Source organism: Massilia sp. WG5, assembly GCF_001412595.2.
GTDB lineage: Bacteria > Pseudomonadota > Gammaproteobacteria > Burkholderiales > Burkholderiaceae_D > Telluria.
Window position 1 is genome coordinate 2,960,643 of the sequence record NZ_CP012640.2, and the last position, 55,749, is coordinate 3,016,391.

Consider the following 55,749-nt stretch of genomic DNA (forward strand, 5'->3'; position numbering starts at 1 on the left):
CTTGGGGTCGATGTCGAGCGCCAGGTTGCCTGCATTCGGCATCAGTTCGCCGGCCGTGAAGCCATAGCCGCGCAACAGGAAATCGGCCTGGTACAGGCGGTGCTCGCGCAGCAGCGGCGGCGGCGCCGAAGGCACGCTGGACGGACTCTGCGGAATCGGGCTGAAGGCCGAGTAGTACACCCGCTTGAGTTTATAGCTGCCGTACAGGGTCTGCGCCGTATTGAGGATGGTCTGGTCGTCGCTGGCGTCGGCGCCGACGATCATCTGGGTGCTCTGCCCGGCCGGCGCGAACACCGGCGCCTTCGGATGCTCGTCCTTCTCGTCCAGCTTCGTGCGGATGGAACCCATCGCCAGCTTGATCGTGTGGACGTTCTTTTCGGGCGCCAGGCGGCTCACGCTGTCCTGGGTCGGCAGTTCGATGTTCACCGACAGCCGGTCGGCGTACTTGCCGGCCAGCTCGATCAGGCGCGGATCGGCGTCCGGGATGGTCTTCAGATGGATGTAGCCGCGGAACTGGTGCTCTTCGCGCAGGCGCCGCGCGACCTCGACCAGTTGCTCCATCGTGTAGTCGCTGGACTGGATGATGCCCGAGCTGAGGAACAGTCCGTCGATGTAGTTGCGGAGATAAAAATCCTGGGTCAGCTTGACCACTTCGTCGACCGAGAAGCGGGCGCGCGGCACGTTCGAGGTGCGGCGGTTTACGCAGTACTGGCAGTCGTAGACGCAGAAGTTGGTCAGCAGGATCTTCAGCAGCGACACGCAGCGCCCGTCCGGCGTATAGCTGTGGCAGATGCCCATGCCATTGGTGGCGCCCAGGCCATCCTTGTCGACCGAGTCGCGCTTGGGCGCCCCGCTGCTGGCGCAGGAGGCGTCGTATTTGGCGGCGTCGGCCAGGATCTCGAGCTTGTCTTTGAGTTCCATTGTGCAGTAAATACTGTATGGATGCACAGTATACCGCAGTTCGGGCCGCCCCGGCGGTGCGCGGACACACGTTTGCAACATCCCGCAATTGTGATATTTTGCAATTATATGTCCTTACAATTTCGTAATAAGGTCCGGATCGCCGGCGCAGGCCACGCGACGATGGTGTTTGCCCATGGCTTCGGCTGCGACCAGAGCATGTGGCGCTTCCTGGCGCCGGCCTACCAGGACCGCTTCCGCACCGTCCTGTTCGACCTCTCCGGCTGCGGCGATTCCGACCGCTCGGCCTACGACCGTAGCAGGCATGGCAGCCTGCACGGCCATGCCGACGACCTGCTGGAGATCCTGGCAGCCTGCTCGGCCGGGCCGGTGGTCTTCGTCGGCCATTCGGTCGGCGCCACGATCGGCCTGCTGGCCGCGATCAAGGCGCCCGAGCGTTTTGCAGCCCAGGTGATGGTGGGACCGTCGCCCTGCTATATCAACGACGGCGACTATGTCGGCGGCTTCAACCGCGACGACATGGAGGGGCTGCTGGCCTCGATGGACGAGGATTTCCAGGGCTGGTCGCGGCGCATGGCGCCGGTGCTGATGGGCGCCGGGCGGGCCGCGCTGACGGAAGAACTGGTCGATACCTTCATGCGCAACGACCAGGGCATCGCCCGCCATTTCGCGCGCGTGACCTTCCTGTCCGACCACCGCGCCGACCTGGCGCACTCACGGGTGCCGTCCCTGATCCTGCAATGCAGCGACGACCTGGTCGTGCCGCGCGAGGTCGGCGACTACATGCTGCGCCACCTGCCGCACAGCAGCCTGCACGTGATCGACGAAGAAGGCCACTGCCCGCATCTCAGCGCCCCGGGCGCCAGTTCGCACGCGATCGACGCCTTCCTTGCGCATACCCTGCGCTGAAGCGGATCAGGCGATACCGATGTAGCCGTTGGCCTGCGCCAGCAGGGTCGGGTCCATCCGCGCCGCGATGCGCTGGATGTAGCTGGTGGCCGGGATGACGCCGGCGGCGCCGGCGCGGTGCAGCCAGGCATAGGCCTCGACCAGGTCCTGGTGCACACCCTGGCCGCTGGCGTACATGACCCCGAGATTGAACTGGGCGCGCGCATGCCCCTGGCGGGCAGCGCACAGGTACCAGAAATGCGCGGCTTCGTAGTCGCGCTCGACACCGTGGCCGCTGTCGTAGCGCAGGCCGAGCGCGAACTGGGCCAGGGCGTGGCCCTGGTCGGCGGCCTTGCGGTACCACTCGTAGGCCTGGCGCGGATCGGCGGCGCCGGAATCGTCGCGGTCGAGCAGCTGGCCCAGCATGTACTGGGCCGGCGCGTAGTCCTGGTCGGCGGCCTTGCGGTACCAGTGCATCGCCTCGTCCTCCAGGCGCATGGCGAGGTCGAACTGGGCGCGCAGGTGGCCTTGCTCGGCGGCCTTGCGGTACCAGCCGATCGCCTCTTCGCTGTTTTGCGGCAGCCCATGGCCGGCGTCGACCAGCTGGCCGAGATGGTACTGGGCGCCGGCCGAACCCTGCTCGGCGGCCTTGCGGTACCAGTGCGCCGCGGTCGCAAAATCCTGGTCGACGCCCTGGCCGTGCTCGTAGCGCAGGCCGAGATTGTCCTGGGCGCCGGCATGGCCCTGCTCGGCCGCCTTGCGGAACCAGTGCAGCGCCAGCGCCGGGTCGCGCTCGACACCGTGGCCGCTGTCGTGGATCAGCGCCAGGTTGAACTGCGAGCTGGCGTGGCCCTGCTCGCCGGCGCGGCCGTACCAGAGGATCGCCTTCTCGCTGTCCTGCGGCAGGTCCTGGCCCTTGTCATAGCGCAGGCCGAGGTTGAACTGGGCCGGGGCATAGCCCTGCTCGGCCGCCTTGCGGAACCAGTGGATGGCCTGCTGCACGTCGCGTTCCCGCAGTTCTCCCGTCATCTGTCCGCTGTCATAGCGCAACGCCAGGGCGAACTGGGAGCGCGCGTAATTCTGTTCGGCGGCGCGGCGATACCATTCGATGGCGCGCTCGATGTCCTGGGCCACGCCCTTGCCGCCCTCGTACATCATGCCGAGATTGTGCTGGGCGCCCGGGTCGCCCTGCTCGGCGGCCTTGCTGAACCAGTGCTGGGCCTGCTGCACGTCGGCCTCTATGCCCTGGCCCCTGGCATACAGCCAGCCCAGGTTGTACTGGGCCGCCGCGTAGCCCTGCTCGGCCGCCTGGGTGTACCAGTGCACGGCCTGCGCCAGGTCCTGGGGCACGCCCTGGCCCTTCTGGTACATCACGCCGAGGTTGTACTGGGCCTGCTCGAGGCCGGCGCTGGCCGCCATCCGGTACCAGGCCACCGCCAGTTCGTGGTTCTTCGGCACGCCCTGGCCGTTCACGTACATGAAGCCCAGGCTGTGCTGGGCGCTGGCGACGCCGCGCTCGGCCAATGCCTTCACCCGCAGGAATTCCGCGGTGTAATGGGCAGCGCTCTGGTTGGCGGTATCCGGCATGGCGCAGTCCCGCCCTTATGCCTGGAAGGCGAGCACGTTGCCGGCGCCGGCCGGCATTCCCTGCGAGCGCAGCACGTCGACGAAGCGCGGCAGCGCCATCGGACGGTGGTAGAGGTAGCCCTGCATCGTCATGCAACCGTTCGCGCGCAGGTAGCGCGCCTGCGGCTCGGTCTCGACGCCCTCGGCGATCAGGTTCAGGCCCAGCCCGCGCGCGATCGAGATAATCGCCAGCACCACCGGATAGTGACCGTACTCGTCGTGGATCTCCTTGACGAAGGACTGGTCGATCTTGATCGTGTGGACCGGGAAGCGGTGCAGGTAGGCCAGCGAGGAATAGCCGGTGCCGAAGTCGTCGATCGCCACCGAGACGCCGAGCTGGCCCAGCTTGTTGAGCTGTTCGATCGCATGCTGCGGGTTGCGGATGCAGATGTTCTCGGTGATCTCGACTTCGATCTGGCTCGGCGCGATCCCGTAGCGCACCAGGGCGCCGCGCATCTTCTCGAAGAAGTCGCCGCGGTCCAGGTACTGCGGCGACACGTTCAGCGACAGCCGCACCTGGTTGGCGCAGATGTTCCTCCACTGCAGCATGTCGCGGCACAGGGCGCCGATCATCCAGTCCGAGATCGGGATCATCAATCCGTTCTCTTCGGCGAAAGGCAGGAACTCGCCCGGCGAGACGATGCCGCGGGTCGGGTGGTTCCAGCGCATCAGCGCCTCGGCGCCGACGATGCGGCCGCTGGCGGCGTCGATCTGCGGCTGGTAGTACATCTCCAGCTCATCGTTCTCGAGGGCGCGGCGCAGGCTCTGGCCGAGCGCGATCTTCTGATGCGAGATGTCCTGCATCGAGGCGTCGTAGAAGGCGTGGCCGTTCTTGCCTTGTCCCTTGACCTGGTACATGGCGATGTCGGCGTGGCGCAGCAGCTCGTCGATCGACTCGCCGTGCCCCGGATAGATCGCGATGCCGATCGAGGCCGAGATGTGGACCTGGTGGCCGTCGAGGTCGAACGGCAGCTGCAGGCATTCGAGGAATTTGTCGGCGACCATGCGGGCGTCGTCGCGGTCGCGCAGCTCGGGCAGCACGATGGTGAACTCGTCGCCGCCCTGGCGCGCCAGGGTGTCGCCCTTGCGCAGGCACTCCTTCAGGCGCACCGCGACCTGCTGCAGCAGCTCGTCGCCCTTGACGTGGCCGAGGGTGTCGTTGACCAGCTTGAAGCGGTCCAGGTCGATGAACATCACCGCGAGCTCGGTCTGCTTGCGCTTGGCCTGGATCACCGCCAGGCCGAGCCGGTCCTTGAACAGGATGCGGTTCGGCAGGTCGGTCAGGATGTCGTGGTAGGCCTGGTAGGAGATGACCTCTTCGGCGCGCTTGCGGTCGGTGATGTCGCGCGCCACGCCATAGGTGCCGAAGAATTCCAGCTTCTTCACCTCCTGGTCGGGCACGTGCATGCCGATCGCGTTCAGCGAGATCGTCATCAGGGTGTTGTTGAAGGTGCGTTCCTGGTTCGAGCCCGCATGGCACTTCAGGCGCAGCTCGACGTTGCGCGAGGCGCGCTCGTCGACGCGGCGCTCGTTGAAGGAATAGCGTGCGCGCTCAAGGTCTTCGTCATGCACCAGCACCGAGTAGTGCTGGCCGATCAGCTCCTCGCGCTTGTAGCCGAGCAGCTGGTAGGCACGGTCGTTGACGAAGGTGAATTTGCCTTCATGGTTCAGGGTATAGATGATGTCCGGCGAGGAGTCCACCAGGTAGCGGTACATCTTCTCCGAGTTTTCCAGCTGGTTCGCGATGCGGCGGTTGGCTTCCTCCAGACGGCGCGCCTTGAGGGCATTGCCCACGGTCTTGAGCAGCTCTTCGCGGCTGTAGGGCTTGCGCAGGTAGTCGTAGGCGCCGCGCTTCAGGGCGCCGATCGCGGCGTCGATCCCGACTTCGCCGCTCATCACGATGACGTCGGCGTCGATGCCCTTCGCGTTGATGAAGTCCATGATCTGGTGGCCGCCGATGTCGGGCAGGCGCAGGTCGAGCAGGACCAGGTCGAAGCGCAATTTCGACAGGTGGCTCAGGGCTTCGTTGCCGGTGGACGCGGTGACGAGCTGGTAGCCACGGCCCTGCAGCAGGTCGTACAGCGAGGACAGCAGGCGCGGCTCGTCGTCGACCAGCAGCAATCTGGGTTGCTCCAGTCCAGCCGGGAATGCAGCTTGCGGCACGAGCGTGTCGTGGGGCGTGGGCGACGGGGCGCCGGCGGAGATGGGATTCATTGTTACCTTATACGGATCCGAGCGCGCGCACCGGCGATCCGGCCGGGGCGCTGGCGCCGGCATGCGCCGGCAGCAGAATTTCGAAACTGGTGCCGGTCTTGCCGCTGCGGCAGGCGATATGCCCGTTCAGCTTCTTGACCAGGCTGTGCACGATCGACAGGCCGAGCCCGTGGTGCGGACCTTCCTTGGTGCTCTTCACGGCGGAGAACAGGTTGGCCAGCACCTCGCGCGACAGGCCCGGACCGGTGTCGGAGACGACCAGCTCCAGGTACAGCCTGCGCTCGCGGTTGACGTGGCCGCGGTTCGCGATCTCGATGCGTCCGCCGGTGGCGGCCAGCGCCTCGATCGCGTTCTTGACCAGGTTGACCAGGATTTGCTTGAGGATGTCGGGGTCGCCTTCGATGCGGCCGGCTTCCTGCGACATGCTGACCACGATCTCGACGTTCGGCGGCACGAAGTCGGTCGCGCGGAACAGGCGCAGCACGTCCTCGACCACTTTCGCCACGTCGGCGCTGGCGCCGCTTTCGACACGCGGTTGGACTTCCGTGAGGCTGTTGACCAGCTGGCCGACGCGGTCGATCTCTTCATGCAGGATCGACAGCTCGCCGCTCACCGGCTCTTGGCGTTCCAGCTTGCTGTCCAGGACCGACAGATAGTTCTTGATGATCGACAGCGGGTTGTTCACCTCGTGCACCACGCGGCGCGACGCTTCCCGGTATTCCTCGGCCACGTGGGCCAGCTGGCGCCGTGCGTGGCCGCGCTCGGACATCGCGTTTTCCAGCGCGCTCGCGGCCTGGGCGCCGAAGGACTGCATGAAGCGCTCGCGCTTCTGGCAGGCCGGCACCTGCCAGCTCGCGATACCGCCGATCAGCACGCCGATGCAGCGTGCGCCGCTCACCAGCGGCACGCAGACCAGCGACTCGGTGCCCAGCATGCGCAGCAGCTGTTCCTCGGACAGGCCGAGCGGCGCGCCGTCGCGGCGCACGAAGGCCAGGCGGCGTTCCAGCGCGGCCTTGGCCACGGCGCCGCCCTTGGACAGCGGGATCGAGAATTCGGCGATGCGCTGCTGGTTGGCGGTGGGCGCGCCGATCAATGCGTGGCCGGTCGGGTTCTCGAGCAGCACGGCGGCATTTTCGAAGTCGAACAGCACGCGCGCCGAGCGCGCCACCGATTCCAGCAGGCCGCTCTCGCCGCCCTTGCCCTGCTGGCGCGCGAAGGCCTGGCCGATTTCCGAAACCAGCACCAGGTTGCGCATCTCTTCGGTCAGGCGTTGCTGCACCGGATCGACGGGCGGCGGCGGCGCGAAGGCCGGCAGGGCCGGGATGTCGTCGGCGCCGGCCAGGTCGATGCCGAGATGGACGGCGGCGCGCTCGACCTGGCGCGCGGCCTGGGCCAGCAGCTGGTCGGCCGCTTCCGGCTCGAGGTCGCACAGGCCGGCCGCCTCGACCATCAGATTCGGGTCGTCGGCGTGGCCAGCCAGCAGGTGCGCGGCGCGCACGATGCGGATCAGGGGGTGGGCGCCCTCCAGGCGCTCGCCCGGCTCATGGTGGTAGAGCACCGAGTCGGCCAGGAAGGAATCGAGCTGCCAGCGTTCGATCAGCCAGGCGCCGGCTTCGGCGTGGGTGATCTGGAGCGTGCGCTGCTCGACCGCGCACAGGTCTTCGTCGTCGCGCGCGGTGAAGTTGAAGCCGTATTCCTTGGGGGCGGTGGCCAGCAGGGCCAGGCGACCGACGTTGTGCAGTAGGCCGGCCAGGTAGGCTTCCTCGGGCTGCGAGTAATTTACGTGGCGGGCCAGCTCGCGCGCCAGCACCGCGGCGGTCAGCGAGTTCTTCCAGAATGCGCGCAGATCGGTGGCGCCGGAATTCGGGAAGCTGTTAAAGGTCTGGAACACCGAATCGCTGATCACCAGGATCTTGATCATGTCGGTGCCGAGCGTCACCATGGCCTGCTCGAGATTGGGCAGGCGCCCGCCCCGGAAATAGGCCGAGCTGTTGGCGACGGTCAGGATCTTGCCCGTCATGCCCGCATCCTTGGCCACCAGCGCAGCCAGCTCGGGCATGCCGAGGTCGTCCGCCTGCAGGTGGGCCAGCAGCTTGATGAGAATCTGCGGCATGGCCGGCAGCCGCGCGATCAGCAAGCGGTTGCGGATATCCTGGTCTGGTTGGTGTATGGTTTCAAGCACGGCCGCCACTGCTGTTCTGGAAAATGGGTGGCGGCCTCAAGGGCTAAGCTGCCACGATTATTCTTCTTGTGTTCCCCGGAACAGAGCAGTGTTTGGGCCTCTGTTCCGAAACGTGAAACTTATCTTAGCATATATACATTTCTGACCGGGAACAACATTTTCCAGAAAAAGTGATGTGTTTTAGAGTCAGAACTCAGCCGGGCGTATTGACGCATCGCAATAATCTGTAGGGTGGGGTGATCCAAGCCCCCGGCTTGGATCACCCCACCCTACGCCATCGCCAGTTTGCGCCGGTAATGGCGCGACACCATCCAGCACGTCAACGAGGCCAGCGCAAACCCGGCCTGGCCCAGCGCCATCGCCAGCACGGAATAGGTCAGCGCCGGCGCGATGACGCCGGCCACGATGGCGCCCATCAGGGTGGTGACGAAGGATTGGCAGGACGCCACCGTGCCGCGGATGTGCGGGAACAGGTCGAGCGTCAGCAGGGTCGCGCTGGGGTTGATGATCGAGCTGCCGAAGTTATAGAAGAACATCGGCAGCAAGGTCCAGGGGACCGCTGGCGGCAGGAAGGCGTGGTACAGCACGCTGCCGGTCACTGCAGCCAGCATGAGGGCGTAGCCGATCCCGATCTGGCGCCCGTAATGCATCTTGCCGGCCAGGCGGTTGGCGACCAGCGCGCCCAGGAAGATGCCGGCCACCGCCGGCACGAACAGCCAGGCGAACTCCGACGGTCCCAGGTGCAGGTGCACCGGCAGCAGCACCGGCGCGCCGGCGATGAACAGGAACATGCCGCCGAAGTTGAAGGCGACCACCGACGACTTCATCTGGAACAGCACCGAGGTGAAGATGTCCCAGTAGCTGCGCGCCAGGAAGCGCGGGTTGAAGGGCTGGCGCCGCTCTTTCGGCATGGTCTCCGGCAGGTGCTGCCAGCAGACCCACCACAACCCGAGGCTGAACACCAGCAGGCCAAGGAAGATCGCGCGCCAGTCCAGCAGCGTGACGATCCAGCCGCCCAGCACCGGCGCGATCGCCGGCGCGATCGAGAAGATCATCGTCACCATCGACAGCAGGCGCGCCGCCGGCGCGTCCGAGTACAGGTCGCGGATGATCGCCCGCCCCACCACCACCCCGGCCCCGGCCGAGATGCCCTGCATGATGCGGAAGATCCACAGGTAGTGCACCGAATGCGCCGAGGCGCAGCCGAGGGTGCCGACCGCGAACACGATCAGCCCGACCAGCACCACGTTGCGGCGTCCGAAGGCGTCCGACATCGCGCCATGCCACAGCGACATGACGGCGAAGGCCAGCATATAGGCCGTCAGGGTCTGCTGGACCTCGAGCGGGGTCGCATGCAGGGTCTCCTGGATGCGCGGGAAGGCCGGCAGGTAGGCATCGACCGAGAACGGTCCCAGCATCGCCAGCGCGGCCAGCAGGGCCGCCAGGCCGCCGGCCGACAGCATGGTGACCTTGTGCGGTTCGGGCAGCGGGACCGGGATGACGGGGTCTTTGGGCAGGTTGTCCGGTTCGGGTTCGGGCAGCATCGTCAGTCTTGTTGGGGTTTGAGGTCGAACTTCACTGCGCCTGCGGCTTTGCTGCGTCCCTGCGGTTGAAGCCGGCGACCATGTCGAAGCGGAACAGGCGGCATTCGAGCGCGCCGTTGAAGAACGGGGTCTTGCGCGATTCCTTCAGGCGCAGCATCTTCGGCAACGAGAGGTCGGCGGTGAACAGGTACACGGTCCAGCCGGCGAAGCGCTGCTTCAGGGTGCCGGACAGGGCCTGGTAGAAGCCGACCGCCATCTCGTCCTGCGGGATGGTGGAGTCGCCGCGCACGCCGATGCGCTCGCCGTACGGCGGATTGGTCAGCAGGATGCCCGGCTGGCTGGTGGGCGGCTGCACCTGCTGCGCCTCGATCTGCTTGAGCGGCACCTCGAACAGCACGCCGGCCACGCGCAGGTTATGGCGCGTCATCGCCACCATGTCGCCCGAGATGTCGGAGCCGAAGATGGTCGGTTCGAGCGGCAGCGGGTTCGGCTTGATCGACGCCTTCATGTCCTGCCAGGCCTTGCTGTCGAAGTTGTGGAATTTTTCGAAGGCGAAGCGACGGCGCGCGCCCGGCGGGATGCCCTGCACCATCTGGGCCGCCTCGATCAGGATCGTGCCCGAACCGCACATCGGGTCGAACAGCGGCACGCCGGGCTTCCAGCCGGCCACGCGCAGCAGGCCGGCGGCCAGGTTCTCGCGCAGCGGCGCATCGCCGGTTTCCTCGCGCCAGCCGCGCTTGAACAGCGCTTCGCCGGAGGTGTCGAGGTAGACCGTGAAATTGCGCTGGTCGAGGAAGCCGAGGATGCGCATGTCCGGCTCGCGCGTGTTGACCGAGGGACGCTTGCCGAACTGGTCGCGGAAGCGGTCGCAGACGGCGTCCTTGATCTTCAGCGTGGTGAACTCGAGGCTCTTCAGCGGCGACTTCACGGCCGTGATGTCGACCCGGATCGTGTGGTCGACGTCGAACCAGTCTTCCCAGGGCTGCTCGAGCACCAGGTCGTAGATGTCGTTCTCGTTGTTGTAGGTGCGGTTCGCGATGCGCATCAGCACGCGCGAGGCGATGCGCGAATGCAGGTTGATGCGGTAGGCGTCCTGCATGCTGCCCGAGCAGTGCACGCCGCCCGGCACCTGGTTGTGCACCTTCAGCGTGGCGCTGCTGGTGGTCTGCGCGATCTCGGCGAGTTCTTCGGCAAGCGCCGCTTCCATGCCGCGCGGGCAGGGGCAAAAATATGAGGTCATCAGGTGTACCCTTTATCCGTTGTGGTGGGGGACTCGCAAACCTGCTGCGCGTTGCAGATTCGGCCTGCGATGCTCGCGACGGTTTGCGAGACCCCTGTTGCTGTGTTAAAAAAACAAAACGGCCGGAACCGATCCGGCCGCACTTACATCCCGATCACTCGGGTTAAACCTGGAGCAGCCGTTCGACAAAATCGAGCCGGTCCTGGCCCCAGAAGCCCTGGCCGTCGACGACATACCAGGGCGCGCCGAACACGCCGGCGGCCAGTGCTTCCTGCGTGAATGCGTCGTACTTCCGCTGCGTTTCCGGCGCGCGCGAAGCGTCCAGCAGGGCCGCAGCGTCGTAGCCGGCGTCGCCCGCCAGCTGCTCGAGCGTGGCCGGGTCCGCGATATTTTTCTCTTCCGCCCAGACCGCGCGCACGATGGCGGTGGCCAGTTCCAGGGCCTGGTCGGCCCCTTTCTCGTCGCGGGCGGCCACCAGCAGCAGCGATGCCGGCTTCTGGTCGACCGGGAAGAACTTCGGCTGCAGGTTCATCGGCAGGCCGAGGTGGCGCGACCAGCGCTCGAGTTCCTGCAGGCGATAAGCCTGGCGCTGCGGCGCACGCTTGGCCAGCGGCAGGCCGCCGGTTTCTGCAAACACCGCGCCGATGTCGAAAGGCTTGGGTTCGATCATCGCGCCGTACTGGGCGCCCAGCTTGAGCAGGCGCTCATGCCCCAGATAGACATAGGGCGACTGCGGCGCGAAGAAATAATGGATGGTTTTGCTCATCGGACGCCTTTAGAAAGGTTTGACGACGACCAGGATCACGATCGCAATCAGCAGCAGAACGGGCACTTCGTTGAACACGCGGAACCATTTATGGCTGCGCGTGTTGACGCCGCGCTCGAACTTCTTCAGCAGCGATCCGCACGCATGATGGTAGCCGATCACGAGGAGAACCAGCGCCAGCTTCGCATGCAGCCAGCCGCCGCGGATGCCGAAGCCCAGCCACAGCCAGAGACCCAGCAGCAGCGCCGGCACCATCAGCATCGTGGTGAAACGGTACAGGCGCCGGCCCATGCCCAGCAGGCGTTCGGTCACCGCCGGGTTGGTTTCCTGCGCCAGGTTGACGAAGATGCGCGGCAGGTAGAACAGGCCGGCGAACCAGGAGGCGATGAAGACGATGTGGAAGGCTTTGATCCAGAGGTACATGTTTTCCTTATTGTTGACCCGTCGTTCCGGTAGTCAGTCGGGGTCGGAGTCCACCCGAGAAAACCGGGGTCCGACCCCGATCAGTTACGCACTTCGCCGTGACCGAACACGATGTATTTCAGCGAGGTCAGCCCCTCCAGCCCCACCGGGCCGCGCGCATGCAGCTTGTCGTTCGAGATGCCGATCTCGGCGCCGAGGCCGTACTCGAAGCCGTCGGCGAAGCGCGTCGAGGCGTTCACCATCACGGATGCGGAGTCGACTTCGCGCAGGAAGCGCATGGCGTCCGTATAGTCCTCGGTGACGATGGCTTCGGTGTGCTTCGACGAGTACCGGTTGATGTGCTCGATGGCGGCGTCGATGTCGTCCACGATCTTCACGGCCAGGATCGGCGCCAGGTATTCGGTGCGCCAGTCTTCTTCCGTCGCGGCGGCCAGGTGCGGATAGCCCTGCAGGATGGCGAAGGCTTCCGGATCGGCGCGCAGCTCGACTTCCTTGGTCGCATACAGTTCGGCCAGCCGCGGCAGCACGGTGGGCGCGATGGCGCGCGCCACCAGCAGGGTTTCCATCGTGTTGCAGGTGCCGTAGCGGTGGGTCTTGGCGTTCATCGCGATCGGCAGCGCCTTCGCGATGTCGGCCTTGGCGTCGATGTAGACGTGGCAGATGCCGTCCAGGTGCTTGATCATCGGGACCGTCGCTTCCTGCATCAGGCGCGCGATCAGGCCCTTGCCGCCGCGCGGCACGATCACGTCCACGAATTCCGGCATGGTGATCAGGGCGCCCACCGCGGCGCGGTCGGTGGTCTCGACCACCTGCACGCCGTGCTCCGGCAGGCCGGCGCCGCGCAGTCCCTCCGCCACCAGCTCGGCCAGCGCGCGGTTGCAGTGGATGGCTTCCGAGCCGCCGCGCAGGATGGCGGCATTGCCGCTCTTGATGCACAGGCCTGCCGCGTCCACCGTCACGTTCGGGCGCGCTTCGTAGATGATGCCGATCACGCCCAGCGGCACGCGCATCTGGCCCACCTGGATGCCGCTCGGGCGGAACTTCATGTTCGAGATTTCGCCGATCGGGTCCGGCAGCGCGACGATCTGGCGCAGGCCCTCGACCATGGTGGCGATCGCTTTGTCGGACAGGGCCAGGCGGTCCAGCAGGGCGGGTTCCAGGCCGGCGGCGGCCGCCGCTTCCATGTCGCGCGCATTGGCGTCGCGCAGGCAGGCAGCGTCGCGCTCGATGGCGTCGGCGATCAGGAGCAGCGCCCGGTTGCGGGTGGCGCTGTCCGCGCGCGCCATCGCGCGCGAGGCCGCACGCGCCTGGCGGCCGGTTTGCTGCATGTAGTCGGTGATATTCATGATGCGTCCTTAGCGGTATTACGAAGCGACCCGCAGCGCCAGCTGCAGCATCGCATCCCATGCATCGCCCGCGAACCGTTTCGCGCGCAGGCCCTTGACCATGCGGTCGACCTGGGCCGCCTCCTGCATGGCCGCTTCCAGGGTCGGCAGCGCGATGCGGCGCAGCGCCGGTTCCATCATGCGCTCGCGCGGACCCCAGATCCGGTATTCCTTCAGCAGCGCGCCCAAGGGCCGCCCCTGCGCCATCCCGGATTTCAATTTTAGCAGCGTGCGGATCTCCTCGGAGACCGCCCACAGCACCAGCGGCAGCGCCTCGCCCTCGCCTTTCAGGCCTTCCAGCATGCGCACCAGGCGCGCCGGATCGCCGGCCAGCATCGCTTCGGACAGCTTGAACACGTCGTAGCGCGCCACGTTCAGCACGGCGTCCTGCACCTGTTCGAAGCTGAGCTTGCCCGGCTCGTACAGCAGCCCCAGCTTCTGGATTTCCTGGTGCGCGGCCAGCAGGTTGCCTTCCACGCGGTCCGCGATGAAGTCCAGGCCCTGGCGCTCGACGCTCTGCTGCTGGCTGGCCAAACGCATGCCGATCCAGGCCGGCAATGCGGGACGCTCCACGTTCGGGATCTCGACGTAGACCGCCGCCTGCTGCAGGCCGGCGACCCAGGCCGCCTTCGCCGTCTGCCAGTCCAGCTTCGGCAGGGTGATCAGGGTCAGGTTGTCCGGGTTCAGGTCTTTCGCGTAGTTCTGCAGGGCCGCGCTGCCGTCCTTGCCGGGCTTGCCGCCGGGGATGCGCAGCTCGATCAGCTTTTTGTCGCCGAACAGCGACATGGCCTGGTTGGCGGCCAGCAGTTCGCCCCACTTGAAGTTGCGCTCGACCGTGAGCACGTCGCGCTCGGAATAGCCGTGCGCACGCGCGGCGCGGCGGATCTTGTCCGCCGCCTCCAGCGCCAGCAGGTGTTCGTCGCTGGTGATCACGTACAGGGGCGCCAGCCCCTTGGCGAGGTGCCCGTCGAGCGCCTCAGGCCGCAACTGCATGGTGTTCTCTCTTCCTTACTTTGCCGGCGGCTTCAGCGCCGCCAGGCGGCGCATGATCTGCTGCACCAGGTCGGCCTGCATGTCGCGGTACAGCAGCGCTGCCTCGGATTCCTTGGCCAGCACCTGGGTCTCGTCGAAGGCCATGTTCCGGCGCAGCGTGATCTCGGTGGCCGGCAGCAGCTCCACGCCTTTCGCATCGCGCACCGTGAAGGTCAGCGTGTAGGTCAGCAGGTATTCGCGCACCCGGCCCAGGCTGTTCAGCGACAGGATCGACTTGCCGCGGCTCTCGCTCAGCACCACGAACTGCGCTTCCGCTTCGTCCGCCTTGTCCGCGATGGCCACGTCGCCCGCGCGCAGGTTGCGCTTGAGCTCCGTGCCGAGCGGCGAGGTGTCGTCGAAGGTCAGGTACAGGCTGTGGAAGGGCAGCGTGTAGCTGCCGTTCGAGCCGCGCAACTGGAAGCCGCAGGCCGTCAGCGACGCTGCAACTGCCAGCGCCGCGACCGTGCGCACCACTACTTTCTTGTAGGAGGCGCGCATCGATTACACCACGATGTTGATGAGTTTACCGGGGACGACGATGATCTTCTTCGGCGTGCCTTCGATGAACTTCTGGGCCGCTTCCGAGGCCAGGGCGGCGGCTTCGATGGCGGCCTTGTCGGCGGTCTTCGGCACCTTGACGGAGCCGCGCAGCTTGCCGTTCACCTGGATCATCAGCTCGATCTCGGACTGCTCCAGCGCGGCAGGGTCGACTTCCGGCCACTGCACGTTCAGGATGTCGCCATACACCGTGGCGTAGCCGAGTTCCTGCCACAGCGCGTGGGTAATGTGCGGCGCCACCGGATTCAGCATGCGCAGGAAGATCGACAGGCCTTCGGCGATCACCGCATTGCTGGCCACCGCAGTTACATCTCCATCTCCGGCCAGCTTGGCCGACTCCAGGGTATTCAGCATCTTCATGCAGGCCGACACCACGGTGTTGTACTGGATGCGCTTGAAGTCGTAATCTGCCTGCTGCAGGATCTTGTGCACTTCGCGGCGCAGGGTCTTCTGGTCGTCATTCAGCGTACCTTGCTGCTGGCCGCCGAGCGCCGAAGCGATGCGCTCGCGCTGGGCGTAGGCGAAAGCCCAGACGCGACGCAGGAAGCGGCTCGCGCCTTCCACGCCCGACTCCGACCACTCCAGGGTCTGCTCCGGCGGGGCCGCGAACATGGTGAACAGGCGGGCGGTATCGGCGCCGTACTGCTCGATCTGGGCTTGCGGGTCGATGCCGTTGTTCTTCGACTTCGACATCTTCTCGGTGCCGCCGATGATGACCGGCGCGCCGTCCAGCTTCGAAGCCGCCGCCTGCGGGCGGCCGCGGTCGTCGAACACGAGGTCGACGTCGGCCGGGTTGAACCAGGTTTTTTTACCGGATTCGTCTTCGCGATAATAGGTCTCGTTCAGCACCATGCCCTGGGTCAGCAGGTTGACGAAGGGCTCGTCGAACTTCACCAGGCCGAAGTCGCGCATCACCTTGGTCCAGAAGCGCGCGTACAGCAGGTGCAGCACGGCGTGCTCGATGCCGCCGATGTACTGGTCCATCGGCATCCAGTAATCGTTGCGGGCCGGGTCGACCATCGCGTCGTTCGAGCCCGGCGAGGTATAGCGCATGTAGTACCAGGACGAGTCGATGAAGGTGTCCATGGTGTCGGTCTCGCGGCGTGCGGGCGCGCCGCAGCACGGGCAGTCGACCTTCAGGAAGGCTTCGTGCTTCTTCAGCGGGTTGCCGGTGCCGTCCGGGACGCAGTCTTCCGGCAGCACGACCGGCAGGTCCTTTTCAGGAACCGGCACCGTGCCGCACTTTTCGCAGTGGATCATCGGGATCGGCGTGCCCCAGTAGCGCTGGCGCGAGATGCCCCAGTCGCGCAGGCGGAAGGTGACCTTCTTGTCGCCCAGCTCCTTCTCGGCCAGGTCGCCGGCGACCGCGTTGACGGCGGACGTGTAGTCCAGGCCATCGTACTTGCCGGAGTTGATGATCTCGATGTTGTCCTTGGCGCCGTACCATTCCTGCCAGCCGTCCAGCGAGAAGGTCTCGCCTTCGACTTGCACCACCTGCTTGATCGGCAGCTCGTATTTTTTCGCGAACGCGAAGTCGCGCTCGTCGTGGCCCGGCACCCCCATCACGGCGCCATCGCCGTAAGTCATCAGCACATAGTTGCCGACCCAGACCGGCACCTGCTCGCCGGTGATCGGGTGGGTCACGAACAGGCCGGTCGGCATGCCCTTCTTTTCCATCGTCGCCATGTCGGCTTCGATCACGGAACCCTGCTTGCACTCGGCGATGAAGGCCTGCAGTTCCGGGTTGTTCTTCGCTGCTTGCGTGGCCAGCGGGTGCTCGGCGGCGACCGCGCAGAAGGTCACACCCATGATGGTGTCGGCGCGAGTGGTGAAGACGTAGAGCTTGCCGTCGTTGATCAGCTCACCCTGCTCGTCCATGATCACGTGCGGGAAGGCGAAGCGCACGCCGGTCGACTTGCCGATCCAGTTGGCCTGCATGATGCGCACGCGCTCCGGCCAGCCCGGCAGCTTGTTGTCGACGTAGTCCAGCAGCTCGTCGGCGTAGTCCGTGATGCGCACGTAGTACATCGGGATTTCGCGCTTTTCGACCAGCGCGCCCGAACGCCAGCCGCGGCCGTCGACGACCTGCTCGTTGGCCAGCACGGTCTGGTCGACCGGGTCCCAGTTCACGGTGCCGGTCTTCTGGTAGATGATGCCCTTCTCGAGCATCTTCAGGAACATCCACTGGTTCCACTTGTAGTAGTCCGGCTTGCAGGCGGTCATCTCGCGCGACCAGTCGATGGCCAGGCCCATCGACTCCATCTGGCCGCGCATGTGGGCGATGTTCGAATAGGTCCACTCGGCCGGCGGCACGTTGTTGGCCATCGCCGCATTCTCGGCCGGCATGCCGAATGCGTCCCAGCCCATCGGCATCAGCACGTTGTAGCCGTTCATCCGCAGATAGCGGTACATCACGTCGTTGATCGTATAGTTGCGCACGTGCCCCATGTGCAGCTTGCCGGACGGGTAAGGCAGCATCGAGCAGGCGTAATACTTGCCTTTGGGGAAACGCGGGTCATTTTCGACCGCTTTATAGGCGTCGATCGACTTCCAGTAGGCCTGGGCGGCCTGTTCGACTTCGGCGGGACTATATTTATCTTGCATGATGTTCTGCGGACTAAAGGGAGGTGAGCAGAACATTATACTGGGAACTTCATGACGGGCACGGAGTGCCCACCCCAGCTTTTAACGCAATTCGAGCTCCAGGGCCGGCTTTTCGCCGTAGTCCTCGTAGCGCTCGTTGATGCCGATGATGCAGAAGGCCATCTCCTCGAGCACCTCTTCCGCGCGCTCGCGCATGGCGTCCGAGTGCAGCACGACGATGTGCAGGGTCTCGTCCGGCCCGAGGCGGACCTGGCTCATGCCGTCCTCGTCACGCAGGTAGCTCAGGCAATCGACCCAGGAATCCATGGTGTGCGGATAGGAATCCGGGAAGCCGAAGGCGCGCTGGCTCTCGGCATGGAAGCTTTCGGTGTCGACGATTGCGGCGCCGTTCAGTTCGACGGTGGCCATGGTGTTTCTCCTAATGCGAACGGATATGACACCGTCGTCCCCGCGAAGGCGGGGATCCAAGTTCGAGGCGGACTGCACAACTTGGGTTCCCGCCGGCGCGGGAACGACGGTTTTTCGTGGTGTGGCCAGTATGCCAGCAGTCTGCCGGCCAAGCCGTACAGTTCGGCTTCAGGCCTTCAGGCCCAGCACATCCTGCATGTCGTACAGCCCGGTCTGCTTGTCGGCCAGGAAGCGCGCGGCGCGCAGCGAACCCTGGGCGTAGCTGACGCGGCTGCTCGATTTGTGGCTGATCTCGATGCGCTCGCCGATGCCGGCGAACAGCACGGTGTGGTCGCCGACGATGTCGCCGCCGCGCACGGTGGCGAAGCCGATGGTCGACGGATCGCGCTCGCCGGTCACGCCTTCGCGGCCGTAGACGGCGCAATCCTTCAAATCGCGGCCCAGGGCGTCGGCGATGACCTCGCCCATCTTCAGCGCGGTGCCGGACGGGGCGTCGACCTTGTGGCGGTGGTGGGCTTCGATGATCTCGATGTCATAGCCTTCCGAGAAATTCTTCGCCGCCAGTTCCAGCAGCTTCAGCGTGACGTTCACGCCGATGCTCATGTTCGGCGCGAACACGATCGCGGTCTTCTCGGCGGCGGCGCGGATCGCGGCCTTGCCGGCTTCATCGAAACCGGTGGTGCCGATGATCATCTTGATGCCGTGCTCGGCGCAGTACGCGAGGTGCTGCAGCGTGCCTTCCGGGCGGGTGAAGTCGATCAGGTACTGGGCGCCGGCCAGGCCCTGGGCCAGGTCGGAGCGGATCGTCACGCCGGTCAGCTGGCCCGAGAAGGCGCCGGCATCGGAATTGATGAAGGGATTGCCTTCGCGGTCGAGCGCGCCGGCGAGCGTGGCGTCGGGCGCGGCGGCAATGGTTTCGATCAGCATGCGGCCCATGCGGCCGCTGGCGCCGGCGACGGCGATGAGCAAGGGAGTAATGCGTTGCGTCATGGTCTTACTCCCCGCCGCGCTTGGCCGCTTCTTCGCGCTTGCGCTTCAGTTCGTCGAGCGATTCCTGCTCGGTCTTGGTCTCGTACTTCGAGATGCCGATCAGGCGCGAGATGTATTCGCGTTCGGTCGGCAGGTTGCCGCCGTCGATCTTGGCCAGCAGGTTGTCCTTGAAGTAGACGGTGACGCGGCTGGTGGTCAGCTCGCCGTTGCCGCGCGCGAGGTAGAACGGGTAGTCCCAGCGGTCGGCGTGGAAGACGTCGGTCAGCAGCGGGGTGCCGAGGATGAACTTGACCTGGTCGCGGGTCTGGCCGAGCTTCAGCTGGCTCAGCATTTCCTCGGATACGAAATTACCCTGCTGAATGTCCGGACGATAGGGCGAGAAGAACCACAGGAATTTATGCAGCTTGGTGACGGTGGTCGTCTGCGCGCCCGAATTCGCGATCGCCGCGGACTTGTCGGCATCGGCGGCGACCGCGGCCGGCGCGGTGCTCACCGGTGCTGCCGGCTTGGTCTGGTTACGCCAGGATGCGCAACCGGAGACCGCCATGGTCGTGACGGCGAGACCGGCCACGAGCGCGGCCCGGGCGTGGGAACGATGGAAAACGGCATTCATGACGCGCATATCTAACCTTAAAATCGAACGACTTTTGATTGGGTGGAGCTGCAAAACGCTATATCATAAAGCACTCCGCACATCTCAGCCCATCTAAGAGTAACAAAACATGAGCAACAACCCAACCGACCTGAAGGCCAGCGGCCTCAAAGCGACACTGCCGCGGCTGAAAATCCTGGAGATCTTCCAGAACAGTACGGTGCGGCATTTGACGGCGGAAGATGTCTATAAAACCCTGCTGAACGAGAGCATGGACGTGGGCCTGGCGACGGTGTACCGCGTGCTGACCCAGTTCGAGCAGGCCGGCCTCCTGAATCGCAATCACTTTGAAACCGGCAAGGCCATCTACGAGCTGAACGCCGGCTCGCACCACGACCACCTGGTCTGCCTGGACTGCGGCCACGTCGAAGAGTTCTACGACGAAGAAATCGAAAGCCGCCAGCAGAAGATCGCCCTGGAACGCGGCTTCAAGATCGCCGAGCACGCCCTGGCCATCTACGGCAACTGCCAGAAGACCGACTGCCCCCACCGCCACTGAGGGGGAGCCTCGCAAACCCGCAGCCGCTCGCGACGGTTTTCGAGCCTCCGATACGCTAACTGATTTAATGTTTCACTTACGAGTGGCTGAGCGCGTTCGACAGCAGCTTGGCCGTGATGTCGACGATCGGGATCACACGCTCGTAGGCCATGCGGGTCGGGCCGATCACGCCCAGGGTGCCGACGATCTTGCCGTTCACCTCGTAGGGCGCGGTGACCACGCTCATCTCGTCCATCGGCACCAGCTTGGATTCGCCGCCGATGAAGATCTGCACCCCGCCGGCCTTGCTGGAGACGTCCAGCAGCTGCATCAGGCCGGTTTTCTGCTCGAACATCTCGAACATCTGGCGCAGCGAGCTCATATTCGAGGAGAGGTCGCTCACCGACAGCAGGTTGCGCTCGCCGGCGATGACCATGTCGTCGGTTTCCTGCAGCGCCTCGCTGCCGGCGTCCACTGCGGATTGCATCAGGCGCGCCATGTTGTCGCTCAGCTGGCGCAGTTCGCCGGTCAGGCGCGCCCGCACCTGGTCGAAAGACAGGCCGGCAAAATTCTGGTTCAGGTAATTGGCCGACTGGGTCAGCTGGGACGGGCTGTAGTCGACGTCGGTCAGCAGCAGGCGGTTCTGGACATCGCCGCGCGGGTCGACGATCACCAGCAGGATGCGCTTTTCCGACAGGCGCAGGAATTCGATCTGCTGGAACGCCGATTCGCGGCGCGGGCTCTGCACCACGCCGGCGAACTGCGACAGCGACGACAGCATCTGCGCGGCGTTGGCGATTACCTTCTGCGGCTGGTGCGCGGGCAGGCGCATGCCGGCTTCGACGGCGTTCTCGTCGATCTGCCGCACGGTGAGCAGGGTGTCGACGAAGATGCGATAGCCGCGCGGCGTCGGGATCCGGCCGGCCGAGGTGTGCGGGCTGGCGACATAGCCCATTTCTTCGAGGTCGGCCATGATGTTGCGGATCGTGGCCGGCGACAGGTCGAGGCCGGAAATCTTCGACAGCGCACGCGAGCCGACAGGCTGGCCGTCGGCGATATAGCGCTCGACGAGGGCTTTCAGCAGGGTTTGTGCACGGTTATCGAGTTGCATGGTTCACATTATGCACGTTAGCTTGCTGCATGGGGAGTCGGGCACTTTGCAGAGTCACTCTGTCAGTCGTGGGTGCGCTTGAGCCAATCCAGCAGCTCGTCGAAATTGCGCACGGTCGCGTCCGGCACGACGCCGTGCTCGACATCTTTCTGGCTGCCGTTCCGGTTCATCCACACGCCGCGCATGCCGATGTCCTGGGCGCCCTGCACGTCGAGCAGCACGTCGTCGCCGACATAGACCGCGTCCCATGGCGCCACGCCCAGCGTCTGGCAGGCGGCCAGGAAGATCGCCGGCTCGGGCTTGGCCACGCCCAGCTCGGGCGCCGACACGGAGGCCTTGAAATGGTGAGCCAGGCCGATCGTCTGCAGGTCGGCGTTGCCGTTCGTAATCGTCCCGAGCAATACCTTGCCCTTCAGGCGCAGCAGGCCCGGCACCACATCGTCGTAGGGCACCACGGCATTGCGCGCGGCAAAGAACTCTCCCATCGCCAGCTCCACCTTGGCGCCATCCTCGCCAGCCTGCTGGAAGGCGGCGAGCAGGCCGGCGCGGCGCAGCTTGCCCAGGTCGAGCTGAAATGCCGGCTGTTGCGCCAGCAGTTCCAGGCGCGCCTGGCGCAGGCTGTCGATGGTGAACTGCTGGGCGACGCGCGGCGCGTGCTCGCGCAGCCAGGCAAACATGTTCTGCTCGGCCTGCAGGATCGCCGGGGCAATCGGCCACAGCGTATCGTCCAGGTCGAACAGGATGGCCTTGGGCCATTCGCGTCGGGTCGTGGTCATATTGGAAATAGAGGGAGGCCATTCAAGCATAGCGAGGCCGGCCGTGAAAAGCAACGCACAGACGTCGTTACACCGTGATACAAAGGCAAATGAGGCTGCGGCTTGGCAAATGCTCTAAAATGTCGGGCAATATTCTACTCAGCGGTGCCGCCGGTCTTCCGTGCGCCATCTCGTCCAACGGAGATTCTATGAAGAGTTCGACCCTGTATGCCGGCGCCGCGCTGGCATGCGCTCTTGGCCTGTCCGCCTGCGGCGGCGGTAGCGGCGACCTGCCCCTGACCGTAACGATCGCCGGCGGCGTGACCAAGGACGGCCTGGTTCTGGTTAACAAGAGCAATGGCGACGAGAAGGCCGTGCCGGCCGGCACCGCCAGCGTCCAGTTCAGCAAATTCCTGTCGACTGACGACGAATTCAACATCGACACCAAGAGCCTGCCGTCGAACGTCAGCGGCTGCACGATCACCAACGGCAAGGCGCGCGCCAACTATTACACGGTCTACACCGTCGTGCCGACGGTCTTCTGCACGATCAAGACCCATCCGCTGTCGGTCGCGGTGAATGGCCTGACCGGCGCCGGCCTGGTGCTGGTGAACGGTTCGGATCGCAAGCCGGTGACCGCGGTCGATACCAACGGCGCGCAAGTAAACGTCGCGATGGCGGAAATTCCGGAAGACGGCCCGTACGGCGTGACTGTCCTGACGCAGCCGGATACCCAGACCTGCACGATCAACGGCGGCAGCGGCACCATGACCGCGACCGGTCCGAGCACCACGCCCGTGGTCGCCTGCGGTCCCAAGACCCAATAATCTGGAGAGTAAAGTATGAAGTTCCACCTCGTGCGCCCGGCCCTGGTCCTGGCTTCGTCCCTGCTTCTGGCCTCCTGCGGCGGCGGCGGCGGCAGTGAGAGCTATCAGGTCAAGGTGACGGTCTCGAACCTCCTGTATCCGGGCCTGGTCCTGACGACCAACGGCATGGAGCTCTCCGTGCCCGTGCCCGCCAAGGCCGGCGATCAGCAAGTCGCGTATTTCCCGAAAGGCCTCGACTACGGCACCTACTACGACGTCGTGCCGAAGGGCGGCACCGCCGCCGCCGGCACCGGCGCGCAGCCAGCGCACCAGACTTGCGTCACCGCCGGTTATCCGCGCGAATACGGCACGGCCGGCCAGACCGCCTCGCTCGAGTCGGCGCGCACGCCGGCGATCGAAGTGTTCTACACCTGCTCCGTGAAAACCTATCCGCTGAAAGGCACGATCACCGGCCTGACTGCCGGTAACCTGACCCTGATTAACGGCAGCAACAGCCAGGTCACCATCGCCGGCAGCACGACCACCAGCCCGCTGCCGTTCTCGCTGCCGAATAACGTTCCCTACAACACGAGCTTCGGCGTAACCGTGCTGACCCAGCCGGATGGCTTCACCTGCACCGTCGCAAACGGCGTCGGCGTGATGCTGGACGCTCAGGAAGCGGCGGGCGGTGTCACCGATATCGCCGTGACCTGCACTCCGAACACCTGATCCAGGCGGAGGTAGTTTCGGAGGAGATATTTCTGTTTTGTATGTCGAGCATATGAAACAAAAATTGGACGAATATGCTGTAGTGCAGCATACTGCTCCTGTCTCCTCCAACTCTCCTCAGAAAAGAATTGGATTTAAGCCCGCCTCAACAGCGGGCTTTTTTTTGTGCCGCGCAGGGAGTTTTGAACTGCCGCACCCTCCCCTGCCCGTCGGGCCACCCCTACGTCACTGCCGATGAGCGGTTCGCCCTTCGCGCCTTTACCAGTGTCGGATAATGCCTAGGCGGCTTGACAGCTTTCAGAAGACAGCTTCCTTTTCGACGCGCCGTGAAACCGCATGTCATTCCTGTGCTCCACCGGTTCATTACGTCAGCGAATCCCTTCTCTTACTGCAGTGGCAACGATCGCAGCAGCCACTTGCACGCCACTTCAGGCAGCGCAAGCAGGTCACGAAGCGCCAAAAAACTTGGCCTGCCTAATCCAGTCACTGTCATTGACATAGGTTGCACTCAAGTCTTTATCAAAGGACCGCGTCAAGCGGTAATTTCTGGAATGGATTCTTCTTCAACGCCGCAAGAACGCAATCTGCAAAAAACCATAGCGTTGAGCGGCCTTGGGACAAGCGTCAAAAATGCTGGAGTCCGTAAGCGACGAAAAATGTTGCAGATATCGCCGAACCACTAGCGATCAGGACAAAGAAACCAAGGCTTACATTACTGCGTTAATTTCTTGATAAACATGTTTGTTTCTTATATCAAATATTCGAAACGAAAATTGGACGATTATGCTGTAGCGCAGCATACTGCTTCCTGTCTCCTCCAACTCTCCTCAGAAAAGAATTGGATTTAAGCCCGCCTCAACAGCGGGCTTTTTTTTTCGTCTCTTTCATCAGGCAGGCATTACAGCGCGGCTTTCTCTGCGGCCGTCAGGCGCTTGGCCGTCACCTTCACCACCGCCATCGGCGCGCCCTCGACCGACACCCGGACCTGGGCCTCATGACGCACGCGGGCGGTCTCGCCGGCGGCGCTGGCCACGCTGGTGATACAGGTCAGGAAGGCGGCTGCCAGGAAGATCGCTTCCATGTTTTTCATGATGTTCATGTCGGTTCTCCGTCGGGTGATTGCGTTGCGTTTTGTCTTTCGATGGTGTCACTGTAGGCGCCTGCGTCCTCACCTTCCAGCGGACTGCGACGAACTGCGGAAAACGCGGGATGGACGCCCAAAAACCGGGACTATGCGTTGCGCCGGCCGCCCTTTACGCATGAGAACGCTCAACAGCGCATCCGCCTGTGCTCGCCATACTCGACGGCGGCACACATGCGGAGGCGGAATGAGGCGGGAGAACTTTCTAAAACTGGATTCCGGTGCGGCGACCGGCGTGGCCGGCACGGTCCTCGGCTGGAACCGGCTGGCCCTGCAGGCGCTCCGCAGGGCGCAGCCCAGCCCGCCGATGGCGGCGCGTGCGCTTGCGCTGCTGCACACCTACATGTACAACGCCTGGGCGGCCTACGACGACGATGCGCGCCAGACCGTCCACGGGGTGGCGGTGCGGCTGCCCCGCGCCGAACGCAGCGCGGCCAGCAAGGCCAGCGCCATGAGCCACGCGGCCCACCACTTGCTGGCTGGCCGCTTGCCGGCGCAGCAAGCCATCTTCGATGCGTGGATGCGCGGGCTGGACCTGGACCCGGCGGCGCCGGGCGATGCCTTGACGCCGACCGGCATCGGCCGCGCCCAGGCCCTTGCCATGCTCGACTTCTGCCGCCGCAGCGGCCCCGGCCGGCAGGGCGGCCTGCTTGCCGAACGCCTGGCCGGCGCCGCGGCCGCGGCGCCGCAAGACCTGCCGCCGGTGGTCGAGCCGGCGCCCGGCCGCTGGTGCCTGCCGGCCCACCTGCTGTCCGAACACGACGGCTACAGCGACGACCAGGACGTGCGCCTGTTCTTCGCGCTCGCCAATGCGCTGGCCGATGCCGCCACGCTCACGCTGCAGGGGAGCGTCGGCGCGGCCGCAGTCGAAGTGATCAGGCGATTTTCCGGCGACAGCCGCTTCAGGGCCGCCGATTCGGCAGGCCAGGAACTGGGGAGGAAGGCCGGCGCGCACGCCTTCGAGCGCGCGCGCCGCTACTGGGAAGGCGCCTTATGAAACCGGCTTGAGGATGTTGGACAGGGCCACGTACTGCTCCAGCCCGACCGCTTCCGGGCGCGCGCCCGGATCGATGCCGGCATCGACCAGCTGCTGCTCGGTGAACATGCCGGCCACGCAGTTCTTGATGACCTTGCGCCGTTGCGAAAAGGCCTTGGCCACCACCGCTTCGAGCGTGGCGGCATCGGCCGGCAGTTGCCGCTTGGTCGGCGCCATGCGCACGATCGCCGACTCCACCTGCGGCGGCGGATCGAAGGCGGTGGGCGGCACCACGAACAGCATCGCCATGTCGTAACGCCATTGCAGCATCACGGACAGGCGGCTGTAGGCCTTGGTGCCGGGCTCGGCCACCATGCGCTCCACCACTTCCTTCTGCAGCATGAAGTGCTGGTCCTCGATCAGGTGGGCATACTCGGCCAGGTGGAACAGCAGCGGGCTCGAGATGTTGTACGGCAGGTTGCCGACCACGCGCAGCTTCTTTCCTTCCGGGACCGGGATCGATCCAAAATCGAATTTCAGGGCGTCGCCGGAGTGGATCGTCAGGCGTTCGCGCGGCCAGGCTTTTTCCAGGCGCGCCACCAGGTCGCGGTCCAGTTCGACCACGTGCATGTGGTCGAGTTCCTTCAGCAGCAGCGAGGTCATCGCCGCCAGGCCGGGGCCGATCTCGACCATGGTGTCGCCTTTGCGGGGACCGATCGCGTCGATGATGTTATAGAGGACTTGGTCGTCGGTCAGGAAGTTCTGGCCGAAGCGCTTGCGGGCTACGTGTTTCATAAGATTCTTAGTGTGTTGCTTGGGCGCGCACCATGGACAGGGCGACGCGGATCGCCTCCTCCATGCTGCCGCAATCGGCGAGGCCCAGGCCCTGGGCGGCCAGGTCCAGCGCCGTGCCGTGGTCGACCGAAGTGCGGATCAGTGGCAGGCCCAGCGTGATGTTGACGCCGCGCCCGAAGGTGGCGTGCTTGAGCACCGGCAGGCCCTGGTCGTGGTACATGGCCAGCACCGCGTCGGCATCCTGCAGGTACTTCGGCTGGAACAGGGTATCGGCCGGATACGGGCCGCGGGCGTCGATGCCGCGTGCGCGCGCGGCCTCCAGCGCCGGCGTGATCACGTCGATCTCCTCGCGCCCCAGGTAGCCGTTCTCGCCGGCGTGCGGATTCAGGCCGGTGACCAGGATCCGTGGCGCAGCGATGCCGAACTTGCCGCGCAAATCGGCGTGCAGGATGTCCAGCACCTGGTCCAGGGTCTCGCGCGTGAGCGCGGCCGGCACGTCTTTCAAGGGAAGGTGGGTGGTGGCCAGCGCCACCCGCAGGTAGGCTTGATCCTTACCCGGCGAGCCGGCCAGCATCATCACCACCTTCGGCGTGCCGGTCTTCTCGGCCAGGTATTCTGTATGGCCGGAAAAGGCGATGCCGGCGTCGTTGATGGTGCTCTTCTGCAGCGGCGCGGTGACGATCGCGTCGAACCAGCCCGCCTGCACGCCCTCGACGGCCAGGTCGAGCGTGGCCAGCACCGCGCGCCCGTTATTCGCGTCGAGCTGGCCCGGCACCACGTGGGCGTCGAGCGGCACGTCGATCACCGGGATCGTCGTCGGCCCGAAATGCGGCACCCCGCTATGCCGCACCGCCATCGTGGACAGCGCCGACAGACGGATGGCCGGATCGATCAGGCTGGCCGTCAGCGAAAGGAAGGCGGCATCGCCGACCAGCACGCAGCGCACCTGCTCGCGCAGGGCCCAGGCGGCGCGGATCGCGATTTCCGGACCGATCCCGGCCGGCTCGCCGACCGTGACCGCCAGCGTGGGACGTGGGCCCGGGCTCGTCATGGCTTACTTGTCCTCTCGGAACTCGACGTAGGCGCGGTCGCGGATCTGGCGGGTCCAGTCTTCCAGCGCTTCCTGGCGCTTGCGTTCGGTCAGCACCTGGCGGGCCGTCGCGCGCTCCTTGTCCTTCGAGGTGTCCTGGCTCTTGCGCTCGACCACCTGGATGATGTGCATGCCGAACGGGGTCTTGACCGGGTCCGAGATCTGGCCCGGCTGCAGCGACTTCATCGCGCTCTCGAATTCGGCCGGGACGTCGCCGCTTTCGATCCAGCCCATGTCGCCGCCCTTCGAGGCGAAGCTGTCCTGCGAATTCTGGCGCGCCAGGTCTTCGAAGGTGGCCTGCTTGCTCTCGATCTTGGCCTTGAAGTCGAGCAGCTTCTTGCGGTCTTCTTCCTCGGTCTGGGTCGGGCTCAGCTTCAGCATGATGTGGCGGGCGTGGGTCTGCTGCACCGCGGCCTGCTCCTGCTGCTGTTGCTGGGCTTCCGGCTTGCGCTCGTTGGCCAGTTTCAGGATCAGGAAGCCGAAGTTGGTGCGCAGCACCGGCGTGACCTGGCCCGGCTTCAGCTTGCGCAGCTCGCTGGCGAAGGTCTGCGGCAGGCGGTCCGGATCGCGCCAGCCGATCGCGCCGCCCTGCAGGGCATCCGGGGCGTCCGAATAGGTGGCGGCCATCTTGGCGAAATCGGCGCCGGTGCGCAGCTGGCGCGCGACTTCTTCGGCGCGCGCCTTGCGCGCGGCGATCTGCTCGGGCGAAGCGTTTTCCGGGATGCGCACCAGGATCTGCGCGATGTCCATCTCGACGCGGTCGGCGGCGGCGGCCTTCTCGGCGGCCAGGTAGGTGTCGATCTCCGCGTCCGACACCTGGATCTTGGCGTCGACTTCGTGGTCGATCAGGCGCTGCATGACGATCTCGTTGCGGATCTGCTCGCGGAACTGGGCGAAGGTCATGCCCTCCTTCTCCATCTGGTTGCGCATCTCCTGCACGCTCATCTTCTGGGATTCGGCGATGCGGCCGATGGCGCGGTCGAGCTCGAGATCCGAGACGCGGATGCCGTATTCCTTGCCGAGCTGGAGCTGGGCGCGTTCGGCGATCATGGCCTCGACCACCTGGCGGCGCAGGTCTTCCGGATCGGGCAATTGCGCATTCTGGGCGCGCAGGCGCGCGGTAATCTCGGCCACGCGGTTGTCGACTTCGCGCCGGGTGATGACTTCATCGTTGACGATGACATACACGGAATCGATGACCTTGGCGCTGCTCGCCGCCGGCGGCAGAAAGCCCGTGCTCGGCTTCGCCGCGGCGGGCGCTGCGGCGGGGGCGGCCGGCTTTGCAGCCTGGGCCAGAACATCACCGGCTGCGATGGCGCACAGCAGCACTGCGGCCAGCTTGACTTGATGCAAACGGGTAGTACGCATATTCAGGGAAGCACTCATTTCAGGGGTTTCTAGTTGTCCAAGGCCCGGTCGCTCAAGGGCGGCCGATGTTGGTATTCAGCCGGGTGTAGCCCGGGATGCTCTTGTTAAAGGATTCCAGCGGATTGCCGAAGCCAAGGCGCGACAGGCCATTGAGCTCGAGCTGGAAGAAGATCGGCGTCGAGGTCGTCTGCAGCGCGGTCACGAAGCGCTGCGCGCCCAGCCGGAACACCCAGCAGTCCGCCTTGTACTCGAGCCCGATGAGGCTCTCGAGCAGCTTGCGGTCGCGCGTCGAGTAGCTGACCCGTCCCACGCCATACCAGCGCCGCGACAGCGGCCACTGGCCCGACATGTCGACGTTCCGGAAACCGCTGGCAACGCCCAGGGTGTCACGCTGGAAACGGTACTCGAGGTTCAGCACCTTCATCGGCGCCGGATTCCATTGCACACCATAGTTCTGGCTGTACAGGCTGCGGCTCTGCGCATCGTATTGTACGCCGCTGTCGAAGCTCCAGGACTCGGAAATGCGGCCGGAGGCGGCCAGCAGGGCGTCCGAGCGGGTCACGTTCAGGGTCTCTGCATTGTTCAGGCGCACGCGCGGGTCGCTGAAGTAGTAGCGGCTGCCCACCACCATGCGCAGGCGCTCCACCCCGCTCGACTCGATGAAGCGCGACACCACCGCCGCCGTCAGCTGGTTGGCGTCCGAGACCTTGTCGGCGCCGACGAAGCGGTTTTCCGTGAACAGCTGGGCGTAGTTGAAACCGGCCACCGCGGTGTCGAAGTTCGGCACCGCGCTCTGGTCCCGGAATGGCGTGCGCACGTAGAACAGGCGCGGCTCCATGGTCTGGGTCGAGCCTTCGCCGAACAGCGAGGTCGGGCGCTCGAAGATCAGGCCGGTGTCCAGCGAGGCCGTCGGCAGCACGCGCGAAATATTGTTGCGCGGGTCCTTGGTGGCCGGATCGACATTGTTCTCGAGGGCGTACTGGGTCGCGTGCAGGGTCAGCTTGGGCGTGACGAACCAGCCCGGGCGCACCACGGGATAGCTGACCTGGGTCACCAGGTTGGCGCGGTTGCCCTGCACCAGGGTGCCGTCCGGATGCGAGAAGCGCACCAGTTCGGCGTCCGCCGACCAGTCGAAGCCGCCCAGCACATCGAAGCGGCCGGCATGGAAATTAATCTGCGGCAGGCGGTCATACGGACGCGGCACCGTCAGCGCCGCCGCGTTCGGATTGTTCGGGTCGCGCGAGGCCGGATCCTGCAGCACCTGGTAGCTCTGGGCGCGCACGTTCAGGCTCCAGTAATGGCCCGAGTAATCGGTGCGCAGCTCGCGCAGCAGCTGGCGCTCGGCGCTGGCGGCCACCGTGCGCGAAAAGTCGGACGGGTATTCGTCGTCGGACGCGGCGTGCGCGTTCCAGCCGAAGGACCAGCCCGGCGCCAGCACCTGGTTGTGCAGGGTGTCGACCCACCAGCGGTCGCGGTGCGCGACGCGGTCGTTCGGCAGCATCTCGATGTGGGTCTCGCCGCTGTACGGGCCGCGCGAGGTCTCGCCCAGGTAGCGTCCGGTGGCGCCCATCTGCAGGCCGCGGTTGAAGATATAGCGCGGGTACAGCGTCAGGTCGCGGTTCGGCGCGATGTTGACGTAGTACGGCACCATGATCTCGGCCGCGCCCTTGGAGCCGGTGCCGATCGAGGGAGGCAGCCAGCCCGAGCGGCGCGCGCCGGACAGCGAGAACGACAGCGCCGGGGTGCCGAGGATGGGCACGTCCTTGAAATAAATGATGGTCTTGCCGGCGGTGCCGACGTCGCGGCCGCTGTCCAGGTTCAGGGTGCTGGACTTCAGGTACCAGTCCGGATCCGGGCCCTCGCAGGTGCTGTAGGTGCCGTCGACCACCACGGCCTGGTTTTCCCCCAGGAAATCGATGCGTGCAGCCTTGCCCTGGGCGTTATTCGTCTGTAAATGGTAGGTCGGGTTCAGCACCCAGCCCTTGCCGGTTTCCAGGTTCAGCTGCAGCGCGTCGCCCTTGTAGCGGTCGCCGAAGCGCCACATCGAGATGTGGCCCTGGGCTGTCACCTCGTCTTCCACCTGCCGGAAGCAGGCGGTGTCCGCGGTGATGCCGGTGGCGCCGCGCGTGACTTCGACGTTGCGATACATGTTCAGCTCGCGGTCGGGACGACCGGTGAACTCCTCGGCGCGCATGGTCGTCGGCTGGTCGTCGTCGCCGCGCGAAGCCGCCGGCGCAGTCTGCGCATACAGCGGTCCCGTGGCCACGGCGACAAGGGCGGACAAGGCAGCGGCGCGCCGCGGCGGGAATGGGAGGGCCGTAATCCAGCTCATGAAAGATCGCGTTGCACCATAGAGGGCGATTTTTTGGATTGAATCCCTTATTATATGGGAATTCCTATCACCAACCGGATTCACCGGGACGCTTCATGTCTTCTCTGTCTCAACACTCTCCCACACCCGCCGACAAGGACGCCCGGCTGGCCCAGCTGACCGCATGGCTGGGCACCCTGGACCTGGTCGACGTCGGGAGCCTGCGCCCTGCTTCGGCCGATGCCAGCTTCCGCCGCTACTTCCGGCTGGATGTTGTGCCGGCGCTACGCGCCAAGCTGGGCGACACCCTGGTCGCCATGGATGCCCCGCCCGAGCGCGAGAACGTGCCGGCCTTCATCCACGTCGACGGCCTGCTGTTCGATGCCGGCGTGACCGTGCCCGCCATCGTCGCCCGCAAGGTCGAAGACGGCTTCCTGCTGCTGTCCGACCTCGGCACCACGACCTACCTGCAGCGCCTGGATGTCGACAACGCGGCCTTCATGTACTCGGACGCGATCGACGCCCTGCTCAAGTTCCAGCTCGCCAGCCAGCCCGGCGTGCTGCCGGAATTCGACCGCGCCTTCGTGCTGCGCGAGATGAGCCTGTTCCCGGAATGGTTCATCGGCCGCCACCTGGGCATCGAGATGACCGACATCCAGAAGGCCCAGCTCGATAAAGTGTTCGAGGCGATCACCGCCAACGTGCTGTCCCAGCAGCAGGTGTTCATGCACCGCGATTTCCACTCCCGTAACCTGATGTTCCTCGACCAGGGCAACCCGGGCGTGCTGGACTTCCAGGACGCCGTGTTCGGCCCCATCACCTACGACCTGGGCTCGCTGATGCGCGACGCCTATATCCAGTGGGACGAGGAATTCGTGCTCGACTGGGTAGTGCGCTACTGGCAAAGCGCGAAGCAGGTCGGGCTGCCGGTCAATCCGGACATCGACGCCTTCTACCGCGACTTCGAATACATGGCCCTGCAGCGCCACCTGAAGATCCTCGGCATCTTCTGCCGCCTGAACTACCGCGACGGCAAGCCGCACTACCTGGGCGACCTGCCGACCGTGATGGACTACGTGCGCAAGACCGCCAACCGCTATACCGAACTCAAACCGCTGCTGCGCCTCCTCGATTCCTTCGAGGACAAGGCGCCGCAAGTCGGCTACACCTTCTGATTCCCGGACCGAACGCATGAAAGCCATGATCTTCGCCGCCGGCCGCGGCGAGCGGATGCGTCCGCTGACGGACAGCTGCCCGAAACCCCTGCTGAAGGTGCGCGGCCGCCCGCTCATCACCTACCACGTGGTCAATTTGGTCCGCGCCGGCATCAGGGACATCGTCATCAACCACTCCCACCTCGGCCACATGATCGAGGAGGAGCTCGGTGACGGCAGCCGCTACGGCGCACGCATCGTGTACTCCCACGAGCCGACGCCGCTGGAAACCGCCGGCGGCATCGCCAACGCCCTGCACCTGCTGGGCGACGAACCCTTCCTGGCCGTGTCGGGCGACATTTACGCACCCTACTTCGACTTCGAACAGGCGCTGGACGCGCTGCCGGACCTCGATGCCGTCGGCCAGCCGATCCCCCCGGAGAAACGCGATATCGCCTGGCTGTACCTGACGCCGAACCCCTGGCACAACCCGGAGGGCGACTTCGGCCTGACCATGTACACGCTGTCGAACGAAGGTTCGCCCAAGTGGAACTTCGCCGGCATCGGCGTCTACCGTCCTGAAATGTTCGACGGCATCAAGGCCGGCGAGTTCCTGAAATTCGGCCCGCTCATGCGCAAGTTCATCGATGAGAAACGGGTCGGCGGGGAGATCTACGATGGCGAATGGGTCAACGTCGGCACCATGCGCCAGCTGGAAGAACTCAACGCCCCCTACACCGCAAGAGCGAAGAAACCATGACGAATCATGCAGCACGCCGTGCGCGCCTGGCCGCGCAGATGCTGCCGGGCGCGGTGGCCGTGCTGCCCACCGCGCCGGAAGTCCTGCGCAACGGCGACAGCGACTATCCCTACCGGCACGACAGCTATTTCTATTACCTGAGCGGCTACACGGAGCCGGAGAGCGTGCTGGTGCTGGTCGCCGGGACCAAGGACCGGCCCGCGCGTTCGATCCTGTTCTGCCGCGAGAAGAACCTCGAGCGCGAAATCTGGGACGGCTACCGCCATGGCCCCGAAGCCGCGCGTGCAGCCTTCGGAATGGACGAAGCCTGGCCGATTTCCGAACTCGATACCCGCCTGCCCGACCTGCTGGCCGATGCGCCGGCGCTGTACTACGCCACCGCCTCCAGCGCCGCCCTGGACGCGCAGGTGCAAGGCTGGATCAAGGCGGTGCGGGCTCGCTCGCGCAGCGGCGTCAGCGCGCCGGCCGCCCTGCACGACCTGCTGCCGCTGCTGGACGAGATGCGCCTCATCAAGGACGCGGACGAACAGGCGACTATGCTGCGCGCCGGCCAGATTTCGGGCGACGCCCACGCACGCGCGATGCGCGCCGCCCGCCCCGGCCTGCACGAATACGCGCTGGAAGCGGAGCTGCTGTACGCATTCCGCCGCAATGGCGCGCAGTTCCCGGCCTACACGCCGATCGTCGCTTCCGGCCCGAACGCCTGCGTCCTGCACTACAACGTCAACGACCGCCTGATGCAGGACGGCGACCTGGTGCTGATCGACGCCGGCTGCGAGCTCGATGGCTACGCCGCGGACATCACCCGCACCTTTCCGGTGAACGGCCGTTTCACGCCCGCCCAGCGGCGCCTGTATGAGCTGGTGCTGGCGGCCCAGGACGCGGCCTTCGCGGCGATCGCACCGGGCCGTCCCTACAGCGCCTTCCACGAAGCGGCCCTGCGCGTGCTGGTGCAAGGCATGCTGGACCTCGGCCTGATCGCGGCCGGCAGCTTCGCCAGCGTGGACGAGGCCATCGCCGCCAAAGCCCATGTCCCCTTCTACATGCACGGCACCGGCCACTGGCTGGGCATGGACGTGCACGACGTCGGCGCCTACCGCGACCTCACGCATCCCGACAAGCCCTCGCGGCCCCTGCGTCCGGGCATGGCAGTGACGGTGGAACCGGGCATCTACGTGCGCCCGGCGGAAGGCGTGCCGGAGGAATACTGGCACATCGGCATCCGCATCGAGGACGACGTCATCGTCACCGAAGACGGCTACCGTATCCTGACTTCGTCTGCACCGAAGTCTGTGGATGAGATCGAAGCATTGGTTGGAAAGGGAATATGAGCGATATCGAGACGACTGGCGAATCGATCGACGCCGACGTCGCCATCTGCGGCGCCGGCCCGGTCGGCATGGCGCTGGCGGCCCTGCTGGCGCGGCGCGGCGTAGCGGGCAATCGCATCGTCCTCATCGACGGCAAGTCGCTGGGCCAGGCGATCTCGGATCCGCGCTCGATCGCGCTGGCCTGGGGCAGCCGCCTGCTGCTGGAAGAGGTGGGAGCGTGGCCGCTGCCTGCGACTGCCATCCACCAGATCCACGTCTCGCGCCGCGGCCACCTGGGCCGCAGCCTGATGGACCGCGACGAGCACGATCTCGACGCCTTGGGCTATGTGGCGCGCTACGGCGACGTGGTCGACGCCCTCGCGCGCGTCTGCGAGCGCGCCGGCGTGCAGGTGCTGCGTCCGCTGCGCGTGAGCGGCATCGACGAGCACGCGGATGGCGTGCAGCTGCGGCTGGACGACGGCCGCACGCTGCAGGCGAAGGTGGCGGTGCAGGCCGAAGGCGGCGTGTTCGGCGAACAGACGGACAAGACCACTACCCGCGACTACGGCCAGACCGCCGTGATCGCGCGCGTTGCGGCCGACGCACCGATCGCGCACCGCGCCTTCGAGCGCTTTACGGACGAGGGCCCGCTGGCCCTGCTGCCGCAGGATGGCGCGGATGGCCACCAGTACGCGCTGGTCTGGTGCGTGCGCCCCGAGCGCGCCCAGCACCTGCTGGACCTGGGCGAGAGTGAATTCCTGCGCGAGCTGGGCGAGGCTTTCGGCGAGCGCCTCGGCCGCTTTACGCGCACCTCGGCGCGCGTGGCCTTCCCGCTCGGCCTGAACGCCGACCCGCGCGCCACCGCCCGCACGGTCGCCATCGGCAATGCGGCCCAGACCCTGCACCCGGTGGCCGGCCAGGGCCTGAACCTGGGCCTGCGCGACGCCGCCGTGCTGGCGCGCCTGCTCGCGCGCGAGATGGCGCCGGCCGCGCTGGAGCGTTTCAGGAGCGAGCGCGAAGGCGACCGCGGCATGGTGATCCGCGCCACCGATACGATGGCGCGCGCGTTTGCCGGCAAGGGGCCGCAGCAAGCGCTGTTCGGACTGGGACTGGCAGCCCTGGACACGCTGAAACCGGCGCGCACGCTGCTGGCCGAGCTGATGATGTTCGGCCGGCGCTGAGGACCTCGTTAGACGCCCTGGCTGCCTGGCTGCCTGGCTGATTCAGAGCGGATCAACTCGACCAGCTCCTGCGCATAGGCCGGCAGCCTTTCCAGTTCCTGCACCAGCACGCTGCGTTCGCGCACCGCCCACAAATCCGTCAGCTCCACCAGCGCCAGCCGCATGCTGCGGCTGTGGCGCAGCGCCGCCGACTGCGGCAGGATGCCGATCCCGACGTCCGCTTCCACCATCCGGCACATCGCATCGAAGCCGCGCACCTGGATCCGCAGCTGCAGGCGGTGGCCGCTGTCGACCACGACCTTGTTCAGGAAATGCTGCAGGGTGCTGCCCTCGTGCAGGCCGATGTGCGGATAGTCCAGGGTCTCGGCAAAACTGATGCTGCCCGCCCTGGCCAGCGGATGATCGACGGCGGTGGCCAGCACCAGCCGGTCGGTCGAGAAGTTGATGATCTCCAGGCCCTGGCCCTGCACCGGCCCGGCCGCGATGCCGATATCGGCCGTGCCTTCCTGCACGCCGCGCACGATGTCGTGGTTGAGCCGCTCTTCCAGCGCCACGTTCACGTGCGGGTGGGACGCCAGGAACAGGCCCAGCACCTGCGGCATGAATTCGGTGACGGCGGTGGTGTTCGCGAAGATGCGGATATGGCCCTTGATGCCATTGTTGTACTGCTGCATCTCGCTCTTCAGGCGCTCGACCTGCTGCATGAACTGCTGGGCATGCGCCAGCAGGGTCTCGCCGGCCGGCGACAGCAGCACGCCCTTGTTCTCGCGGTACAGCAGGCGCATGCCGAAGCGCGACTCCAGTTCCTTCATCCGGTTGCTGGCGGCCGCCAGCGACAGGTGCATGCGCTCGGCGGCGCGGGTCAGGCTCTTCGTTTCCGCAACCAGGATGAAGAGGCGCAGGTCGGTCAGGTCAAACAGCATGGGGGATTCCTTGTCTCATGCAGGGATTCTAGCCCAGCCAGGCGCGCGCCTGCCAATTCGATAGTTGCATAAAATGCATCAACATGAAGGCAGATAGGAGCGAGGTCATGCACATGCCGACACGCCAGCGCGGTTTCACGCTGCTGGAGACCACCGCCGTGATCGCGATCGTCGGCACGCTGTCGGCCGTCGCCTTGCCGCGGTATGCCGACCTGATGCGCAGCGCGCGCGTCGCCAAGATGGAGCTCGCGCGCGACGCCGTGAGCAAGTCGGCGCAGCTGTATCACATGAAGTGGATGCTGGCCGGCTCGCCGGCGGCGCCGACCGTGCTCGACCAGGTGCAGATGAACGGGGCCGGCTATCCGACCGCGGCCGGGATCCTCGTCGCCGCGGGGATTTCGGAGAGCTACGATACGCGCGTGGCGGGAGTGATTGCCGTGGATGCGCGGCATCCGGGGTGCAGCCTGACGTATGTGGGCGAGATGGGAACCAGTGTCATCAACTATGCTGATGATGCGAACTGCTGAGTTGCGATCGATAGCAGTTACCCGGGCGGCCGCTCAGCTAAACACTTTAATCAGGCCAACAACAAGCGCCCGAAGCGGACCTTGTCGAGCGCTGACACGAGGTAGCCGCCAATCCCGCTACGACCCAAAGTGTTTCTACCAAATTAACCTCAGAGCAATAATAGTTGCGATTTATGCTGTCGAAAAAATTTACATAATGCACTTTTGAATGACATAGAGAAATAATAAGTTCATGATTTGCAAGTGTAATTTACCCTTGGCATGATTTCTGCTCTTAACTGCCATGTCAATATTACCTTGGAGTATTCATGAAAAACCTCATCAAGACCATGCTCGCTGCCATTGCCCTGCTCAACGGCGCCGGCGCATACGCCGGAGTCATCAGCGACACGGGTACTGGTGCTTACTGGGGTGGCGATTCGCACGGCTATGGCGATGTGATCGGCGACAGCACCTACTACATTCATGGCGCCACCATCACCCGCGCCGGAGACGTGCTGACGATTGGAATTACCACTAACTTCGCGGGCCATGCCGGCATTGATGCCGCGCTGACCTCAGGCGGTATCGGTTATGGTGACGTGTTCCTGGCCCCGGCTTGGACGCCCTACGGCAGCGATGCCAACCATATCAGCGACAACGCCAGCAATGGCACCCGTTGGTCGTATGGCTTCAGCCTCGACAACCGCTACAGTAATACCGGAGGCAGCTTTAAACTCTACCAGCTCAACGGCCCGACCAACAGCGCCGACATCAGGATGAGCGAATCGTTCATGAGCTGCGGCCTGGGCAGCGCCTGCTACTACCGCGATGGCCAGGCGACGGCGGTAGACACCGGTTCCGGGAGCGCGGTGGACACCGGCGTGGTCGGCACCTGGACAGTAACGCCCGACGAGGCGCTGGAATTCAAGATCGCGGTGTCGTCGACGGACCTGCTGAACTATTCGTCCATCGCCATGCACTGGGGCGAGACCTGCCAGAACGACGTAATCGAAGGACAGGTCAACATGGTGCCGGCGCCGGGCCCGCTGTCGCTGATGGCCCTGGGGCTGGTTGCACTAGGTGCGACTCGGCGCCGCGTGCGACGCAGTTGATTTTTTGTCGCCAGCAAGTTTCCGGTCGTGGAGGCGGCGTAGCAAGTGAAGAACTGGTCGTGTTCAGCATGCGTCGCTCTACCCCGATATCAGCGTCGCCATATATCTCAGAGTCGTGCGGACCTTGGAAATCGCAATGCAAGAGCCAGCACGGCTGATACCCATGTGGCCCAACTGAAACGCAAAGACAGTTCTTACTTCACGAAATAACCAGGCACCTTCCAGCTACCATCTTGATCGCGCACGCCGACGACCGTCTCCACTGCGTGCTCCTTACGCTCGAACTGAGTGTCGTAGCGTCTCGCGACGTATTCATCATCGGATGCACCAGGCAGTGCATGCTCCGACATTGCCAGCCAGCGATCGGCGGTGCCGACCGCATTTCCTGCAGCGTCAAGTACCAGCTCCACATTAACCGAGCCTTCACCAAAACCGTAGCCCCCCTTCCAAAAGCAGCGATTGTGTCTTTCTGCTACCAGGTCCAGACTGGGCGTTCGTCAACCAAGGGGCCTGTTCCACCATGACTTCCGAAGCTTTCGATGAAACCCTGCTCCAGCAGTGGGTCGGCAGGACCGAGACCGTGGGCGCGCGCGTCAACGCCGTCACCGCCAACGCCATGGCCGCCACCCTCGATCGCCCGGACCATTTCGGCGCGGGCGCCGGCCTGCCGCCGCTCTGGCACTGGGCCTATTTCTGGCACGCCGCGCCGCAGGCCGAGCTCGGCCCCGATGGCCACCCGCAGCGCGGCGGCTTCCTGCCGCCGGTGCCGCTGCCGCGCCGCATGTGGGCCGGCGGCCGCCTCACGTTCAATCAGCCTTTGACAGTCGAAGGCGAAGCCACCCGCAGCTCGCAAGTGAAAAGCGTGGGCGCCAAGCAGGGGACGACCGGACCGCTGGTGTTCGTCACCGTGCGCCACGAGCTGGCGCAGGACGGCGCGGTCTGCGTCACCGAGGAGCACGACATCGTCTACCGCGAGATGCCGCAGCCGGGCGCGCCCGCCCCTGCGTCGAAGATGGCGCCGGCGGAATCCGCCTGGGAGCGCAGCATCACGCCCGATCCGGTGCTGCTGTTCCGCTACTCGGCGCTGACCTTCAACGGCCACCGCATCCATTACGACCGCAGCTATGTCACCGAAGTCGAAGGCTACCCCGGCCTGATCGTGCACGGTCCGCTGATCGCGACCCTGCTGGTCGACCTCCTGCAGCGCAACATGCCGCAGGCGCGCATCGCCTCCTTCTCCTTCCGCGCCGTCGGCCCGCTGTTCGACATCGAGCCGTTCACGGTCTGCGGCACGCCCGATCCCGACGGACGCACGGTGCGCCTGTGGGCCAGGAACATCCGCGGCGAACTCGCGATGCAGGCCGAGGCCGTGCTGGGCTGAGCCCATCTAATTAGAACTGGAGACACCATGTCGATTCAACAGAACCACGATTACCAGGACATCCGCGAAGCGGTGCGCGCCCTGTGCGCTGAATTCCCTTCCGAGTATTTCCGCAAGGTCGACGAGGCGCGCGCCTATCCGGAAGAATTCGTCACCGCGCTGACCCAGGCCGGCTGGCTGGCGGCATTGATCCCCGAGGAGTATGGCGGTTCGGGCCTGGGCCTGACCGAGGCGTCGGTGATCATGGAAGAGATCAACCGCGCCGGCGGCAATTCGGGCGCCTGCCACGGCCAGATGTACAACATGGGCACCCTGCTGCGCCACGGCTCGAAGCAGCAGAAGGAGCTGTACCTGCCGAAGATCGCCAGCGGCGAGCTGCGCCTGCAGTCGATGGCCGTGACCGAGCCGACCACCGGCACCGACACCACCAAGATCAAGACCACCGCCGTGCGCAAGGGCGACAAGTACGTGATCAACGGCCAGAAGGTGTGGATCTCGCGCATCCAGCACTCCGACCTGATGATCCTGCTGGCCCGCACCACCCCGCTGTCGGAAGTGAAGAAGAAGTCGGAAGGCATGTCGATCTTCGTGGTCGACCTGCGCGAGGCGATCGGCAAGGGCCTGTCGGTGCAGCCGATCCTGAACATGGTCAACCACGAGACCAACGAGCTGTTCTTCGAAAACCTGGAAATCCCGGCCGAGAACCTGATCGGCGAAGAAGGCAAGGGTTTCAAATACATCCTCGACGGCCTGAACGCCGAGCGCACCCTGATTGCCGCCGAGTGCATCGGCGACGGCTACTGGTTCATCGACAAGGTCACCAAATACGTGAACGAGCGCGAAGTGTTCGGCCGTCCGATCGGCCAGAACCAGGGCGTGCAGTTCCCGATCGCCAAGGCCTATGTGAACATCGAAGCGGCCAACCTGATGCGCTACAAGGCCTGCGCCCTGTTCGACGCCCACCAGGCCTGCGGCGCCGAAGCGAACATGGCCAAGATGCTGGCCGCCGACGCCTCCTGGGAAGCGGCCAACGCCTGCCTGCAGTTCCACGGCGGCTTCGGCTTCGCCGCAGAGTACGACGTCGAGCGCAAGTTCCGCGAGACCCGCCTGTACCAGGTGGCGCCGATCTCGACCAACCTGATCCTCGCCTACATCGGCGAGCACGTGCTCGGCATGCCGCGTTCGTTCTGAGGAGACCGTTCATGAATCCCTCCATGCGCCCACTCGACGGCATCACCGTCGTCACCCTCGAACACGCGATCGCCGCACCCTTCTGCACGCGCCAGCTGGCCGACCTCGGCGCCCGCGTCATCAAGGTCGAGCGCCCCGGCGTGGGCGACTTCGCGCGCGCCTATGACACCCGCGCGCGCGGCCTGGCTTCGCACTTCGTCTGGACCAACCGCTCCAAGGAAAGCCTGACGCTCGACGTCAAGCACGAGGAAGCCCACGCCATCCTCGACAAGCTGCTGGAAAGCGCCGACGTGCTGGTGCAGAACCTGGCGCCCGGCGCGGCGGCCCGTCTCGGCCTGTCCTGGGAGGCGCTGTCCGAGCGCTTCCCGCGCCTGATCGTGTGCGACATCTCCGGCTACGGCGACAACGGTCCCTACCGCGACAAGAAAGCCTACGACCTGCTGATCCAGAGCGAATCCGGCTTCCTGTCGATTACCGGCACCCCGGACGAGCCGGCCAAGGCAGGCTGCTCGATCGCCGACATCTCGGCCGGGATGTACGCCTATTCGAACATCCTGGCGGCGCTGATCCAGCGCGGCCGCACCGGCAAGGGCAGCCACATCGAAGTCGCCATGCTGGAGTCCATGATGGAGTGGATGAGCTACCCGCTGTACTACGCGATGGACGGCGCTTCGCCGCCGCCGCGCGCCGGCGCCGCCCACGCCACCATCTATCCCTACGGTCCCTTCCCGGCCGGCGATGGCCGCGTGATCATGCTGGGCCTGCAGAACGAGCGCGAATGGGCGCTGTTCTGCTCGAAGGTGCTGCAAAAGCCGGAACTGGCAACCGATCCGCGCTTCAACTCGAACGCCGCGCGCACGGTCGCGCGCGAGGAACTGCGCGCCATCATCGTCGACGTGTTCTCGACCCTGACGGCCGAGCAGGTGATCGAGCGCCTGGAAGCGGCGCCGATCGCGAATGCGCACGTGAACACCATGCACGACATGTGGGAACACCCGCAGCTGAAGGCGCGCGACCGCTGGCTCGAAGTGGCGACCCCCGCCGGCCCCCTGCCCGCCCTGAAACCGCCCGGCGTGCCCGAGGAGTGGAATGCGCGCATGGACCCGATCCCTGCGCTGGGGGCGCATACCGATGCTATCCTGGCCGAGCTGGGTTACGACGAAGGGCGCATCGGGGCGTTGCGGGAACAGCAGGCAATCTAAAACAACGTCGTTCCCGCGCAGGAAAAACGTCATTCCGCGAAGGCGGGAATCCAGGTTCGTGGTGACGCGTAAAACTTGGGTCCCCACCTGCGCGGGGACGACGGGAAATGCGCGGGAACGACGACATATACAGGAGACGCTTCAATGAATAACGATCACCCTAGTCAGGTCCTGGCCACCTTCGCCGCCACCCTGCGTTTCGAAGACATCCCTGACACCGTGATGCGGCGCGCCGAAGACCTCTTTCTCGACTGGTTCGGCTCGGCCCTGGCCGGCAAGACTGGCCGTCCGGTCCAGGCCATCGAATCCTTCGCCCGCCAGATGGGCCCGCAGGACGGTCCCAGCGAAGTGCTGATCTCGCGCCGCCGCACCACGCCGCTGTTCGCGGCGATGGTCAACGCCGCGTCCTCCCACTTCGCCGAACAGGACGACGTCCACAACGGCTCGGTGTTCCACCCGGCTGCCGTGGTGTTCCCGGCCGCGCTGGCCGTCGCCCAGTCGATCGGGGCCAGCGGCCGCGACCTCTTGAGCGCCTCCGTGGCCGGCTACGAGGTCGGGATCCGGGTCGGCGAGTTCCTGGGCCGCTCGCACTACAAGATTTTCCACACCACCGGCACCGCCGGCACGCTGGCCGCCGCCGCCGCGGTCGGCCACCTGCTGCGCCTGAATCCGGAACAGATGCTGCACGCCTTCGGCTCGGCCGGCACCCAGGCCGCCGGCCTGTGGGAGTTCCTGCGCGACGCCGCCGATTCCAAGCAGCTGCACACGGCCCATGCGGCCGCCGGCGGCTTGACCGCGGCCTACCTGGCGCAGGAAGGCTTTACGGGCGCGCGCCGCATCCTCGAAGGCGCACAGGGCATGGCCGCCGGCATGTCGCGCGACGCCGATCCGGCCAAGCTGACCGCCGGCCTGGGACAGCGCTGGACCCTGGCCGAAACCTCGTTCAAGTTCCACGCTTCCTGCCGCCACACCCATCCGGCAGCCGACGCGCTGCTGCAGGTCGTGCAGGCGCATGGCCTGCGGCCGGACGACGTCGCGCATGTGACGGCGCGCGTGCACCAGGGCGCGATCGACGTGCTCGGGCCGGTCGTCGATCCGCGCACGGTGCACCAGGCGAAATTCTCGATGGGCACGGTGCTGGGCCTGATCGCCGAATTCGGCAACGCCGGCCTGCAGGAATTCGAAAGCTTCTACAACGATCCGCGCATCGCGGCCTTCCGGGGCAAGGTCGAGATGGTGCTGGACGAGGAAGTCGACCAGGCCTATCCGGCGCGCTGGATCGGCAAGGTGAGCGTGCAGACCCGTGACGGCCGTACGCTGGAAGGCCGGGTCGACGAGCCGAAGGGCGATCCGGGCAATACCCTGTCGCGCGAAGAACTCGAAAGCAAGGCCCTGCGCCTGGCCGAGTTCGCCGATGCCGCCAGCCCGGCCGAGATGCGCGACGCGTTTGCCCGCATCTGGGCGCTGGCCGATGCCGAACGGGTCGGCATCCTGCTCGCCAAACAGGCCTGAGCCATGGTGGCGCGCTCCTACCTGTTCGTGCCCGGCAACCGGCCCGAACGCTTCGACAAGGCCTGCGCCGCCGGCGCCGACGCGGTGATCGTCGACCTCGAGGACGCCGTGCCGCTCGCCGACAAGGCGGCCGCACGCGAGGCGCTGGCCGCCTGGCTGTCGCCCCGGCAGCCGGTGCTGGTGCGCGTCAACGGCTTCGATACCGAATGGTTCGAGGATGACCTCGCCCTGTGCGCCCGTCCCGGCGTGGCCGGCATCGTGCTGCCCAAGGCCGAACACGAAGCCGCCATCGCCAGGCTCGCCGCCGCCGGCGCCCCCGCCATCCTGCCCCTGATCGAATCGGGCCTGGGACTGTGGAACGCCGCCGCCCTGGCGCGCCTTCCGCGCGTCGAGCGGCTGGTGTTCGGCTCCATCGATTTCAGTTTCGACATGGGCATCCAGGAAGGCCACGAAACCCTGCTCTACGCGCGCTCCCAGCTGGTGCTGGCCTCGCGCGTGGCCGGCATCGCGGCCCCGGTGGATGGCGTGACCACCACCTTCGACGAAGCCGATCGCGTGCACGCTGACACATTGCGCGCCCGCGCACTCGGCTTTGGCGGTAAATTATGCATTCATCCCAAACAGGTCGCTCCAGTGCATGAAGCCTTCGCACCGACGGCGGAACAAGTGGCCTGGGCCGGACGTGTAGTCGCCGCGGCCGAGGCGGCGCAAGGGGGCGCGGTGGCCCTCGACGGCAAGATGGTCGACCGACCAGTCATTCTCATCGCACAGCAAATGCTCGAAGAAGCAAAGCGACGCAAGTAACAAGGCAGTTCCACCTTAAACCACAAAGGAGACAACAATGAAATTCAAGATCATGCACGCGGTACTCGCCGCCGCCGCCTTCGCCAGCACGGGCGCGTACGCCCAGGCGCCCATCGTCATCAAGTTCAGCCACGTGGTCGCCAACGACACGCCGAAGGGCAAGGGCGCGCTGCGCTTCAAGGAACTGGCGGAAAAGGCCACCAACGGCCGGGTGAAGGTCGAGGTCTATCCGAACAGCACGCTGTACAAGGACAAGGAAGAGATGGAAGCACTGCAGCTGGGCTCGGTCCAGATGCTGGCCCCGTCCCTGGCCAAGTTCGGCCCGCTGGGCGTGAAGGAATTCGAAGCCTTCGACATGCCCTTCATCTTCCCGGACAAGGAGGCGCTGTACCGCGTCACCACCGGCCCGCTGGGCAAGTGGTTCTTCGCCAAGCTTGAGCCGAAGGGCGTCAAGGGCCTGGCCTACTGGGATAACGGCTTCAAGGACATGACCGCCAACAAGCCGTTGCACACCCCGGCCGACTTCCGCGGCCTCAAGATGCGCATCCAGAGCTCGAAGGTGCTGGACGCCCAGTTCCGCGCGCTCGGCGCCAACCCGCAGGTGATGGCCTTCTCCGAGGTCTACCAGGCGATGCAGACCGGTGTCGTGGACGGTAACGAGAACACCCCGTCGAACATCTACACCCAGAAGATGCACGAGGTGCAGAAAGACATGACGATTTCCAACCACGGCTATATCGGCTACGCGGTGATCGTCAACAAGAAGTTCTGGGACGGCCTGCCGGCTGACATCCGCACCAAGCTGGAAGGCGCGATGGCGGAAGCGACCAAGTACACCAACGATATCGCCCAGGAAGAAAACGACAAGGCGGTCGCAGCGATCAAGGCGACCGGCAAGACCACGGTCTACACCCTGACGCCGGCCGAGCGCGAAACCTGGCGCAAGGCGATGGCGCCGGTGTACAAGCAGATGGAAAGCCGCGTCGGCAAGGAAACCCTGGACGCGATGGAAAAAGCGACCCACGGAAAATGATGACGCCGATGCGCTTGCGTGACGCCGACGGCGGCCCCGTGCTGGACGAACGGGTGCTGCTCGACGCATTGCCGCTGGCGTCGACGCCGGCGCGGGCGCTGGAACTGGGGTGCGGCACCGCACGCCAGACCCGGCTGCTCGCCGCCGGCGGCAGGTTCTCTTCCATCCTCGCGCTGGAGGTCGACCGCCGCCAGCACGAGAAGAACCTGGGCATCGACGACCTGCCCGGCGTGCAGTTCGCGCTGGGTGGGGCGCAGGAGATTCCGGCGCCCGATGCCAGCGTGGATGCGGTGTTCCTGTTCAAGTCCCTGCACCACGTGCCCGTCGACCTGCTGGGCCAGGCCTTCGAGGAAATGCACCGGGTGCTGGCTCCCGGCGGCCTGGTCTACGTCTCGGAACCGGTATTCGGCGGCGACTACAACGAGATCCTGCGCCTGTTCCACGACGAGGAGCGGGTGCGCGAGGCCGCCTTCGAGGCGACCCGCAAGGCGGTCGACGCCGGACTGTTCGAGCTGGTGTCGCAGACCTTCTTCCTGTCGCCGGTCCGCTACAAGAGCTTTGCCGACTTCGAGCAGAAGGTGATCCAGGTGACGCATACCGAGCACCGCCTGTCGCCCGAGCTGCTCGAGCGGGTGCGGGCGAAGTTCGAGTCGCACCTGGGCGAAGACGGCGCCCGTTTCCTGGCGCCGTTCCGGGTCGACCTGCTGCGCAAGGCCTGAAGCCGGCCTTGCCTACTCTACCGCCTTGACCATCGACTCGATGACCTTCTTGGCGTCGCCGAACACCATCATGGTGTTCGGCTGGTAGAACAAGTCGTTGTCCAGGCCCGCGTAGCCGGATGCCATCGAACGCTTGTTGACGATGATGCTCTTGGCCTTGTAGGCCTCCAGGATCGGCATGCCGGCGATCGGCGATTTCGGGTCCTTGGCGGCCGGGTTCACCACGTCGTTCGCGCCCAGCACCAGCACCACGTCGGTCTGGCCGAACTCGCCGTTGATGTCTTCCATCTCCACCACCTGGTCGTAGGGCACCTCGGCCTCGGCCAGCAGCACGTTCATGTGGCCCGGCATGCGGCCCGCCACCGGGTGGATCGCGTAGCGCACCGTCACGCCGTGTTCGGTCAGCTTGTCGACCAGTTCCTTCACCGTATGCTGGGCGCGCGCCACCGCCAGGCCGTAGCCCGGGACGATGATCACGGATTCCGCATTCTGCAGGATGAAGGCGGCGTCTTCCGGCGAGCCGGCCTTGACGGGACGCTGTTCCTTCGCGCCGCCCGTGTCCGCTGCCGCCGCCTCGCCGCCGAAGCCGCCCAGGATCACGTTGAAGAAGGAGCGGTTCATCGCCTTGCACATGATGTACGAGAGGATCGCGCCGCTCGAGCCGACCAGCGAGCCGGCGATGATCAGCATCGAGTTGTTCAGCGAGAAGCCGATGCCGGCCGCCGCCCAGCCCGAGTAGGAGTTCAGCATCGACACCACCACCGGCATGTCGGCGCCGCCGATCGGGATGATGATCAACACGCCTAATACGAAGGACAGCGCCGCCATCACGATGTAGGGCGTCCACGCAGGCGCGGCGCCATCCGAGAAGCAGAACACCAGGCCCAGCGCGATGATGGCGATCGCCACCAGCAGGTTGATCAGGTGCTGGCCCGGGTAGCGCACCGGCGCGCCCTGGAACAGGCGGAACTTGTACTTGCCGGCCAGCTTGCCGAAGGCGATGACGGAACCCGAGAAGGTCACGGCGCCGACGAAGGTGCCGATGAACAGCTCCAGCCGGTTACCGAAAGGGAGCGCGGCGCCGCGGGCGGCGATGTTGAAGGCCCAGGGTTCGGACACGGCGGCGATCGCGATGCACACCGCCGCCAGGCCGATCAGGGAGTGCATGGCCGCCACCAGCTCCGGCATCTTGGTCATCTCGACCCGGCGCGCGGCGATGGCGCCGATTGCGCCCCCCACCACGACGCCCAGCAGCACCAGTCCGAAACCCATGCCGCCGGTCCGGATCTGTTCCTGCAGCTTGAGCATCAGGGCGATCGTCGTGAGCACCGCGATCGCCATCCCGCTCATGCCGAACACGTTGCCCATGCGCGCACTCGACGGCGAGGACAAGCCTTTCAGGGCCTGGATGAAGCAGACCGAGGCCACCAGGTAGAGCAGCGTGACCACATTCATGCTGATCATGTTCATGCGGTCTCCTTCGCGCCGATACCGTTCCCGGTCTTTTCGCCCGCGACGGCCTTGTTCGCCTTCGGCTCCTTCTTCTTGAACATCTCCAGCATGCGCTGGGTGACCAGGAAGCCGCCGAACACGTTGACGGCCGCCAGCGCGACGGCGATGGTGCCCGCGACCTGGCCGGTGATGCCCTCGGTCAGGCCGGCCGCCAGCATGGCGCCGACGATGATGATGGCCGACACCGCATTCGTCACCGCCATCAGCGGCGTGTGCAGGGCCGGGGTGACGGTCCACACCACGTGGTAGCCGACGTAGATCGCCAGCACGAAGATGATCAGGTTGATGATCGTGTGACTGATTTCCATGTTTTCGCTCCTATTTGCGCAATACTTCGCCGTCGGTGCAGACCAGCACCGCGCGCACGATCTCGTCCTCGCGGTCGATCGCCAGCTTGCCTTCCTTGTCGACGATGAGCTTGAGGAAATCGAGCACGTTGCGGGCGTACAGGGCCGAGGCGTCGGCCGCGACCAGGGCCGGCAGGTTGGGCTCGCCGATGATGGTGACGCCATGCCTGTTCACGGTCTTGCCCAGTTCCGTCAGCGGGCAGTTGCCGCCCTGCTCGATCGCCATGTCGACGATCACCGAACCCGGCTTCATGGCGCGCACGGTGTCTTCCGAGATCAGTACCGGCGCCTTGCGGCCTGGGATCAGCGCGGTGGTGATGACGATGTCGGCGAGTCTGGCGCGCTCGTGCACCAGCTCGGCCTGGCGGCGCATCCAGTCGGCCGGCATCGGCCGCGCATAGCCGCCCGCGCCTTGCGCGATTTCCTTTTCCTCGTCGGTCAGGAAAGGCACGTCGATGAACTTGGCGCCCAGCGATTCGACCTGCTCCTTGACCGGCGGACGCACGTCGGAGGCCTCGATCACGGCGCCCAGGCGCTTGGCGGTGGCGATCGCCTGCAGGCCGGCCACGCCGACCCCCATGATCAGCACGCGCGCGGCCTTCACGGTGCCGGCGGCCGTCATCAGCATCGGCATGAAGCGCTGATAGGCGTTTGCGGCCAGCATCACGGCTTTATACCCGGCGATGTTCGCCTGCGAGGACAGCACGTCCATCGACTGCGCGCGGGTGATGCGCGGCGCGGCTTCCAGGGCGAAGGCGACGAGGCGCTTGTCGGCCATCGCGGCGTTGTTCTCGAGATCGAAGGGGTTCAGCATGCCGACCAGGACGGCGCCGGGCTGCATCAGGTAGCGCTCGTCGGCGTTCGGGGCACGCACCTTCAGCACCATCTCGGCGCCAAAGGCGTCCTGGGCGCTGCCGATGCGGGCGCCGGCGGCCACGTAGGCCTCATCCGGCACGGACGCATGCAGGCCGGCGCCGGACTGCACGATCACGTCGTGCTGGACGGCCAGCTTCTTGACGGTTTCGGGCGTTGCGGCGACGCGTGTTTCACCGGGCCGCGATTCGGCCGGCACACCAATCTTCATGATTCCCCCATTGGATTGATAAACTGTCTACAATCTAGCATGCAAATTTAGACAAAGCCCGTTGTCAATACCGACTAGTGGTATTTCGTAAACAGATCGGCAATTTTCCTGCTCAAGCTGCTACGGACCTAGGGATATCCCACGATTATTTGTATCAAATCAAGCGAAAAGCCTGGCCAGAACTGTTGCAATGCAGCGTGCGTGCAAGCAACGACCTTTTCATCAAGGTAGAATATCGGCACATTTTCAAGGACGCGCATGACCCATACCTTCAGACCATCAGTGACTGTCGCTGCGATCATCGAGCGCGATGGCCGCTTCCTGCTGATCGAAGAGGAAACCAGCGACGGCATCCGCCTGAACCAGCCGGCCGGGCACCTCGACCCATTCGAATCGCTCGAACAGGCGGTCATCCGCGAAGCCATGGAAGAAACCGCGCACGAATTCATTCCCGAGGCGCTGGTCGGCATGTACATCTCGCGCTATCACTCGAAATCGCGCGGCACCGACGTCACTTACCTGCGCTTCACCTTCTGCGGCAAGCCGGGCAGGCAGTACGACCAGCCGCTCGACCATGGCATCCTGCGCACCTTGTGGATGACGCGCGACGAACTGGCGGCCTGCCAGGAGCGCCACCGCAGCCCGATCGTGCTGAAATGCGTGGACGACTACCTGGCCGGCCAGCGCACCTCGCTGGACCTGCTATATACCGACCACTCAGTGTTTGATGGCGGCCTTTCCATTCAACCGGACGTAATGTAACGAAATGACCAAGAAAAAAGTCGTGATCGGGATGTCGGGCGGCGTCGACTCCTCGGTCGCGGCCTGGATGCTGAAAGAACAGGGCTACGAAGTCGTCGGCCTGTTCATGAAGAACTGGGAAGACGACGACGATTCCGAATACTGCTCCACGCGCCAGGACTGGATCGACGCGGCCAGCGTGGCCGACGTGGTCGGGGTGGACATCGAGGCGGTCAACTTCGCCGCCGAATACAAGGACCGCGTGTTCGCGGAATTCCTGCGCGAATACCAGGCCGGCCGCACGCCGAATCCGGACGTGCTGTGCAACGCCGAGATCAAGTTCAAGGCCTTCCTCGACCACGCCATGAAGCTGGGCGCCGACCTGATCGCGACCGGCCACTACGCGCGCGTGCGCCACAACCAGGCGAGCGACCGCTTCGAGCTGCTGAAGGCGCTGGATTCGACCAAGGACCAGAGCTACTTCCTGCACCGCCTGAACCAGGCGCAGCTGTCGAAAGCCCTGTTCCCGCTGGGCGAGATCGCCAAGACCGAGGTGCGCAAGATCGCCGAAAAGCTGAACCTGCCGAACGCGGCGAAGAAGGACTCGACCGGCATCTGCTTCATCGGCGAGCGCCCTTTCCGCGAATTCCTGGGCCGCTACCTGCAGCACAAGCCGGGCCCGATCAAGCTGGACAACGGCCAGACGGTCGGCGAGCACGTCGGCCTGTCCTTCTACACCCTGGGCCAGCGCAAGGGCATCGGCATCGGCGGCCTGAAATCGCACAAGAACGCGGACGGCACCAGCGAGCCCTGGTTCGTGGCGCGCAAGGACATCGCCAACAACACCCTGTACATCGTGCAGGGCCACGACCACCCGTGGCTGCTGTCGGCCGAACTGGGCGCCGGCCAGGCGAGCTGGGTCGCCGGCGAACCGCCCGCCCCGCGCTCCTTGTCCGCCAAGACCCGCTACCGCCAGGCCGACGTCGCCTGCACGGTGGCGCCGGAAGGCCAGGACCGCTTCCTGCTGCGCTTCGACGAGCCGCAGTGGGCCGTCACGCCGGGACAATCGGCCGTGCTGTACGACGGCGATGTGTGCCTGGGCGGCGGGATCATCGATTCGGCCAGCGCGGCCTGAGTCTTACCGCGTTCCCGCGTTCTGTCGTCGCCCCCCGCTCTTCCGTCGCCCCCGCGCAGGCGGGGGCCCAGGTTCTGTACGCGCTAAGTAGACGCCAGCAAACTTGGGTCCCCGCCTGTGCGGGGACGACGTTTATAGGCCCGCAGCCCTGTATTGACTGTTGCATATCCCCCTAAGAATTTCACGATTTTTGCCCGCGCTTGCCATTTCTCCATCGAACTGCGCGCCGAAATGTCGTAACCTTCAGCAAAGTTGCCGCACGGCAAAATATTTGCAGACAGGGAGCATCAGTGATTGACATTAACAACACGACAGAAGTGCTGTCGTTCCGCCTGGGCGGCGAAGAGTACGCCCTCAGCATCCTCAAGGTCCAGGAAATCCGCGGCTACGACGCCGTCACCCGCATCGCGAGCGCGCCCGAGTACCTGAAGGGCGTGATCAACCTGCGCGGCATCATCGTGCCGATCGTGGACATGCGCATCAAGTTCGGCGTCGGGAATCCGAGCTACGACGCCTTCACCGTGGTGATCGTCCTGAACATCAACGGCCACACGATCGGCGTGGTGGTCGACAGCGTGTCCGACGTCGTGACCCTGACGCCCGAGCAGATCAAGCCGGCGCCGGACCTCGGCTCCAGCGTCGCCGCCGAGTACCTGCAGGGCCTGGGCACCGTGGGCGAGCGCATGCTGATCCTGCTCGACATCGACAAGCTGCTCAGCTCCGAAGACATGGGCCTGCTGGCCGCCGCGCGCAGCGCCGCCTGACCCGCCGCACCGTCCTCCGGCCGCGGCATGTGCCGCGGCCTTTCGTTTTATTCGCTTTACCTCCATATTATGAATCTCCGTAATTTCAAACTGCGCACGCGGCTTGCGCTGGGCTTTGGCGTGATGTGCGCCATGTTGATCGTCGTACTCATGCTGGGCATGACCATGCTCGGCCGCGTCAACCAGGGCACGCGAGAGATCGTGCAGCAACGCATGCCGAAGATCGAAGCCGCGACCTCGATCCTCGACCAGACCAACAACATCTCGGTCGCATTGCGCAACATGATGCTCAACGACGATCCGGCCGACCGCAAGCTGCAGACCGCGAACGTCATGAAGGCGCGCGGCGCGATCCAGTCCATCCTGGACGGCTATCACGCCGAAGCCACCGCGGGCGCGGAGCGCGACCTGGCAAACCAGAGCGCCGAGCACAACACCAAGTTCGTCAAGGACCAGGACGAGCTGCTCAAGCGCATCGGCGCCGGCGACATCGACGGCGCCAAGGCCTACCTGACCGCCGAATTCCGTCCCCTGCTGCTGGCCTACAAGAAGGTCCTGAACGAACAGATCAAGCTGCAGAAGGCGGCGGTGGCGGAAGCCAGCGAGCAGGCCGAGAGCACCTACAAGGAAACCCGCCTGCTGATGGGCGGCCTGGGCGCCGCGATCCTGGCGTTGGCCGCCGCCATCGCCTGGCGCATCTCGGCCTCGATCACCGGTCCGGTGGCGAAGGCCCTGGAAGTGGCGAATACCGTCGCCGCCGGCGACCTGACCAGCCGCATCGACGTCACCACCCGCGACGAGATGGGCCAGCTGCTGAATGCCCTGAAGGCGATGAACGAGAGCCTGGCGCGCACCGTGCAGACCGTGCGCAGCGGCACCGAGACCATCGCCACCGCGTCCGCCGAAGTGGCGGCCGGCAGCATGGACCTGTCCGCACGCACCGAGCAGCAGGCCGGTTCGCTGGAAGAAACCGCGTCGTCGATGGAAGAGCTGACCTCGACCGTCAAGCAGAACGCCGACAACGCGCGCCAGGCCAACGCCCTGGCGGAATCGGCCTCCAACGTGGCGGCGCGCGGTGGCGCCGTGATCGAGGAAGTGGTCGGCACCATGCGCGAGATCCACGAGGCCTCCGGCAAGATGGCGGACATCATCGGCGTGATCGACGGGATCGCCTTCCAGACCAATATCCTGGCGCTGAATGCGGCGGTGGAAGCGGCGCGCGCCGGCGAACAGGGCCGCGGCTTCGCGGTCGTCGCCGGCGAGGTGCGCAACCTGGCCCAGCGCTCGGCCGCGGCGGCGCGCGAGATCAAGACCCTGATCGTCGATTCGACCGGCAAGGTCGAGAACGGCAGCAAGCTGGTCGGCGATGCCGGCAGCACCATGCGCGAGATCGTCGACAGCGTGCGCCGCGTGACCGACATCATGAGCGAGATCACCGCCGCCAGCGCCGAGCAGAGCGGCGGCATCGAGCAGATCAACCAGGCGATCACCCAGATGGACGAAGTCACCCAGCAGAACGCCGCGCTGGTCGAGCAGACCTCGGCGGCGGCGGAAGCGATGCAGGACCAGGCGGCGCGCCTCGCGCAGGCGGTCAGCGTGTTCCGCCTGGATGGCGTCGCGCAGGCCGCGGCGCCGGCGCCCGTCAAACCGCGCAGGCGCGTCGAAGCGCCGAAGCTGGCGCAGGCGGCCAAGCCGGTACGGGTAGCGCAACCGCAGCCGCAACCGGTCCGGCGCAAGGAGCCGGTGGTGGCGGGCGGCGACTGGGAAGAGTTCTGATCGGGTTCCAGCCCGCGGCCCCGGCGGCAGTGCCGGCGTGTCAGGCGCCGCGATGCTGCTTGACGATGGCCAGTACCGTGTTGCGGATCGTGCGCAGCACGGCGTCCGCCTTGAAGGGCTTGACGATGAAGCCCTGCACGCCGCGGCCGAGCGCGGCCTGCACGGTGGGTGCGTCGAGGGTGCCGGACACCATGAAGACCAGGGTCTTGGGCAGGCTGGCGCGCAGCTGCTCGACCACGTCGTTGCCGTCCTCGACCTGTTCGCGCGCGATGCAGAAGATGTGCGGGTGGTGTTTCAGGGCCTGCACGTAGCCGAGGTGGCTGGTATGCACCTGGGCCACCACTTCGTAGCCGCCGTCCGTCAGCACGGTGTTGAGCAGGCCGCGCGAAATCGCGTTCGAGTCGACAATCACTGCCTTGAGCATCGTTCGTTCCTTGTGTCCAGAGGGTCCGGCCGGCTCAGTGGGCGTCCCATGCCAGCATCTTCCAGCTCACCCCGAGCTTCACGTCGGTCTTCAGCTCCACCAGCTTGCGCGAGATCTCGAGGATCTCGCGCTCGGCGCGCAGGCGCTCGCCCAGCGGCGTCTTGAGGATGCCGGCGCCGGCCATCACGGCCGGCAGGTCGCCGTAGGCGTTGAGCAGGCGCGCCGCGGTCTTCATGCCGATCTTGGAGACGCCCGGTACGCCGTCGGTCGGGTCGCCCATCAGCGCCAGCAGGTCGTGCAGGCGCTCGGGCGCAACCCCGAATTTGTTGCGCACCCAGGCGTCATCGTGCCACTCGCCCTTGAAATGGTCCCACACCAGAGCGCCGTACGCGATCAGGGCATGCAGGTCCTTGTCGGTGGTGGCCACCACCGCCTCGCCGCGTCCTTCCGACAGCCAGCGCATGACGCCGGTGGCGATCACGTCGTCGGCCTCGACCTCGGGCACCATCAGCACGTGCATGCCGGCCGCGCGCAGGCGCTCGTGGAACTCCGGCAGGGCATTGCGCAGGTCGGAGGGCATCGGCGCGCGGCCCTCGCGGTAGCGCGGATACAGCGCGTGGCGCCAGGTCTGGCCGCCATAGTCGAAGGCCGCCAGCACATGGGTCGGCGCATGCGCTTCCAGCAGCTTGCGGAAGGACGAGAAGGCATGGCGCAGGGCGATGCTGGCCTTCAGGTCGGAGTCCGGTTCGGGACTGGCTTCATAGACCCGGCGGACGATGTTCAGGCCGTCGATGGCCAGCAGTTTCGCCATGCTCTTTACTTCACGAAGTCGTACTTGCCGCCCCGTTCGAGCGCGCGCCGGTAGGCCGGGCGCGCATGGATGCGTTCGAGGAAGGCGCTCAGTTTCGGATATTTGCCATCCAGTCCACCGCGCGCGGCGGCCGCCTCCAGCGGGAAGCTGAGCTGGATGTCGGCGGCCGAGAATGCGTCGCCGGCGAACCAGGCGCGGTCGGCGAGTTCGCCCTCGAGGAAGGCCAGGTGCTGGCGGATCTGCGGCAGCACGAAACCGTCCTTCACCTTGTTCGCGATGGCGCGCGCGATCGGGCGCACGAAGAAGGGCGCGGGGGTGCTCTCGACGCGGTCGAACACCAGCTTCAGGAGCAGCGGCGGCATCGCCGAGCCTTCGGCGTAGTGCAGGAAGTAGGTCCAGCGCAGGCGCTCCGGCGTACCGGGCGCGGGCGCCAGGCGGCCGTCGCCGTAGCGCCCCACCAGGTACTCGATGATGGCGCCGGATTCGGCCACGATGGTGTCGCCGTCCTGGACCACCGGCGACTTGCCGAGCGGATGCACGGCGCGCAGCTCCGGCGGCGCCAGCATCGTCTTCGGGTCGCGCTGGTACTTCTTGATCTCGTAGTCCAGGCCGAGTTCCTCCAGCAGCCACAGGATGCGCTGGGAACGGGAGTTGTTGAGGTGATGGACGATGATCATGGAAGCCTGGGCGGGTGAAGTGGCGCTAGCTTAGCACTGTTGCTTGTTTACCTAAAGCTTGGGTAATATGCCTGAATGCAACTTTTAACAATGTTGCAGCTCATCTAATTAGTCAAGTGGAGAACCCGATGCCGCGTCCCAGCCTGCCGTCCCTGTCCGCCCTTCCCCTGCTGCTCGCCGCACTCGGCGGCACGGCCCTGGCCCAGACGCTGCCGATGGCGCCCGACATCCCGGCCGCGACATTCTCCACGACGGTGCCGAATGCCGACTACGTCAAGCAGGACGTGATGATCCCGATGCGCGACGGCGTCAAGCTGCACACCGTCATCGTGATCCCGAAGGGGGCGTCGCACGCCCCGATCATGCTGACCCGCACGCCCTACAACGCGGCGGGCCGCACCGCGCGCATGAAGAGCCCGCACATCGCCTCGATCCTGGGCGACGGCGACGACGCCTTCATCGAGAACGGCTACATCCGCGTGTTCCAGGACGTGCGCGGCAAGTACGGCTCGGAAGGCGACTACGTGATGACGCGCCCGGTGCGCGGCCCGCTGAACCACACCCAGGTCGACCACAGCACCGACGCCTGGGACACCATCGACTGGCTGGTCAAGAACGTCAAGGAATCGAACGGCAAGGTCGGCATGGTCGGCTCGTCCTACGAGGGCTTTACCGTGCTGATGGCGCTGGTCGA

General features: G+C 65.6%; 53 protein-coding genes (2 of these 53 running past the window's edge). 23 read left to right on the top strand and 30 right to left on the bottom strand.

The annotated features are described in order from the left end of the window. Positions 1 to 921, bottom strand: partial view of a putative DNA modification/repair radical SAM protein gene (locus AM586_RS13175; RefSeq protein ID WP_047825770.1) — the 5' portion only. 309 nt of this gene lie to the left of the window's left edge; 921 of the gene's 1,230 nt are visible here — the first part of the coding sequence; the start codon lies at positions 919 to 921; the stop codon falls past the left edge of the window. A 108-nt stretch (positions 922 to 1,029) separates the two neighbouring features. Between AM586_RS13175 and AM586_RS13180 the strand changes: the two genes are divergently transcribed. Next, positions 1,030 to 1,830, top strand: coding sequence for an alpha/beta fold hydrolase (locus AM586_RS13180; protein ID WP_047825769.1), 801 nt, complete (start codon positions 1,030 to 1,032; stop codon positions 1,828 to 1,830). Between the two features lie 6 nt (positions 1,831 to 1,836). Here the strand turns inward: AM586_RS13180 and AM586_RS13185 are convergent, their stop codons facing one another. The 14 genes from AM586_RS13185 to AM586_RS13250 form a co-directional block, all read right to left on the bottom strand. Continuing rightward, positions 1,837 to 3,396, bottom strand: coding sequence for a tetratricopeptide repeat protein (locus AM586_RS13185; protein WP_047825768.1), 1,560 nt, complete (start codon positions 3,394 to 3,396; stop codon positions 1,837 to 1,839). Positions 3,397 to 3,411: 15 nt separating this feature from the next. After that, entirely contained in the window at positions 3,412 to 5,649 is a 2,238-nt protein-coding gene (locus AM586_RS13190; protein WP_082439794.1) for a bifunctional diguanylate cyclase/phosphodiesterase, read from the bottom strand. A gap of 7 nt (positions 5,650 to 5,656) precedes the next feature. Further along, positions 5,657 to 7,762, bottom strand: a complete 2,106-nt coding sequence (locus AM586_RS13195; protein WP_060567179.1) for an HDOD domain-containing protein — start codon at positions 7,760 to 7,762, stop codon at positions 5,657 to 5,659. 338 nt (positions 7,763 to 8,100) lie between these two features. Beyond that, positions 8,101 to 9,375, bottom strand: a complete 1,275-nt coding sequence (locus AM586_RS13200) for a multidrug effflux MFS transporter (protein ID WP_082439795.1) — start codon at positions 9,373 to 9,375, stop codon at positions 8,101 to 8,103. Between the two features lie 31 nt (positions 9,376 to 9,406). Then, entirely contained in the window at positions 9,407 to 10,615 is a 1,209-nt protein-coding gene (locus AM586_RS13205) for a class I SAM-dependent RNA methyltransferase (protein WP_373995243.1), read from the bottom strand. A gap of 163 nt (positions 10,616 to 10,778) precedes the next feature. Beyond that, complete coding sequence (locus AM586_RS13210) at positions 10,779 to 11,381, bottom strand: 2-hydroxychromene-2-carboxylate isomerase (protein ID WP_060567137.1); 603 nt, start codon at positions 11,379 to 11,381, stop codon at positions 10,779 to 10,781. A 9-nt stretch (positions 11,382 to 11,390) separates the two neighbouring features. Beyond that, entirely contained in the window at positions 11,391 to 11,804 is a 414-nt protein-coding gene (locus tag AM586_RS13215) for a CopD family protein (protein WP_060567139.1), read from the bottom strand. An 80-nt stretch (positions 11,805 to 11,884) separates the two neighbouring features. Continuing rightward, positions 11,885 to 13,150, bottom strand: a complete 1,266-nt coding sequence (locus AM586_RS13220; protein WP_060567141.1) for a glutamate-5-semialdehyde dehydrogenase — start codon at positions 13,148 to 13,150, stop codon at positions 11,885 to 11,887. An 18-nt stretch (positions 13,151 to 13,168) separates the two neighbouring features. Continuing rightward, positions 13,169 to 14,182 carry a DNA polymerase III subunit delta gene (gene holA, locus AM586_RS13225; protein WP_060567143.1) on the bottom strand — a complete coding sequence of 338 codons (1,014 nt, stop codon included), beginning with the start codon at positions 14,180 to 14,182 and terminating at the stop codon, positions 13,169 to 13,171. A 15-nt stretch (positions 14,183 to 14,197) separates the two neighbouring features. Continuing rightward, positions 14,198 to 14,719: an LPS assembly lipoprotein LptE gene (gene lptE / locus AM586_RS13230; protein WP_060567145.1), complete on the bottom strand. Its 522-nt coding sequence runs from the start codon at positions 14,717 to 14,719 to the stop codon at positions 14,198 to 14,200. 3 nt (positions 14,720 to 14,722) lie between these two features. Continuing rightward, positions 14,723 to 17,383 carry a leucine--tRNA ligase gene (leuS, locus tag AM586_RS13235; RefSeq protein ID WP_047826798.1) on the bottom strand — a complete coding sequence of 887 codons (2,661 nt, stop codon included), beginning with the start codon at positions 17,381 to 17,383 and terminating at the stop codon, positions 14,723 to 14,725. A gap of 81 nt (positions 17,384 to 17,464) precedes the next feature. After that, a complete protein-coding gene (locus tag AM586_RS13240; RefSeq protein WP_047826797.1) occupies positions 17,465 to 17,791 on the bottom strand; it encodes a barstar family protein in 327 nt (108 codons plus the stop codon). A 168-nt stretch (positions 17,792 to 17,959) separates the two neighbouring features. Then, positions 17,960 to 18,769, bottom strand: coding sequence for a 4-hydroxy-tetrahydrodipicolinate reductase (dapB, locus tag AM586_RS13245; RefSeq protein WP_109370571.1), 810 nt, complete (start codon positions 18,767 to 18,769; stop codon positions 17,960 to 17,962). 16 nt (positions 18,770 to 18,785) lie between these two features. After that, the gene (locus AM586_RS13250) at positions 18,786 to 19,403 is read right to left on the bottom strand and encodes an outer membrane protein assembly factor BamE (protein ID WP_047826795.1); all 618 of its coding nucleotides are present in this window, start codon (positions 19,401 to 19,403) and stop codon (positions 18,786 to 18,788) included. 100 nt (positions 19,404 to 19,503) lie between these two features. On the opposite strand from AM586_RS13250, the gene fur reads away from it, so the two are divergent. After that, a complete protein-coding gene (gene fur / locus AM586_RS13255) occupies positions 19,504 to 19,932 on the top strand; it encodes a ferric iron uptake transcriptional regulator (protein ID WP_047826794.1) in 429 nt (142 codons plus the stop codon). Between the two features lie 76 nt (positions 19,933 to 20,008). On the opposite strand, the gene hrcA is transcribed toward fur, so the two are convergent. Both hrcA and AM586_RS13265 read right to left on the bottom strand, forming a co-directional pair. Further along, entirely contained in the window at positions 20,009 to 21,022 is a 1,014-nt protein-coding gene (gene hrcA / locus AM586_RS13260) for a heat-inducible transcriptional repressor HrcA (RefSeq protein ID WP_047826793.1), read from the bottom strand. A 62-nt stretch (positions 21,023 to 21,084) separates the two neighbouring features. Next, entirely contained in the window at positions 21,085 to 21,798 is a 714-nt protein-coding gene (locus AM586_RS13265) for an HAD family hydrolase (protein WP_047826792.1), read from the bottom strand. A 188-nt stretch (positions 21,799 to 21,986) separates the two neighbouring features. Between AM586_RS13265 and AM586_RS13270 the strand changes: the two genes are divergently transcribed. Both AM586_RS13270 and AM586_RS13275 read left to right on the top strand, forming a co-directional pair. Then, the gene (locus tag AM586_RS13270) at positions 21,987 to 22,604 is read left to right on the top strand and encodes a hypothetical protein (protein WP_047826791.1); all 618 of its coding nucleotides are present in this window, start codon (positions 21,987 to 21,989) and stop codon (positions 22,602 to 22,604) included. A 15-nt stretch (positions 22,605 to 22,619) separates the two neighbouring features. After that, the gene (locus tag AM586_RS13275) at positions 22,620 to 23,312 is read left to right on the top strand and encodes a hypothetical protein (protein WP_047826790.1); all 693 of its coding nucleotides are present in this window, start codon (positions 22,620 to 22,622) and stop codon (positions 23,310 to 23,312) included. A gap of 898 nt (positions 23,313 to 24,210) precedes the next feature. On the opposite strand, the gene AM586_RS13280 is transcribed toward AM586_RS13275, so the two are convergent. Then, positions 24,211 to 24,411: a hypothetical protein gene (locus AM586_RS13280; protein WP_047826789.1), complete on the bottom strand. Its 201-nt coding sequence runs from the start codon at positions 24,409 to 24,411 to the stop codon at positions 24,211 to 24,213. A 229-nt stretch (positions 24,412 to 24,640) separates the two neighbouring features. Between AM586_RS13280 and AM586_RS13285 the strand changes: the two genes are divergently transcribed. Next, positions 24,641 to 25,450, top strand: a complete 810-nt coding sequence (locus AM586_RS13285; RefSeq protein ID WP_162600547.1) for a DUF6851 domain-containing protein — start codon at positions 24,641 to 24,643, stop codon at positions 25,448 to 25,450. Here AM586_RS13285 and rsmA read toward each other — a convergent pair. From rsmA to AM586_RS13305, 4 genes are read right to left on the bottom strand one after another with little or no spacing between them, the layout of a single operon-like run. Then, entirely contained in the window at positions 25,445 to 26,224 is a 780-nt protein-coding gene (rsmA, locus tag AM586_RS13290) for a 16S rRNA (adenine(1518)-N(6)/adenine(1519)-N(6))-dimethyltransferase RsmA (RefSeq protein ID WP_047826787.1), read from the bottom strand. The genes AM586_RS13285 and rsmA overlap by 6 nt on opposite strands. 7 nt (positions 26,225 to 26,231) lie before the next feature. Beyond that, a complete protein-coding gene (pdxA, locus tag AM586_RS13295; protein ID WP_047826786.1) occupies positions 26,232 to 27,275 on the bottom strand; it encodes a 4-hydroxythreonine-4-phosphate dehydrogenase PdxA in 1,044 nt (347 codons plus the stop codon). A gap of 3 nt (positions 27,276 to 27,278) precedes the next feature. Next, positions 27,279 to 28,682 (bottom strand): peptidylprolyl isomerase, encoded by a 1,404-nt coding sequence (locus AM586_RS13300; protein WP_047826785.1) that lies wholly within the window; start codon positions 28,680 to 28,682, stop codon positions 27,279 to 27,281. A 52-nt stretch (positions 28,683 to 28,734) separates the two neighbouring features. After that, the gene (locus tag AM586_RS13305; protein WP_047826784.1) at positions 28,735 to 31,014 is read right to left on the bottom strand and encodes an LPS-assembly protein LptD; all 2,280 of its coding nucleotides are present in this window, start codon (positions 31,012 to 31,014) and stop codon (positions 28,735 to 28,737) included. Positions 31,015 to 31,109: 95 nt separating this feature from the next. Between AM586_RS13305 and AM586_RS13310 the strand changes: the two genes are divergently transcribed. The 4 genes from AM586_RS13310 to AM586_RS13325 are packed head-to-tail and all read left to right on the top strand — an operon-like array spanning position 31,110 to position 35,398. Next, positions 31,110 to 32,168 (top strand): aminoglycoside phosphotransferase family protein, encoded by a 1,059-nt coding sequence (locus AM586_RS13310; RefSeq protein ID WP_109370473.1) that lies wholly within the window; start codon positions 31,110 to 31,112, stop codon positions 32,166 to 32,168. A 16-nt stretch (positions 32,169 to 32,184) separates the two neighbouring features. Then, a complete protein-coding gene (gene murU, locus AM586_RS13315) occupies positions 32,185 to 32,907 on the top strand; it encodes an N-acetylmuramate alpha-1-phosphate uridylyltransferase MurU (protein ID WP_047826783.1) in 723 nt (240 codons plus the stop codon). Then, positions 32,904 to 34,238, top strand: a complete 1,335-nt coding sequence (pepP, locus tag AM586_RS13320; RefSeq protein ID WP_047826782.1) for a Xaa-Pro aminopeptidase — start codon at positions 32,904 to 32,906, stop codon at positions 34,236 to 34,238. The genes murU and pepP overlap by 4 nt, the downstream gene beginning before the upstream one ends. Then, the gene (locus AM586_RS13325) at positions 34,235 to 35,398 is read left to right on the top strand and encodes a UbiH/UbiF/VisC/COQ6 family ubiquinone biosynthesis hydroxylase (RefSeq protein WP_047826781.1); all 1,164 of its coding nucleotides are present in this window, start codon (positions 34,235 to 34,237) and stop codon (positions 35,396 to 35,398) included. Before pepP ends, AM586_RS13325 begins: the two co-directional genes overlap by 4 nt. Before the next feature lie 8 nt (positions 35,399 to 35,406). On the opposite strand, the gene AM586_RS13330 is transcribed toward AM586_RS13325, so the two are convergent. Then, entirely contained in the window at positions 35,407 to 36,321 is a 915-nt protein-coding gene (locus AM586_RS13330; protein WP_047826780.1) for a LysR family transcriptional regulator, read from the bottom strand. 107 nt (positions 36,322 to 36,428) lie between these two features. Here AM586_RS13330 and AM586_RS13335 point away from each other — a divergent pair, with 107 nt between their 5' ends. Then, entirely contained in the window at positions 36,429 to 36,848 is a 420-nt protein-coding gene (locus AM586_RS13335) for a type II secretion system protein (protein WP_052234489.1), read from the top strand. 308 nt (positions 36,849 to 37,156) lie between these two features. Beyond that, the gene (locus AM586_RS13340; RefSeq protein ID WP_047826779.1) at positions 37,157 to 37,942 is read left to right on the top strand and encodes a hypothetical protein; all 786 of its coding nucleotides are present in this window, start codon (positions 37,157 to 37,159) and stop codon (positions 37,940 to 37,942) included. A 194-nt stretch (positions 37,943 to 38,136) separates the two neighbouring features. Here AM586_RS13340 and AM586_RS13345 read toward each other — a convergent pair whose 3' ends face one another. Next, on the bottom strand, positions 38,137 to 38,352 hold the full coding sequence (locus AM586_RS13345) for a DUF4019 domain-containing protein (protein WP_156328279.1): 216 nt from the start codon (positions 38,350 to 38,352) through the stop codon (positions 38,137 to 38,139). Positions 38,353 to 38,462: 110 nt separating this feature from the next. Here AM586_RS13345 and AM586_RS13350 point away from each other — a divergent pair, with 110 nt between their 5' ends. The 7 genes from AM586_RS13350 (at position 38,463) to AM586_RS13380 (ending at position 45,784) form a co-directional block, all read left to right on the top strand. Continuing rightward, entirely contained in the window at positions 38,463 to 39,323 is an 861-nt protein-coding gene (locus AM586_RS13350) for a MaoC family dehydratase N-terminal domain-containing protein (protein WP_047826778.1), read from the top strand. A 27-nt stretch (positions 39,324 to 39,350) separates the two neighbouring features. Beyond that, positions 39,351 to 40,514 carry an acyl-CoA dehydrogenase family protein gene (locus tag AM586_RS13355; RefSeq protein WP_047826777.1) on the top strand — a complete coding sequence of 388 codons (1,164 nt, stop codon included), beginning with the start codon at positions 39,351 to 39,353 and terminating at the stop codon, positions 40,512 to 40,514. A gap of 23 nt (positions 40,515 to 40,537) precedes the next feature. Continuing rightward, on the top strand, positions 40,538 to 41,716 hold the full coding sequence (locus tag AM586_RS13360; protein WP_047826776.1) for a CaiB/BaiF CoA-transferase family protein: 1,179 nt from the start codon (positions 40,538 to 40,540) through the stop codon (positions 41,714 to 41,716). Positions 41,717 to 41,860: 144 nt separating this feature from the next. Beyond that, the gene (locus AM586_RS13365) at positions 41,861 to 43,228 is read left to right on the top strand and encodes an MmgE/PrpD family protein (protein WP_047826775.1); all 1,368 of its coding nucleotides are present in this window, start codon (positions 41,861 to 41,863) and stop codon (positions 43,226 to 43,228) included. Positions 43,229 to 43,231: 3 nt separating this feature from the next. After that, complete coding sequence (locus tag AM586_RS13370) at positions 43,232 to 44,032, top strand: CoA ester lyase (protein WP_047826774.1); 801 nt, start codon at positions 43,232 to 43,234, stop codon at positions 44,030 to 44,032. Positions 44,033 to 44,069: 37 nt separating this feature from the next. Then, the gene (locus AM586_RS13375; protein WP_047826773.1) at positions 44,070 to 45,065 is read left to right on the top strand and encodes a TRAP transporter substrate-binding protein; all 996 of its coding nucleotides are present in this window, start codon (positions 44,070 to 44,072) and stop codon (positions 45,063 to 45,065) included. Positions 45,066 to 45,073: 8 nt separating this feature from the next. Continuing rightward, a complete protein-coding gene (locus AM586_RS13380; protein WP_197416515.1) occupies positions 45,074 to 45,784 on the top strand; it encodes a class I SAM-dependent methyltransferase in 711 nt (236 codons plus the stop codon). 12 nt (positions 45,785 to 45,796) lie between these two features. On the opposite strand, the gene AM586_RS13385 is transcribed toward AM586_RS13380, so the two are convergent. From AM586_RS13385 to AM586_RS13395, 3 genes are read right to left on the bottom strand one after another with little or no spacing between them, the layout of a single operon-like run. After that, complete coding sequence (locus AM586_RS13385; protein ID WP_047826771.1) at positions 45,797 to 47,254, bottom strand: NAD(P)(+) transhydrogenase (Re/Si-specific) subunit beta; 1,458 nt, start codon at positions 47,252 to 47,254, stop codon at positions 45,797 to 45,799. Then, entirely contained in the window at positions 47,251 to 47,604 is a 354-nt protein-coding gene (locus AM586_RS13390) for an NAD(P) transhydrogenase subunit alpha (protein WP_047826770.1), read from the bottom strand. The genes AM586_RS13385 and AM586_RS13390 overlap by 4 nt, the downstream gene beginning before the upstream one ends. Positions 47,605 to 47,614: 10 nt before the next feature. Beyond that, positions 47,615 to 48,727 carry a Re/Si-specific NAD(P)(+) transhydrogenase subunit alpha gene (locus AM586_RS13395; RefSeq protein WP_047826769.1) on the bottom strand — a complete coding sequence of 371 codons (1,113 nt, stop codon included), beginning with the start codon at positions 48,725 to 48,727 and terminating at the stop codon, positions 47,615 to 47,617. A gap of 258 nt (positions 48,728 to 48,985) precedes the next feature. Between AM586_RS13395 and AM586_RS13400 the strand changes: the two genes are divergently transcribed. The 4 genes from AM586_RS13400 (at position 48,986) to AM586_RS13415 (ending at position 53,143) form a co-directional block, all read left to right on the top strand. Continuing rightward, positions 48,986 to 49,489: an NUDIX hydrolase gene (locus tag AM586_RS13400; protein ID WP_047826768.1), complete on the top strand. Its 504-nt coding sequence runs from the start codon at positions 48,986 to 48,988 to the stop codon at positions 49,487 to 49,489. A 4-nt stretch (positions 49,490 to 49,493) separates the two neighbouring features. Further along, on the top strand, positions 49,494 to 50,603 hold the full coding sequence (gene mnmA, locus AM586_RS13405; RefSeq protein WP_047826767.1) for a tRNA 2-thiouridine(34) synthase MnmA: 1,110 nt from the start codon (positions 49,494 to 49,496) through the stop codon (positions 50,601 to 50,603). A gap of 290 nt (positions 50,604 to 50,893) precedes the next feature. Continuing rightward, on the top strand, positions 50,894 to 51,367 hold the full coding sequence (locus tag AM586_RS13410; protein ID WP_373887957.1) for a chemotaxis protein CheW: 474 nt from the start codon (positions 50,894 to 50,896) through the stop codon (positions 51,365 to 51,367). A gap of 69 nt (positions 51,368 to 51,436) precedes the next feature. Further along, positions 51,437 to 53,143: a methyl-accepting chemotaxis protein gene (locus tag AM586_RS13415; protein ID WP_047826766.1), complete on the top strand. Its 1,707-nt coding sequence runs from the start codon at positions 51,437 to 51,439 to the stop codon at positions 53,141 to 53,143. A gap of 40 nt (positions 53,144 to 53,183) precedes the next feature. Here AM586_RS13415 and AM586_RS13420 read toward each other — a convergent pair whose 3' ends face one another. The 3 genes from AM586_RS13420 to AM586_RS13430 are packed head-to-tail and all read right to left on the bottom strand — an operon-like array spanning position 53,184 to position 55,055. Continuing rightward, positions 53,184 to 53,567 carry an ANTAR domain-containing response regulator gene (locus AM586_RS13420; protein ID WP_047826765.1) on the bottom strand — a complete coding sequence of 128 codons (384 nt, stop codon included), beginning with the start codon at positions 53,565 to 53,567 and terminating at the stop codon, positions 53,184 to 53,186. Between the two features lie 34 nt (positions 53,568 to 53,601). After that, positions 53,602 to 54,378 (bottom strand): 5'-3' exonuclease H3TH domain-containing protein, encoded by a 777-nt coding sequence (locus AM586_RS13425; protein WP_047826764.1) that lies wholly within the window; start codon positions 54,376 to 54,378, stop codon positions 53,602 to 53,604. 5 nt (positions 54,379 to 54,383) lie between these two features. Further along, the gene (locus AM586_RS13430; RefSeq protein ID WP_047826763.1) at positions 54,384 to 55,055 is read right to left on the bottom strand and encodes a glutathione S-transferase family protein; all 672 of its coding nucleotides are present in this window, start codon (positions 55,053 to 55,055) and stop codon (positions 54,384 to 54,386) included. A 128-nt stretch (positions 55,056 to 55,183) separates the two neighbouring features. Here AM586_RS13430 and AM586_RS13435 point away from each other — a divergent pair, with 128 nt between their 5' ends. Then, a protein-coding gene (locus AM586_RS13435) for a CocE/NonD family hydrolase (protein WP_047826762.1) crosses the window boundary here: on the top strand, positions 55,184 to 55,749 show its beginning. It continues 1,354 nt past the right edge of the window; only the first 566 of its 1,920 coding nucleotides appear in the window; its start codon is at positions 55,184 to 55,186; its stop codon lies off the right edge, out of view.

Excerpts from the sequence above, each read along its gene's own strand:
- AM586_RS13210 (WP_060567137.1), bottom strand. The coding sequence starts at position 11,381 with ATGAGCAAAACCATCCATTATTTCTTCGCGCCGCAGTCGCCCTATGTC.
- AM586_RS13185 (WP_047825768.1), bottom strand. The coding sequence starts at position 3,396 with ATGCCGGATACCGCCAACCAGAGCGCTGCCCATTACACCGCGGAATTC.
- AM586_RS13265 (WP_047826792.1), bottom strand. The coding sequence starts at position 21,798 with ATGACCACGACCCGACGCGAATGGCCCAAGGCCATCCTGTTCGACCTG.
- AM586_RS13360 (WP_047826776.1), top strand. The coding sequence starts at position 40,538 with ATGCGCCCACTCGACGGCATCACCGTCGTCACCCTCGAACACGCGATC.
- AM586_RS13420 (WP_047826765.1), bottom strand. The coding sequence starts at position 53,567 with ATGCTCAAGGCAGTGATTGTCGACTCGAACGCGATTTCGCGCGGCCTG.
- AM586_RS13425 (WP_047826764.1), bottom strand. The coding sequence starts at position 54,378 with ATGGCGAAACTGCTGGCCATCGACGGCCTGAACATCGTCCGCCGGGTC.
- holA (WP_060567143.1), bottom strand. The coding sequence starts at position 14,182 with ATGCAGTTGCGGCCTGAGGCGCTCGACGGGCACCTCGCCAAGGGGCTG.
- rsmA (WP_047826787.1), bottom strand. The coding sequence starts at position 26,224 with ATGAAACACGTAGCCCGCAAGCGCTTCGGCCAGAACTTCCTGACCGAC.
- hrcA (WP_047826793.1), bottom strand. The coding sequence starts at position 21,022 with ATGCAACTCGATAACCGTGCACAAACCCTGCTGAAAGCCCTCGTCGAG.
- AM586_RS13335 (WP_052234489.1), top strand. The coding sequence starts at position 36,429 with ATGCACATGCCGACACGCCAGCGCGGTTTCACGCTGCTGGAGACCACC.
- AM586_RS13270 (WP_047826791.1), top strand. The coding sequence starts at position 21,987 with ATGAAGAGTTCGACCCTGTATGCCGGCGCCGCGCTGGCATGCGCTCTT.
- lptE (WP_060567145.1), bottom strand. The coding sequence starts at position 14,719 with ATGCGCGCCTCCTACAAGAAAGTAGTGGTGCGCACGGTCGCGGCGCTG.
- AM586_RS13300 (WP_047826785.1), bottom strand. The coding sequence starts at position 28,682 with ATGCGTACTACCCGTTTGCATCAAGTCAAGCTGGCCGCAGTGCTGCTG.
- AM586_RS13250 (WP_047826795.1), bottom strand. The coding sequence starts at position 19,403 with ATGCGCGTCATGAATGCCGTTTTCCATCGTTCCCACGCCCGGGCCGCG.
- AM586_RS13415 (WP_047826766.1), top strand. The coding sequence starts at position 51,437 with ATGAATCTCCGTAATTTCAAACTGCGCACGCGGCTTGCGCTGGGCTTT.
- fur (WP_047826794.1), top strand. The coding sequence starts at position 19,504 with ATGAGCAACAACCCAACCGACCTGAAGGCCAGCGGCCTCAAAGCGACA.
- AM586_RS13365 (WP_047826775.1), top strand. The coding sequence starts at position 41,861 with ATGAATAACGATCACCCTAGTCAGGTCCTGGCCACCTTCGCCGCCACC.
- AM586_RS13275 (WP_047826790.1), top strand. The coding sequence starts at position 22,620 with ATGAAGTTCCACCTCGTGCGCCCGGCCCTGGTCCTGGCTTCGTCCCTG.
- AM586_RS13395 (WP_047826769.1), bottom strand. The coding sequence starts at position 48,727 with ATGAAGATTGGTGTGCCGGCCGAATCGCGGCCCGGTGAAACACGCGTC.
- AM586_RS13375 (WP_047826773.1), top strand. The coding sequence starts at position 44,070 with ATGAAATTCAAGATCATGCACGCGGTACTCGCCGCCGCCGCCTTCGCC.
- AM586_RS13200 (WP_082439795.1), bottom strand. The coding sequence starts at position 9,375 with ATGCTGCCCGAACCCGAACCGGACAACCTGCCCAAAGACCCCGTCATC.
- AM586_RS13280 (WP_047826789.1), bottom strand. The coding sequence starts at position 24,411 with ATGAACATCATGAAAAACATGGAAGCGATCTTCCTGGCAGCCGCCTTC.
- leuS (WP_047826798.1), bottom strand. The coding sequence starts at position 17,383 with ATGCAAGATAAATATAGTCCCGCCGAAGTCGAACAGGCCGCCCAGGCC.
- AM586_RS13325 (WP_047826781.1), top strand. The coding sequence starts at position 34,235 with ATGAGCGATATCGAGACGACTGGCGAATCGATCGACGCCGACGTCGCC.
- AM586_RS13380 (WP_197416515.1), top strand. The coding sequence starts at position 45,074 with ATGCGCTTGCGTGACGCCGACGGCGGCCCCGTGCTGGACGAACGGGTG.
- AM586_RS13355 (WP_047826777.1), top strand. The coding sequence starts at position 39,351 with ATGTCGATTCAACAGAACCACGATTACCAGGACATCCGCGAAGCGGTG.
- AM586_RS13390 (WP_047826770.1), bottom strand. The coding sequence starts at position 47,604 with ATGGAAATCAGTCACACGATCATCAACCTGATCATCTTCGTGCTGGCG.
- mnmA (WP_047826767.1), top strand. The coding sequence starts at position 49,494 with ATGACCAAGAAAAAAGTCGTGATCGGGATGTCGGGCGGCGTCGACTCC.
- AM586_RS13220 (WP_060567141.1), bottom strand. The coding sequence starts at position 13,150 with ATGAATATCACCGACTACATGCAGCAAACCGGCCGCCAGGCGCGTGCG.
- AM586_RS13430 (WP_047826763.1), bottom strand. The coding sequence starts at position 55,055 with ATGATCATCGTCCATCACCTCAACAACTCCCGTTCCCAGCGCATCCTG.
- AM586_RS13285 (WP_162600547.1), top strand. The coding sequence starts at position 24,641 with ATGAGGCGGGAGAACTTTCTAAAACTGGATTCCGGTGCGGCGACCGGC.
- pepP (WP_047826782.1), top strand. The coding sequence starts at position 32,904 with ATGACGAATCATGCAGCACGCCGTGCGCGCCTGGCCGCGCAGATGCTG.
- pdxA (WP_047826786.1), bottom strand. The coding sequence starts at position 27,275 with ATGACGAGCCCGGGCCCACGTCCCACGCTGGCGGTCACGGTCGGCGAG.
- AM586_RS13180 (WP_047825769.1), top strand. The coding sequence starts at position 1,030 with ATGTCCTTACAATTTCGTAATAAGGTCCGGATCGCCGGCGCAGGCCAC.
- AM586_RS13350 (WP_047826778.1), top strand. The coding sequence starts at position 38,463 with ATGACTTCCGAAGCTTTCGATGAAACCCTGCTCCAGCAGTGGGTCGGC.
- AM586_RS13195 (WP_060567179.1), bottom strand. The coding sequence starts at position 7,762 with ATGCCGCAGATTCTCATCAAGCTGCTGGCCCACCTGCAGGCGGACGAC.
- AM586_RS13240 (WP_047826797.1), bottom strand. The coding sequence starts at position 17,791 with ATGGCCACCGTCGAACTGAACGGCGCCGCAATCGTCGACACCGAAAGC.
- AM586_RS13310 (WP_109370473.1), top strand. The coding sequence starts at position 31,110 with ATGTCTTCTCTGTCTCAACACTCTCCCACACCCGCCGACAAGGACGCC.
- AM586_RS13305 (WP_047826784.1), bottom strand. The coding sequence starts at position 31,014 with ATGAGCTGGATTACGGCCCTCCCATTCCCGCCGCGGCGCGCCGCTGCC.
- AM586_RS13370 (WP_047826774.1), top strand. The coding sequence starts at position 43,232 with ATGGTGGCGCGCTCCTACCTGTTCGTGCCCGGCAACCGGCCCGAACGC.
- AM586_RS13215 (WP_060567139.1), bottom strand. The coding sequence starts at position 11,804 with ATGTACCTCTGGATCAAAGCCTTCCACATCGTCTTCATCGCCTCCTGG.
- AM586_RS13340 (WP_047826779.1), top strand. The coding sequence starts at position 37,157 with ATGAAAAACCTCATCAAGACCATGCTCGCTGCCATTGCCCTGCTCAAC.
- AM586_RS13205 (WP_373995243.1), bottom strand. The coding sequence starts at position 10,615 with ATGACCTCATATTTTTGCCCCTGCCCGCGCGGCATGGAAGCGGCGCTT.
- AM586_RS13330 (WP_047826780.1), bottom strand. The coding sequence starts at position 36,321 with ATGCTGTTTGACCTGACCGACCTGCGCCTCTTCATCCTGGTTGCGGAA.
- AM586_RS13190 (WP_082439794.1), bottom strand. The coding sequence starts at position 5,649 with ATGAATCCCATCTCCGCCGGCGCCCCGTCGCCCACGCCCCACGACACG.
- murU (WP_047826783.1), top strand. The coding sequence starts at position 32,185 with ATGAAAGCCATGATCTTCGCCGCCGGCCGCGGCGAGCGGATGCGTCCG.
- AM586_RS13385 (WP_047826771.1), bottom strand. The coding sequence starts at position 47,254 with ATGAACATGATCAGCATGAATGTGGTCACGCTGCTCTACCTGGTGGCC.
- AM586_RS13400 (WP_047826768.1), top strand. The coding sequence starts at position 48,986 with ATGACCCATACCTTCAGACCATCAGTGACTGTCGCTGCGATCATCGAG.